The organism is Secundilactobacillus pentosiphilus (genome assembly GCF_002217985.1).
Taxonomy (GTDB): Bacteria; Bacillota; Bacilli; order Lactobacillales; family Lactobacillaceae; genus Secundilactobacillus; species Secundilactobacillus pentosiphilus.
Genome location: NZ_BCMI01000007.1, coordinates 57,672 through 111,551 on the forward strand (window position 1 = coordinate 57,672; position 53,880 = coordinate 111,551).

49 protein-coding genes and 1 pseudogene are annotated in these 53,880 nt (G+C 45.3%); 19 read left to right on the forward strand and 31 right to left on the reverse strand.

All coding sequences use genetic code 11. From position 1 onward, the window contains the following. The first annotated feature begins 98 nt into the window (after positions 1-98). Together CES81_RS05020 and CES81_RS05025 are read left to right on the forward strand one after the other, a co-directional pair. Positions 99-1,004 carry a nitronate monooxygenase gene (locus CES81_RS05020; RefSeq protein ID WP_180949734.1) on the forward strand — a complete coding sequence of 302 codons (906 nt, stop codon included), beginning with the start codon at positions 99-101 and terminating at the stop codon, positions 1,002-1,004. A 17-nt stretch (positions 1,005-1,021) separates the two neighbouring features. Continuing rightward, positions 1,022-1,432, forward strand: coding sequence for a peptide deformylase (locus tag CES81_RS05025; protein ID WP_089120920.1), 411 nt, complete (start codon positions 1,022-1,024; stop codon positions 1,430-1,432). A 296-nt stretch (positions 1,433-1,728) separates the two neighbouring features. On the opposite strand, the gene CES81_RS05030 is transcribed toward CES81_RS05025, so the two are convergent. Continuing rightward, on the reverse strand, positions 1,729-3,123 hold the full coding sequence (locus CES81_RS05030) for an FAD-binding oxidoreductase (RefSeq protein ID WP_089120962.1): 1,395 nt from the start codon (positions 3,121-3,123) through the stop codon (positions 1,729-1,731). A 260-nt stretch (positions 3,124-3,383) separates the two neighbouring features. On the opposite strand from CES81_RS05030, the gene CES81_RS05035 reads away from it, so the two are divergent. Continuing rightward, positions 3,384-4,448, forward strand: a complete 1,065-nt coding sequence (locus tag CES81_RS05035; RefSeq protein WP_089120921.1) for an LCP family protein — start codon at positions 3,384-3,386, stop codon at positions 4,446-4,448. Between the two features lie 54 nt (positions 4,449-4,502). On the opposite strand, the gene CES81_RS05040 is transcribed toward CES81_RS05035, so the two are convergent. The 6 genes from CES81_RS05040 to CES81_RS05065 all read right to left on the reverse strand — a co-directional run bounded on the left by CES81_RS05040 (position 4,503) and on the right by CES81_RS05065 (position 10,635). After that, entirely contained in the window at positions 4,503-5,912 is a 1,410-nt protein-coding gene (locus tag CES81_RS05040; protein ID WP_225356349.1) for an amino acid permease, read from the reverse strand. Between the two features lie 26 nt (positions 5,913-5,938). After that, positions 5,939-6,067 (reverse strand): hypothetical protein, encoded by a 129-nt coding sequence (locus tag CES81_RS13745; RefSeq protein WP_263849973.1) that lies wholly within the window; start codon positions 6,065-6,067, stop codon positions 5,939-5,941. A gap of 285 nt (positions 6,068-6,352) precedes the next feature. Continuing rightward, a complete protein-coding gene (locus CES81_RS05045) occupies positions 6,353-7,102 on the reverse strand; it encodes a hypothetical protein (protein WP_089120922.1) in 750 nt (249 codons plus the stop codon). Further along, a complete protein-coding gene (locus CES81_RS05050; protein WP_089120923.1) occupies positions 7,095-7,808 on the reverse strand; it encodes an ATP-binding cassette domain-containing protein in 714 nt (237 codons plus the stop codon). Before CES81_RS05050 ends, CES81_RS05045 begins: the two co-directional genes overlap by 8 nt. Continuing rightward, entirely contained in the window at positions 7,786-8,175 is a 390-nt protein-coding gene (locus tag CES81_RS05055; protein WP_089089593.1) for a GntR family transcriptional regulator, read from the reverse strand. Before CES81_RS05055 ends, CES81_RS05050 begins: the two co-directional genes overlap by 23 nt. Before the next feature lie 1,812 nt (positions 8,176-9,987). Continuing rightward, complete coding sequence (locus tag CES81_RS05065) at positions 9,988-10,635, reverse strand: hypothetical protein (RefSeq protein WP_089120925.1); 648 nt, start codon at positions 10,633-10,635, stop codon at positions 9,988-9,990. A 178-nt stretch (positions 10,636-10,813) separates the two neighbouring features. On the opposite strand from CES81_RS05065, the gene CES81_RS05070 reads away from it, so the two are divergent. Beyond that, positions 10,814-12,568, forward strand: coding sequence for a choline/carnitine O-acyltransferase (locus CES81_RS05070; RefSeq protein WP_089120926.1), 1,755 nt, complete (start codon positions 10,814-10,816; stop codon positions 12,566-12,568). A 77-nt stretch (positions 12,569-12,645) separates the two neighbouring features. Here the strand turns inward: CES81_RS05070 and CES81_RS05075 are convergent, their stop codons facing one another. After that, positions 12,646-13,299 carry a matrixin family metalloprotease gene (locus tag CES81_RS05075; protein ID WP_089120927.1) on the reverse strand — a complete coding sequence of 218 codons (654 nt, stop codon included), beginning with the start codon at positions 13,297-13,299 and terminating at the stop codon, positions 12,646-12,648. Positions 13,300-13,912: 613 nt separating this feature from the next. Further along, complete coding sequence (locus CES81_RS05080; protein ID WP_089120928.1) at positions 13,913-14,563, reverse strand: matrixin family metalloprotease; 651 nt, start codon at positions 14,561-14,563, stop codon at positions 13,913-13,915. A 1,102-nt stretch (positions 14,564-15,665) separates the two neighbouring features. On the opposite strand from CES81_RS05080, the gene yaaA reads away from it, so the two are divergent. Further along, positions 15,666-16,421: a peroxide stress protein YaaA gene (gene yaaA, locus CES81_RS05085; protein ID WP_089120929.1), complete on the forward strand. Its 756-nt coding sequence runs from the start codon at positions 15,666-15,668 to the stop codon at positions 16,419-16,421. Here the strand turns inward: yaaA and CES81_RS05090 are convergent. After that, complete coding sequence (locus tag CES81_RS05090; protein WP_089120930.1) at positions 16,418-17,005, reverse strand: TetR/AcrR family transcriptional regulator C-terminal domain-containing protein; 588 nt, start codon at positions 17,003-17,005, stop codon at positions 16,418-16,420. The two genes, yaaA and CES81_RS05090, sit on opposite strands and share 4 nt — an antisense overlap. 172 nt (positions 17,006-17,177) lie before the next feature. Here CES81_RS05090 and CES81_RS05095 point away from each other — a divergent pair, with 172 nt between their 5' ends. Further along, entirely contained in the window at positions 17,178-18,473 is a 1,296-nt protein-coding gene (locus tag CES81_RS05095; RefSeq protein ID WP_089120964.1) for a threonine/serine exporter family protein, read from the forward strand. Positions 18,474-18,674: 201 nt separating this feature from the next. Here the strand turns inward: CES81_RS05095 and CES81_RS05100 are convergent, their stop codons facing one another. From CES81_RS05100 to nhaC, 3 genes are all read right to left on the reverse strand, one after another. Then, the gene (locus CES81_RS05100) at positions 18,675-19,802 is read right to left on the reverse strand and encodes an AI-2E family transporter (protein WP_089120931.1); all 1,128 of its coding nucleotides are present in this window, start codon (positions 19,800-19,802) and stop codon (positions 18,675-18,677) included. 147 nt (positions 19,803-19,949) lie between these two features. Further along, positions 19,950-20,180 carry a cytochrome b5 domain-containing protein gene (locus CES81_RS05105; protein WP_089120932.1) on the reverse strand — a complete coding sequence of 77 codons (231 nt, stop codon included), beginning with the start codon at positions 20,178-20,180 and terminating at the stop codon, positions 19,950-19,952. A 77-nt stretch (positions 20,181-20,257) separates the two neighbouring features. After that, the gene (gene nhaC / locus CES81_RS05110; protein WP_089120933.1) at positions 20,258-21,655 is read right to left on the reverse strand and encodes a Na+/H+ antiporter NhaC; all 1,398 of its coding nucleotides are present in this window, start codon (positions 21,653-21,655) and stop codon (positions 20,258-20,260) included. A gap of 482 nt (positions 21,656-22,137) precedes the next feature. Between nhaC and CES81_RS05115 the strand changes: the two genes are divergently transcribed. From CES81_RS05115 to CES81_RS05125, 3 genes are read left to right on the forward strand one after another with little or no spacing between them, the layout of a single operon-like run. Then, positions 22,138-22,692: an NAD(P)H-dependent oxidoreductase gene (locus CES81_RS05115; protein ID WP_089120934.1), complete on the forward strand. Its 555-nt coding sequence runs from the start codon at positions 22,138-22,140 to the stop codon at positions 22,690-22,692. A gap of 59 nt (positions 22,693-22,751) precedes the next feature. Further along, entirely contained in the window at positions 22,752-23,597 is an 846-nt protein-coding gene (locus tag CES81_RS05120) for an oxidoreductase (protein WP_089120935.1), read from the forward strand. Positions 23,598-23,607: 10 nt separating this feature from the next. After that, a complete protein-coding gene (locus tag CES81_RS05125; protein WP_089120936.1) occupies positions 23,608-24,573 on the forward strand; it encodes an aldo/keto reductase in 966 nt (321 codons plus the stop codon). A gap of 570 nt (positions 24,574-25,143) precedes the next feature. On the opposite strand, the gene ahpF is transcribed toward CES81_RS05125, so the two are convergent. The 4 genes from ahpF to CES81_RS05145 form a co-directional block, all read right to left on the reverse strand. Further along, positions 25,144-26,697 (reverse strand): alkyl hydroperoxide reductase subunit F, encoded by a 1,554-nt coding sequence (gene ahpF / locus CES81_RS05130; protein ID WP_089120937.1) that lies wholly within the window; start codon positions 26,695-26,697, stop codon positions 25,144-25,146. Further along, complete coding sequence (gene ahpC / locus CES81_RS05135) at positions 26,697-27,260, reverse strand: alkyl hydroperoxide reductase subunit C (RefSeq protein WP_089089504.1); 564 nt, start codon at positions 27,258-27,260, stop codon at positions 26,697-26,699. Before ahpC ends, ahpF begins: the two co-directional genes overlap by 1 nt. 237 nt (positions 27,261-27,497) lie before the next feature. Then, positions 27,498-27,638: a hypothetical protein gene (locus CES81_RS05140; RefSeq protein ID WP_089089505.1), complete on the reverse strand. Its 141-nt coding sequence runs from the start codon at positions 27,636-27,638 to the stop codon at positions 27,498-27,500. 17 nt (positions 27,639-27,655) lie between these two features. Continuing rightward, positions 27,656-27,910, reverse strand: coding sequence for a GlsB/YeaQ/YmgE family stress response membrane protein (locus CES81_RS05145; RefSeq protein ID WP_089089506.1), 255 nt, complete (start codon positions 27,908-27,910; stop codon positions 27,656-27,658). Between the two features lie 214 nt (positions 27,911-28,124). Between CES81_RS05145 and CES81_RS05150 the strand changes: the two genes are divergently transcribed. Beyond that, positions 28,125-30,647, forward strand: a complete 2,523-nt coding sequence (locus CES81_RS05150) for an AAA family ATPase (RefSeq protein WP_089120938.1) — start codon at positions 28,125-28,127, stop codon at positions 30,645-30,647. A 293-nt stretch (positions 30,648-30,940) separates the two neighbouring features. Beyond that, positions 30,941-32,431 (forward strand): ribosomal protection-like ABC-F family protein, encoded by a 1,491-nt coding sequence (gene abc-f, locus CES81_RS05155; protein ID WP_089120939.1) that lies wholly within the window; start codon positions 30,941-30,943, stop codon positions 32,429-32,431. A gap of 156 nt (positions 32,432-32,587) precedes the next feature. On the opposite strand, the gene CES81_RS05160 is transcribed toward abc-f, so the two are convergent. Next, entirely contained in the window at positions 32,588-33,136 is a 549-nt protein-coding gene (locus CES81_RS05160) for a TetR/AcrR family transcriptional regulator (protein ID WP_089120940.1), read from the reverse strand. Positions 33,137-33,433: 297 nt separating this feature from the next. On the opposite strand from CES81_RS05160, the gene CES81_RS05165 reads away from it, so the two are divergent. Both CES81_RS05165 and CES81_RS05170 read left to right on the forward strand, forming a co-directional pair. Beyond that, on the forward strand, positions 33,434-34,261 hold the full coding sequence (locus CES81_RS05165; RefSeq protein WP_089120941.1) for an undecaprenyl-diphosphate phosphatase: 828 nt from the start codon (positions 33,434-33,436) through the stop codon (positions 34,259-34,261). An 87-nt stretch (positions 34,262-34,348) separates the two neighbouring features. Next, a complete protein-coding gene (locus CES81_RS05170) occupies positions 34,349-34,744 on the forward strand; it encodes an iron-sulfur cluster biosynthesis family protein (protein WP_089120942.1) in 396 nt (131 codons plus the stop codon). A gap of 62 nt (positions 34,745-34,806) precedes the next feature. On the opposite strand, the gene CES81_RS05175 is transcribed toward CES81_RS05170, so the two are convergent. From CES81_RS05175 to CES81_RS05185, 3 genes and pseudogenes are all read right to left on the reverse strand, one after another. Beyond that, the gene (locus tag CES81_RS05175; protein ID WP_089120943.1) at positions 34,807-35,967 is read right to left on the reverse strand and encodes a MalY/PatB family protein; all 1,161 of its coding nucleotides are present in this window, start codon (positions 35,965-35,967) and stop codon (positions 34,807-34,809) included. Then, on the reverse strand, positions 35,964-36,815 hold the full coding sequence (locus tag CES81_RS05180; protein ID WP_089120944.1) for a DUF3737 family protein: 852 nt from the start codon (positions 36,813-36,815) through the stop codon (positions 35,964-35,966). The genes CES81_RS05175 and CES81_RS05180 overlap by 4 nt, the downstream gene beginning before the upstream one ends. Before the next feature lie 458 nt (positions 36,816-37,273). Next, positions 37,274-38,104: pseudogene (locus CES81_RS05185) on the reverse strand (SDR family NAD(P)-dependent oxidoreductase). A 554-nt stretch (positions 38,105-38,658) separates the two neighbouring features. Between CES81_RS05185 and asnA the strand changes: the two are divergent. Together asnA and CES81_RS05195 are read left to right on the forward strand one after the other, a co-directional pair. After that, the gene (asnA, locus tag CES81_RS05190; RefSeq protein ID WP_089120945.1) at positions 38,659-39,666 is read left to right on the forward strand and encodes an aspartate--ammonia ligase; all 1,008 of its coding nucleotides are present in this window, start codon (positions 38,659-38,661) and stop codon (positions 39,664-39,666) included. Positions 39,667-40,160: 494 nt separating this feature from the next. After that, complete coding sequence (locus CES81_RS05195; RefSeq protein ID WP_089120946.1) at positions 40,161-41,039, forward strand: hypothetical protein; 879 nt, start codon at positions 40,161-40,163, stop codon at positions 41,037-41,039. A gap of 68 nt (positions 41,040-41,107) precedes the next feature. On the opposite strand, the gene arsC is transcribed toward CES81_RS05195, so the two are convergent. Together arsC and CES81_RS05205 are read right to left on the reverse strand one after the other, a co-directional pair. Then, the gene (gene arsC, locus CES81_RS05200; RefSeq protein WP_089120947.1) at positions 41,108-41,518 is read right to left on the reverse strand and encodes an arsenate reductase (thioredoxin); all 411 of its coding nucleotides are present in this window, start codon (positions 41,516-41,518) and stop codon (positions 41,108-41,110) included. Between the two features lie 219 nt (positions 41,519-41,737). Further along, a complete protein-coding gene (locus CES81_RS05205) occupies positions 41,738-42,385 on the reverse strand; it encodes a hypothetical protein (protein ID WP_089120948.1) in 648 nt (215 codons plus the stop codon). 344 nt (positions 42,386-42,729) lie between these two features. Between CES81_RS05205 and CES81_RS05210 the strand changes: the two genes are divergently transcribed. The 3 genes from CES81_RS05210 to CES81_RS05220 all read left to right on the forward strand — a co-directional run bounded on the left by CES81_RS05210 (position 42,730) and on the right by CES81_RS05220 (position 44,189). Then, on the forward strand, positions 42,730-43,548 hold the full coding sequence (locus tag CES81_RS05210) for a hypothetical protein (protein WP_089120949.1): 819 nt from the start codon (positions 42,730-42,732) through the stop codon (positions 43,546-43,548). Positions 43,549-43,671: 123 nt separating this feature from the next. Beyond that, positions 43,672-43,935 carry a type II toxin-antitoxin system Phd/YefM family antitoxin gene (locus CES81_RS05215; protein ID WP_089088916.1) on the forward strand — a complete coding sequence of 88 codons (264 nt, stop codon included), beginning with the start codon at positions 43,672-43,674 and terminating at the stop codon, positions 43,933-43,935. Beyond that, a complete protein-coding gene (locus CES81_RS05220; RefSeq protein ID WP_089120950.1) occupies positions 43,932-44,189 on the forward strand; it encodes a Txe/YoeB family addiction module toxin in 258 nt (85 codons plus the stop codon). The genes CES81_RS05215 and CES81_RS05220 overlap by 4 nt, the downstream gene beginning before the upstream one ends. A 62-nt stretch (positions 44,190-44,251) precedes the next feature. Here the strand turns inward: CES81_RS05220 and CES81_RS05225 are convergent, their stop codons facing one another. From CES81_RS05225 to CES81_RS05235, 3 genes are all read right to left on the reverse strand, one after another. Further along, positions 44,252-44,569 carry a HesB/YadR/YfhF family protein gene (locus tag CES81_RS05225; protein ID WP_089120951.1) on the reverse strand — a complete coding sequence of 106 codons (318 nt, stop codon included), beginning with the start codon at positions 44,567-44,569 and terminating at the stop codon, positions 44,252-44,254. A 150-nt stretch (positions 44,570-44,719) separates the two neighbouring features. After that, a complete protein-coding gene (locus tag CES81_RS05230) occupies positions 44,720-45,025 on the reverse strand; it encodes an HIT family protein (RefSeq protein WP_089120952.1) in 306 nt (101 codons plus the stop codon). A 134-nt stretch (positions 45,026-45,159) separates the two neighbouring features. Next, on the reverse strand, positions 45,160-46,029 hold the full coding sequence (locus tag CES81_RS05235) for a tyrosine-protein phosphatase (RefSeq protein ID WP_089120953.1): 870 nt from the start codon (positions 46,027-46,029) through the stop codon (positions 45,160-45,162). Positions 46,030-46,249: 220 nt separating this feature from the next. Between CES81_RS05235 and CES81_RS05240 the strand changes: the two genes are divergently transcribed. Then, on the forward strand, positions 46,250-47,125 hold the full coding sequence (locus CES81_RS05240; RefSeq protein ID WP_180949735.1) for a DMT family transporter: 876 nt from the start codon (positions 46,250-46,252) through the stop codon (positions 47,123-47,125). Between the two features lie 55 nt (positions 47,126-47,180). On the opposite strand, the gene CES81_RS05245 is transcribed toward CES81_RS05240, so the two are convergent. The 5 genes from CES81_RS05245 to CES81_RS05265 all read right to left on the reverse strand — a co-directional run bounded on the left by CES81_RS05245 (position 47,181) and on the right by CES81_RS05265 (position 53,742). After that, complete coding sequence (locus CES81_RS05245; RefSeq protein WP_089120965.1) at positions 47,181-49,751, reverse strand: ABC transporter permease; 2,571 nt, start codon at positions 49,749-49,751, stop codon at positions 47,181-47,183. A gap of 5 nt (positions 49,752-49,756) precedes the next feature. Then, positions 49,757-50,458: an ABC transporter ATP-binding protein gene (locus CES81_RS05250; protein WP_089120955.1), complete on the reverse strand. Its 702-nt coding sequence runs from the start codon at positions 50,456-50,458 to the stop codon at positions 49,757-49,759. Positions 50,459-50,716: 258 nt separating this feature from the next. Next, positions 50,717-52,087: a sugar porter family MFS transporter gene (locus CES81_RS05255; RefSeq protein ID WP_089120956.1), complete on the reverse strand. Its 1,371-nt coding sequence runs from the start codon at positions 52,085-52,087 to the stop codon at positions 50,717-50,719. A 170-nt stretch (positions 52,088-52,257) separates the two neighbouring features. Continuing rightward, positions 52,258-53,274, reverse strand: a complete 1,017-nt coding sequence (locus tag CES81_RS05260) for an aldose epimerase family protein (RefSeq protein WP_089120957.1) — start codon at positions 53,272-53,274, stop codon at positions 52,258-52,260. Positions 53,275-53,289: 15 nt separating this feature from the next. Next, the gene (locus tag CES81_RS05265) at positions 53,290-53,742 is read right to left on the reverse strand and encodes an NUDIX hydrolase (RefSeq protein ID WP_089120958.1); all 453 of its coding nucleotides are present in this window, start codon (positions 53,740-53,742) and stop codon (positions 53,290-53,292) included. Between the last annotated feature and the right edge of the window lie 138 nt (positions 53,743-53,880).

The following is a 53,880-nucleotide window of genomic DNA, read 5'->3' on the forward strand; positions in this document are numbered from 1 at the left end:
CCATCGCTTTTTGTCTTTCCAATGATGATATCGGTGAATTCATGTTATTCTGTTAGGTGAATCAGCATGTCATTTCTGAATTAAAGGAGCGGTCTATCATGCAATTAACGAGATTACTGCACATTCAAAACCCCATCATTCAAGGATCAATGGCTAGGATTTCAACGCCCGCCTTAGTCGTTGCGGTAAGTGAAGCTGGTGGGTTAGGTGTCCTCACCACCACTGGTGCCACTGCCAACTCACTTCAACAGGACTTGAAAACCATTCGTGCGGCTACTAAAAAACCGTTTGGCGTTAATTTGATGCTGCAGCAACCCAACATCGCTGAACTCCTGCCTGTACTGCAAGCTGATCCAGTTCCCGTTGTCTTTACGAGTGCTGGCAACCCCGCTCCGTTTATGAACGAACTGCTCGCTCTGGGCACTAAAGTAATCCCCGTTGTTCCAAACGTTAAAATCGCTAAAAAGATGGCGGCCCTTGGTGCATCCGCAATTGTTGCTGAAGGTCTAGAATCTGGCGGTCATATTGGGACTGAGACCACGATGGCATTAGTACCACAAGTTGTTGCAGAGGTGACCATTCCAGTTATTGCTGCTGGTGGTATTGGGACTGCCGCTGGGGTGAAGGCCGCCTTTGCGTTAGGCGCCGTTGGCGTTCAGGTGGGTACCGCCTTTTTAGCTGCAGAGGAAACGCCCATCCATAATAATTACAAACAATTGGTGATTCAAGCTGATGATAATGGTACAGTAGTTACCGGAACTGGTGATAATCGGGTACGCAGTTTGAAGAACGCGCTTACCGAAATTCTGCTGGCCACTACTGATCCTGCAAGGTTTGAGCAATTATCACAGGGCTCACTGCAACGTGCCATTGATGGTGATGTGGACCGCGGCAGTTTCATGGCTGGCCAAATTGCGGGCGCTATTAACGAGATTCGCCCCACTAAAGCGATTGTCACTGATCTGGCTAAAGGCGTTCCAACCATCATTGAAGACTTATTCTAAGAAGGAGTTTCATATTTATGATCAAAGAAATTAACCATAACCAAGCGTTCCTCTCCCGAAAGGCAACTCGTGCTACTGAAGCAGACGCCGCGGCTGTCACCGATCTGGTTGATACTTTAAAAGCAAACACCAACCGTGCTGTGGGTTTAGCCGCAAACATGATCGGTGTCAATAAACGGATCATCGCCATTCAGCTTGGCGTCCTTTCCATTCCGATGATCAATCCGGAAATCACCAAAAAAAGTGATCCTTACGAGGCGACGGAAGGCTGCTTGTCGCTGGAAGGTCAGCGGACAACGACCCGGTATAAAACCATTGAGGTGACGTATCAGGATCAAAGCTTTAAGCCACATACGCAGACCTTTAAGGATTTTACTGCTCAGATCATTCAGCATGAGGTGGATCACACGAAGGGGATTTTGATTTAGAGCGTAGAGCAACTCGGGTTGATTCCAGAATATAAGAAGGAACGGTGGGTTCCCTGTACTTGGGGAATTCACCGCTCCTTTTTATATGGCCGGAATCAGAGTTGTGGCGCGCGTTTAAGCAATATAAGAAGAAAAGCACTGAGGAATTTTTCTCAGTGCCTTTCTTTTATATGGACTAAACGCGTTCAGAAAGCCTGCCCCCTGCCACCTAAGCAAACTGATCAAAAAATCCAAGTTCGGGATTTTATGATCAGTCTCCTTAGGCTCTGGGGGCAACCCGGCTTTCTTCACGCTCTCTAATTTATTTTCCTCTTCGGATTCAACAACCCCATCGGATCAAACAAGGCCTTAATTTGATGTTGGATTTGGTCCACATCTTCACCCAGTTCCTCGTTGTTCCACTGATTCTTCAACGTACCGACGGCGTGTTCCCCTGAAATCGTACCGCCCAGTTCCAACGTCTTATGAAACATTAATTGCAAAGCTTCCACCACGGCCTGCGGTGCTTCGGTTTCTTCCTTTGGCCAAACGATCGTCGGGTGGACGTTACCGTCACCAGCATGGCCGGCGACGTAGATCTTCAAGTGCTTTTGTTCACCGACTTCATGGATGTAATCCATCATTGGCGCTAATTTAGACAGCGGCATCGCCATATCTTCCATAATGTGGTTTTGGCCAGCAAAGACGGCTGGCAGCATATCCCGCCGCAGTTTTTCCAAGCCGGCCTGCTCTGTCGAATCCGTGGTGACCGTCGCGTTGACCGCGCCGTGCTTATCCATCAGCTCTTTAAGCTTGTTGACCACTTCCGGGACGTTGTTATCCACTTTAAAGATCAGCATCGCACCGCTATTTTCACTGTAGTGAGTTCCTTCGTATCTATCCAAAGCCTCAATCGTGGCATTGTCCAACGCTTCCAGCATACTTGGATAAACGCCGGAGATCCGGATTTCGGCAACCGCTTCAGCCAACTTGGTCATGTTTTCGAAAAAGGCGATCCCCATGGTTGGCTTACCGATTGGAATGGGCATTAACTTCACCGTAACTTCCGTAACGATCCCTAAGGTCCCTTCAGAGCCGACAAATAGCTGAGTCAGGTTGTACCCAAAGGCCTGCTTAAGGGTTCGCCCGCCGACTTTGATCTCGCGGCCATCCGCCAAGACCACTTTCAACCCCAGCACGTTATCCTTCGTGGCGCCGTACTTTACCGTACTCATGCCGCCAGCGTTGGTAGCAACGTTGCCGCCAATGCCGGAAATTGGCTTGGAACCGGGATCCGGTGCGTAGAACATGCCCTGCTTCCGGGCGGCCTTATCCAGATCACCGTTAATGACACCTGGTTCTACAACCGCTAGCGAATCGGCCTTGCTAATTTCTTTGATCTGGTTCATTTGTTTAGTAGAAAGTACGAAGCTGCCCGCCAAGCCATCGGCACCAACTACCGTACTGGTATATTGGTCTTGCGGGATCACCGAAATATGAAATTTTCGGGCGGCCTGCAGAACACCCTGAATATCTTTCGTAGACTTAGCTTCAATATAGGCTAACGCTAAGCCACTTTCATCACTCGTCATCTTAGAACTAAAGGACTGCTTTTTTAGAGTTGCTGGATCAGTAAACACCTGACCGTCAATAACTTTTGATTTCAAAAAGGCAATGATTTCTTCGTTGCTAAACGCACTAAAAACTGTCAATAACATCAAATCCTTTCTAAGCGAAATGCTTCGAGTTTTAGTATAGTGCAATCACAGTAAGGTTGAAATTAATTAGCCTTACAACCATCCGTGGTCTTGATTGGTTACCTTTAAAAGTCCCCATCTCCTCCGTATACCTTAAGTTTTATTAACGTTACTTTAGTTTAACTTCAAAATAGATCATTAATCCGTTAATGTTAATCATTACGGTTATCTATCCGATCATTACTCAATAATCTCATCCAAATAAGGAGTCATCTATGCAAACTCAAAGTCCGAAGCACACGCCGTCCAAACAACGATCCCCAAAAAAGCCCTTTATCATGTGGGCACTGTTCTTACTGATTGTCATCATTGGCGGCGGTGCAACTTATGCCGCCTATCAAACTAAATCAAGCGTTGATAAGACTTACTTGGCTGCCCATGGTGCAAGTCACGCCAAAGTTTCTACCTCAAAACCAGTTAGTATCCTATTGATGGGTACTGATACGGGTGCCTTGGGGCGGACTGATAAAGGCCGGACGGACACCATGATGGTGGTCACCATCAACCCTCAGACTAAAAAAGCAACCATGGTCAGCATCCCTCGGGATACGCTGGTTAAAATTGACGGCACAAACGAGACTGAAAAAATCAACGCAGCCTACACTGTTGGCGGTGCTTCCACCTCGATGAAGACCGTTGAAAACCTGCTAAACGTTCCCATTAACTACTACGCTTTGATTAACATGGGCGGCCTCGAAAAAGTGGTCAATGCCATTGGCGGCGTGGATGTGAACGTACCATTTTCTTGGAATGATTCACACACCCACATGTCGTTTAAAAAGGGCAAGGCGCATTTAAACGGTAAGCGCGCCTTAGCGTTTTCACGGATGCGCTACGAGGATCCTAATGGCGACTACGGCCGCCAAAAGCGGCAGCAGCAAGTGATTCAACAAATCGTTAAAAAGGTAACTAAAACTGGTAACGTCACTATGTATCAGAAACTGCTGAAATTAATGTCTCACAATATGAAAACTAACCTGTCATTTACCGACATGATCAGCCTAGCCGAAAACGATAAAGATTCGATTAAACACGTTAAAAAATCTAGTCTAAAGGGCGTTGGTGCCTATATCAACGCTGAATCGTTCCAGGTCCCCGCTAGTAAAACACTCCAGCGTACTTCCAATACACTGAGGACTTCACTGGGACTGCCTAAACAAACGTTGGACAATTTCAATACGCAGGAAAATCAGCGCAACACCAAGAACGGGTTTGACTGGCAATCAGGTAATAACCCGACTTACACGGTTGACGACCAAAATAGTAACTCTCAAAAATAATCACTAACGAAGACCTACTCAGCAAATCTCGCTGGGTAGGTCTTCTTTAGTGTTTTAGTTTTGATTCAGTTGACTGTGGCGAACGCCGTAGGTCACGTAAATAACGACGCCGATTGCAAACCAGATTCCGGAAACGATCCACGTTTCAAGTGGCAGCTGCAATAGCATCCAGACACAGAGCCCGGCTGAAATGATTGGCAGATATGGATATAGCGGTACCTTAAACCCGGTATTTTGTAAATCTTGCCGTTTCCGCAATGGCAACACGCCGAGCGACATCATGGTAAAGGCAACCAAGGTACCAATATTGACCAGTTGCGTTAACCGATCTAACGACACCAAGCCGCCCATAATGGCAATTACGATTGTGACAGCCAGCAGACTGTGACTTGGTACCTGATGTTTCATTTCAATTTTACCTAAGCCCTTGGGCAGTAAGCCATCACGGCCAATGGAATAAATCAGCCGGGAAGAACTATAAACCATTGACAGCATCATGGTGAACATACCAGCCAGCGCACCGATGGAAATAATACCGGCGACCCAGTTTTGGTTCACTAGCTGGAGCGCGTAAGACACGGGGGCGGCCACGTTTAATTTCGTGTAGGAAACCATACCGGTCAGAACCGCTGCAACCACCATGTATAACAAAGTGCAGATGATCAGCGTGCCAATAATCCCGATCGGCATATTACGCCGCGGATTTTTGACTTCCGCTGCGGAAGCAGACACGCAGTCAAAACCTAAGTAGGCGTAAAATACTAAGGATGCACCGCGCATAATACCGTGAGAGCCGTACGGCATAAACGGTATCCAGTTACTTGGCTTCACGTAGAACAGGCCGACAACGATAAATAATATAATAATCGCAATTTTAGCAACCACGATAATGTTATTGATTCGGGTTGACGTTTTAACCCCCTGCGTCAGTAATAAACTAATGCCCAGCACGATCAAAATTGCAAACAGGTTGAAGTACGTGCCGTGGGCCGGATCGAAACTACCCGTAATGGCCTTAGGTACGGTAATCCCTAACCCCTTTAAAAACGAGATCAAATAAGCTGACCAGCCGGTAGAAACCGCCGCTACTGACAGCATATACTCTAATACCAGCGCCCAGCCAATCACCCAACCGACAAATTCGCCAAAGACGATGTTGCCGTACGAATAAGCACTGCCGGCAACGGGCAACGCCGAAGAAAATTCCGCGTAGCACATGGCCGCGGTGGAACAAACGAGTGCCGCTAACACGAATGACACGACAATTCCGGGACCGCTATATAACGCAGCAACCGTTCCTGGAAGGATAAAGATCCCTGATCCAATCACGGTTCCCACCCCTAATAGTACTAAATCTTTGGCATCCATTGACTTCTCTAGCAGACTGTCCTTATCTAAATACCGATCCAGTGATTCCTTTTTGGTTAACCGACCGACTAACCGTGAGACCATGGTGTTTTCCATCTTTTTTTCCTCCTCTTCACCACACTTCAATGGGCGAACACTAACTGGCCAAGCCAACAAAAAACACCAGGGACCACAATGTCCGCTGGTGTTTTAACCAGCCAGACAGCCCAAGCGTTCCGCCTAGCTGTCTGACCAATAGTGATAAGTGCCATGCTAATAGCAACTTCTCTAACTTACTGGTTGATAGCCAGGCTGGTTAAAGAAGAAGAAAAATCGCTGTTCAGTTGAACTTGAACGATCAATTAGCATCAATTGGCACTCCCTTGTTTGTTGATAACAAATATTCTAACAATTTAATTAAAAAAGTACAAGTTAAAAATGATATTTAAATCATTTTACTGATATCAGTTTGTCGTAACCCGGGTTGCGTCCCCGGACAGGCTTCATCGACGCGAAATCCCGTCTCCAACAAGCTTTGTCACGGCGTCCTTTAGAAACTATTGCGCCGTTTCAACAAATTTTTTCATTAAGAAAATGTTGGCAACGACTTCAAGTGCCGCTACTAAAACAAGGACGCCGAAAAGTGCAAGTATTGCTCCCCATCCTAATGAGAGACCGTTCATCAATGTGCCATAGATTTGGAAAAAGACCGCTCCCAAACGAATAATGGCAAAACTGATGACGATATATAAGATGCCCCGAATAATTTTTTGACGGCCAATTGGCAAGAACGCGTCGATGCTGAGCATGATCAAATGAATCAAGGAAATCGTCGCCCAAGCCATAATAATTGTCGCAATGACTATTCCAAATGCTATGACGATGGTAGCAGCAATTCGATTGGAACTCGTGCCAAATCCTGTTACACCCATCAAACTATTGCCAGTTATCAAGCTCACAACCAGCCGAAGTACAAACTGAACAACCATAAAGTACAGTAAACCAATCAAAGTTGTGCACAAATTGCTTAAATAAATTTTAGTATCACTAGCTGGTATCAAACGGATGGCATCATGCTGATAAACGTCTTCGTTAAACTTTGACAGCCTAATAAAGGCCACCAAAAATGCCAGCGAACTCCAAAGACTGGTGTAAGACTGCAGATCAGATCCGCTGTACGCCCTATTTAAAACAACCGTGTAGACTTCAGTTGCAACGATTGCAATGAGCATCAATAAAATAATTCGGTTCAATGATTTAAATCGATCCCGTAAGAATGCGGGCACTAATGATGTAAACTTAGTCATTTGAATCAGCCTCCCCATACAAGCTTTCGTAGTAGTCCTCAATACTTTGGCCGCTTTCTTCACGAATCACATCGGCAGCCTTGTGTACCGCCACGGTGTTATCCTTGATCACCACGATTTCATCCAGAATCGGTGCAATCTCAGAAACATAGTGATCGCTGATGATCATCAGCGAATCAACTGGCTTCCACTGAATAATGCTGTTAATGATCTTCTTACGGCTCATACTATCGATCCCGCTAAACGGTTCATCCAACAGATAAACACTCGTTTGACGCGCTAACGTCAGACTGATCACAAACTTTTCTCGAGTCCCTTTTGATAGTGCTGATAGGCGTTGCGTTTCATCCAGCTTCAAAAACGAAATCATTTGGTCATACTTTTGTTCGTCAAAATCCGGATAAACCTGCTGATAAAACGCCTTAATTTCACTAATTCGCTTATTAGACGCCATACCACCGAGCGGATTGCTGTAACTGATGAGGCTTTTTCTGGTCGCCGGATCAGTCTCATCATTAATTGAAATCGTCCCGCTGGCGTTTTTCGCTACACCGGCAATTAAACGCATTAATGTCGTTTTACCAGCGCCGTTTTCACCAAGTAGCCCCACGATTTTATTGCCCGATAACGTTAATGAAACATTGGTCAAGATCTTTTTTAAATTCCTGCGATAATTAAGCTGCTCAACTTTCAGCGTTGTTGTCATTTAAATCCCCCTGCCTTTCAATATAGGCTGTTACTTCATCAATAATCTGCTGATTACTAATTTTCAGTCGGTGCAGCCGATCATAAAATTGCTTCAAATACCGGTTGATCAACTTTTCTTTCAACTGTTCAACAATATCTGCGTTATCAGTAACAAAATTGCCTTTGCCGCGTTGCGAAATAATGACACCTTCGTCAATCATTTCACGCAGTGCACGTTGAACCGTATTGACATTAACCGTTAGAGATACCGCAAGCTGTCGTACCGCAGGGAGCTTATCACCCGGTGCTAACTGACCAGCAATAATTTGATCATAGATAACCGTCTTGATTTGGTAGTAAATTGGCACTTTATCGTCAAATTCCATCTCAAACTATCCTTTCTAGTGTATTAGTTTCCTATTACACTATATCACTTATTTTTAAAATTTCAACTTCAACTTGCGGAATTAAGTAAAATCAGCTTCGTAATTTAATTGTAATATTTAAATTTTCAATTAGGGCCTCGCCATAATTCAATGAGAATACGGCGATGGTTACTCTGAACATCGCGAATCCTTTAAAAGCGCTTACAAGTCAGCGTTATAACAGCGTATTGTTATTATAAGAACCGGAAGTTTAATCATAGAACCTTCCCATAATTGAAAAACATTAGTGGCGTTAACCTTTAACACTTTCGTAACATGCCAAGAATTGTTATGCCATCTTCACACTTTCTTCACATTTAGAGACTATATTAAGACCATAGCCTAATATCTTAAGTAAAGGTATTAAGTGAGCTTTTTCATTTTACTCCTCCAAAGTAAAATTTATATTTCCGTGAACCCCATCACGAAAATGCCTACTCCTATAAAGACCACCCTCCCCCGGGTGATCTTTTTTTTGCACAAAAATAAAAGATTCGCTTAGCATTTCACCCCATTGCTACGCGAATCTTTTATTTTGTGCTATACGCTTTTAAAGTAATCCGATTCAAAACCACTTCAGCTACTTAACGACGCTTAACCGTACACTGTTAATTAGGAATCGATCGGCGATGTGAATCTCCCCAGATTGCACATCGCGATTACTTTTACGTGGCCTCCAACCACGTAACGATACTGTCTGTTAGGCCTCCACACCTCAATCACAACTCATCGTTGTAACTTATTTAACAACTAGTGACATTCTCACTGCGTCCATTAAATGTCGAACAGTATCTGCAACAATAAAAGTAAGCTTTTTCCTTTACTCACCAAACCTATTAATTCATGAATCCCCCGGAATTAATAAATCAGCGTTAAGAACAAAAAAGACCCATCCATCGGCCAGCTATAAAAGCCTCCGAGAACGGGTCGTGTCCTAACTGAACGTTAGAACTGAGCATTTAAATTAACTTTTTTCGTTCTTAAGTATATATACAATCTATCACATATTTCCGGCTACCGCAAGCCTTTTGCAATATTAATATTAGTTAACCGATTAGTTAAATCCTTAATGATGCCCCTCTTACCATCTAATATTTACTGTATTGCCAACAGGTAAAACGTTTAACCAAATGCTGTAATTGCACCTATTCCGCTAACTTTAAACCACCTCAAAATAAAAAAGCAGCCACCCCATTAGGCAACTGCCTCAATCAATTCAATTGTCCATGATGCTCATGCCGCTACATGATAATCGGGTGCCATAATTGTGAAAATACAAACAATCATTGCCATTTATCTCCCATGTTATAAAGATCTGGTTCAACATCTTTGTACTCTCATCGGTTATGCGTTGGGGTGCACCCAGCTTTCTCAAACTTGCTTTCTCCACTGTTAAACCAATAAAAAAATAGCTCAAACCACTCGTCACTGTATACATACAATATCGAATTACTGCACTCATTACATTCATCAGTCTAACATTTACCCCTCCTCACATCACCAGACGGATTTAGTAGGTAAAACCCCCTTACCTAAGTCGTCTTGCTTAAGGTTAAATATAGCGACAATAGTTGTCTAGGTCAAACATTTTGACTTGAATTCTTATAAAAATTTTTTATCGCTATTATTGACTATAAAGCAATGTGAAACCAATACGCACTCATTTAACAGCATTTAGGTTTCAAAAATAATCGCGCGTTTTATATTTTTATAAAAAATAGCATTTTTATATGACAAAAATGCTAAATGGTTATTTTTAATTATTACAATACTTTAGCTTAACCAGGAATCTAACCAGAATCGCTTTTGAGTGATCACGTCAGCAGCTGCTGCTGTGATTTTTTGAATGCCTGCATCTTCTGATCGTTGGCTGGCTTTTTCCATCAATTCCTGACGTTGCTGCTCTTCCGGTACCACCCACTTAAGCGCCGTCATTTGCCGTAAGATTTCAAACAGATTCAGCGCTGATACCTCCGCGGAACGCGTTACTTGGTCCATCAACCAGGTGCTAACTGCTTTTCGGGCTTGATCAGTCGGTTCATAAATCGTATGCGGCTTTAAATTGTTCTGAAACGTTACTCGTTCAACTTGGTGATTTGCTAAGAGTTTAACACCGACCCCGTCATACACCTGATTCGCAATATCCCAGCTTGTCACTGGTTTTAGGGCATTTTCTAAACGATCATCTTGAGACAGCGCCTCAGTTAACTCCTTAACAAACACCGAGAGATAGTCTGGAAGCTGAACTGACTGGTTAAAGGTTACCCGATCATCTTTAAGTGAAATAACGTGGTTAGTTGCCAAATCTAAAAAAACGGCCACCACAAAGTAGGCTTGACTGGTAAAACGTGTCCGCAACATGGGTCTTTTACCGATCCGTTCCGTTATCAATAAGTATTTTTCTGCTGTTATGAGTTCCACTGATTATCACTCCTTAAAAATAGCATACCACCTGCGTCATTTAACCACCATTCTGCAAGCTCAAATCTATGACGAAACGGGCACATTATGCCATAATATGTTTCAAAAGTGGTGGTTTTTAAAATAGTTTCTTCCTATTATAAAGAACTTGTTCACATATTAACAAAGGAGCTTTAAAATGACTGAAAAATATTCAACCGACTTGTTGACGCAACTACCTAAATTATCGCTGCCCAGCCTTGAAGAAACCCTTAAGCGCATTGTGGAATGGTGTACCCCGATAGTGGGAGCTGCTGAACAGAAAAAACTAGCCGCGTTAATCGCTGATTTTCAAAAAAGCGATGCCCCCGAATTACAGTCCCTGTTGAAACAGCAATGGGTCGAAACCAATGCCAGTTGGCTAACACCCATCCTACGCCATCATTATCTGATCAATCGAAAGCCATTACAGTGCACCTCCAACTTTGCCCTTACCGTCTCTCCAGCTCAGTTACCGAACCTGGATCAAATCACGATGGCAGCTAAACTGCTGCAAAACTTCGCGGATCAATATCTAGCGTATGCCTCAGGAGATGCACCACTAGAAACCGGTCTAAACGGTCAGCCTTTGGATATGAGTACGTATCAGCGTCTATTTCGTACGCAGCGTCAACCTGGCTGCCAACATGACTTACTGCAGAAAACCCGCCAAACGTTAACGAACGTCGAAGCCACCGTCATTTATCGTCAAACCTTCTATCAGGTTCGGCTGATTGACCACGCTGGTCGGGTGTCTACGTTGCGTTCATTGACTGAAGCACTCATTGCAATCATTCAAAATACTGCCACGGATCCGGTTTTTACTGGTGCTTATACCGGATTGCCACGCACCACAGCTGCCAAATTGAGGCAACAGTTAACAACAAACAAGCTTAATCGGGATAATTTGACCCGTATCAGCAATAGTTTATTAGTTTTAACCCTACAAGACTCTGATAAGCCGCTAACGGCACAGTCAGCCCTTCTCGGCTCTCAGGATCGATTCTTCGATAAAACGGTCCAAGTGTTCGTCAGTGCCAACACTAATATTGGCTTTGCCTTCGAACACAGCCAAATTGATACAGCCCAGGCTTTACGTCTAACTGATTCGGTTGTTGCACACTTAAGTCAGCCGGCTGATCAATGGGATAGTAAAGGTAAGCCGCACTTTCAGCAGCTTGAATGGCAGTTAGATTTGGATACCAAGACTGCACTAAGTGAAGCCAGCCGGCAAAACGCCCAAATTGCAAATCAACTGACTTCGGCAACGACCACCATTTCAGATTTGGGTACTGCTCAACTGGAAGAGCTGACTATCAACCCAGACGCTTTTATTCAGATTGGTTTAGCCTTAGCCGAATACCGTGCGACCGGTGGCTGGCAAAACATCACTCAAACGGTTTCTTTACGTCATTTTTACCAAGGGCGAACTGACGAGATGCCCACGGTTAGTTTCGAAATGAAACGCTTTATTCAAGCCTTCGGAGACGGCCAGCGTGACGTGACTGTCAGACAATTATTTGACCACGCCGTCTCCGCCTATAATGAACGGATCGGTCTTGGTCAAACCGGAATGGGGATTGTGCGCCATCTTTTGGGAATGCATGACATGATGAGACAGAATGGCGGTGAGGCAGCTTTTCCCGAGGCGGCAGCATTCTTTAATTCACCTTTTTTGAACCAATTAGTGACACCCCTTTTTTCAACGGCTAGTATTCCAATGTCAATCGTTGATAGTTTTTTAACTGCTCCCCGCAGTTCTGATGGGTATGGGATTTACTATAGTGTCTCAACGTCTAAAATTAGATTAACCGTTTCGTCCTGGATAACAAATACGTTTGACGCCCACGAGATACTCACTGACATCACTGATAGTCTCACTGAACTATTTAACTGGGTGGCTGAAAATGACTGAACTCACCAGCAATTTAAAAACAAAAAAATATCCATTCCCCCCGGAATGGATATTTCATTTCTAATTTAATTTTTTTATTAACGGTAACTGTGAACTAAACCATTAACGTCGGGTTTTGATACGGATTGATCACGCGTAGCGTAATACATCACACTGTGCTTGCCCACGTTATGTTCCAATCCTAAGGCATGGCCTAATTCATGTTCAGCAACGTTCGTCCGTTCGCCCTTTGAATAGTGGTAACGGTTGGCAACGTTAGTGAAGACGTATGATTTGGCGCTGGCCAAAACAGACAAACCGTTCATATTCTTGTTGTTATAGTAAGACGAGTAAGTAATCCCAACAGTTGAATCATTCTTACCCATTGGTGAATTGCTGTTCGACAATGTAATGTCAGCTTTGCCAGAAGTCGGAACTAAGTTAACAACACCGCTGCGGTTCCAGGTCTTAACGGCATTTTGCCAAACGGACTTGTAGTAACTTGAACCACTGGCGATCTTGTAAGTAATGGTAGTAGTTGACCAGCGCTTAGCAGCCGGTGTCAAACTAGCTTTACCGGTAGCGGCACCACCGTCAGCTTCAGCAGTTCCCAAACTAACTGAAGATTTGACGGCTTCGGTGGCATCGGCGTCAGTAACAATCTTAGCACTTGCGTGACTTGGTGTAGCGAAACTCAAACCTGCAACGACAGCGACAAATGTTAATAAAGTACCCATTAAACGATTATTCATAATATACTGATAAGTCTCCTTAAATTCCTGAGTGTCTCGACTATCAGCTTTTCCTTAAAAATTCTCCAAAAATATAACGCACGAGAGAGAGTCGTGTTTGTCATAATAAAATTGCTTAACCATGATGCTGATGAAAATGTAATCGTTGTTCCCAATGCTGATTATTGACCCCCAATAACCAACGCAACGAAAATGACTATAACACCAGGGTTTTAGAAATACAATGGCAGTTAATTTTTTATAATAATAATGAAAGCGGATTTATGAAGATGTTATAACGACAAAATTTTAGGCGCTTAATCCTAGTTTGACAGGCTTAAGTGCGCGTTGATTTCCCTTTAAGTTTTAAGATGTAAACAGTTTCATTTACAAATGTTGTTTTGTAAAAAGATTTTATTTTTCTCAAAAATGTTCAAAAAGTGTCTAAATATAAGACATATCATTATATATGTTCTATTCTCAGCTGATACTTTTAACTTTTGCTTTCTCTTCACGGTGACTTTTCAATAGTGACTATCTCTTGATGAATTCACTAAAATTAACCCGACATTTGAGCCAAAAAAATATCCATTCCCCCCGGAATGGATATTTCACTTCTAATTTAATTTTTTTATTAACGGTAACTGTGTACTAAACCATTAATGTCAGGTTTTGAAACGGATTGATCCCGCGTAGCGTAATACATGACACTGTGCTTACCAACGTTATGTTCCAAACCTAAAGCGTGGCCTAATTCATGTTCAGCAACGTTCGTCCGTTCACCCTTTGAATAGTGGTAACGGTTAGCCACGTTCCTGTAGACGTATGACTTGGCACTTGCTAGAACAGCCAAGTTGTTCATTGTTTTGTTGTTGTAGTATGACGAGTAAGTGATCCCAACGGTGGCATCATTTTTAACTGGTGAATTACTAGTTGATAAAGTAATGTCAGCCTTGCCAGAAGTCGGAACCAAGTTAACAACACCACTGCGGTTCCAAACTTTAACGGCATTCTTCCAAACGGACTTGTAATAACTTGAACCGCTGGCGATCTTGTAGGTAATAGTGGTTGTTGACCAACGCTTAGCGGCTGGTGTCAAACTAGCTTTACCGGTAGCGGCGCCACCGTCGGATTCAGCAGTTCCTAAACTAACTGAAGATTTGACGGCTGCCGTAGCATCGGCGTCAGTAACGATCTTAGCACTTGCGTGACTGGGTGTAGCAAAACTCAAACCTGCAACGACAGCGACAAATGTTAATAAACTACCCATTAAACGATTATTCATATATACTGATAAGTCTCCTTAAATTCTAGAGTGTCTCGACTATCAGCTTTTTCTTAAAAATTCTCCAAAAATATAACGCACGAGAGAGAGTCGTGCTTGTCATAATAAAATTACCAAACCTTGATGCTATGAAAATTAAATCATTGTTCCCGATGTTGATTATTGACCCCCAATAACCAACGCAATAGAAATGACTATACCATCAGGCTTTTCAGAATACAATAGCAAATTTTAAATGGGAAAATTTATGAAAACGGATTTATGAATTTATTATAACGGCTTACTTTTTGTCAATAAAGCCTATCTTAGCAAGCTTTATCAGCCGTTCGATTGACTTGACATTTTAAAATGTAAACAGTTTCATTTACACATAATATTTTTTAAAAAAGTTGCTCTTTTTCAAAAAAAATCAGAAGTATGTTCTTTTTATATACACATATCAATATGTGTCCTATTTGGCTGAGGCTGGCAAAACTAAATTGGCGTACAAAAAACGGCTACTAATAACTAGTAGCCGTTTTTTAATTAGAAATGAAATATCCTTACCTTTTCAATGCTTCATCACGACTTAATCCTCATTCATGTTTTGTAGGAGACATCTACAAATCCTGAACTACTGGTTTACTGATAAACGCACTGCCTGAATTTTGATCCATTATACAAACGGTATAATTTCACTCGCAATCGTATAGATTACTGGGGGTCTCTGATTTTTCATCAGAATGAGTTGATTGGGGGGAATCAACTCATGAGGGATTTGAAAATATTCAAACCAAAAGGATGATTAAGGCGAAACGTCATTAATAAAATTACTCCAGAAACGACAACGACCCGGCCAGGTCTCTCTCCTGTCCGGGTCGTGTCACTAGAATGTACTGTTGATCTCTAGTGCTGAGCATTTTTATATAATTTTCGTTTCAAATCTTTATGACAAGAAACATCATACAACGGAATATTCAATTGTGCAAGACTTTTTTCCCAATTTTTTTGTTTTTTCTCAATAAATTGACAAGTCTACTTCATATTGCATCTCTGGTGAAACTCCATTAAGCTAGGAATCATAGCCGTTTACAACAGCTTAATTTCTCTTTGGGAGGCGCTTATGAAAATTATTATTGCCCCAACTAAAAAAATGGTCGTGAATACTAACGACTTTGATATTCAAGGATTACCTGTATATATAGAAGAAACTCGCCAAGTTCTTAAAAAAATGCGGACGTTCACCTATGAACAGGCTAAAGCCATGTGGCATTGCAGCGATAAACTCGCGCGACCCAACTACACCTGGTTACAAGAGTTGGATTTAGATACCCAGCTCACACCAGCCATCCTTGGTTACACCGGCATCCAGTACCAATACATGGCGCCGGATCTTTTCACCGCTCCCGCCCTCGCTTATGTCCAAGCCAACTTGCGAATTCTCTCTGGTTTTTACGGTATCTTACGGCCGTTTGACGGTGTTGTTCCTTACCGATTGGAAATGCAGTCTGCCATACAGGTCGCAGGCAGCCGCAACCTGTATGAATTCTGGGGGAACCGCCTATACCAGGCGTTACGTTTCAATGATGGCCCCGTACTCAACCTGGCTTCACAGGAGTACGCCAAAACGATTACCCCCTTCCTGCAACCTAATGACCGCATGATTAACGTCGTGTTTGGTTCAGAAGTTAACGGCAAATTAAAAATAAAAGCCACGTTAGCCAAAATGGCCCGTGGCGAAATGGTACGCTATTTAGCCGAAAACAATGTTCATGACGTGTCCGCCGTGACTCATTTTGATCATCCGGACTGGCACTTTGATAGTGACCGGTCAACTGCTGACCAACTTGTTTTTGTCAATAATGAACGTCAGCACTAGGCAATCTCGGTACGTTTCTGATAACTGTCAATGCGCTTGGTCCGTAATAGAAAACCGTTGATGCCATCTTCTAAGTATGCCTTTAAATACTGATATTCCTGCTGCAGGTCGACGTTATCCTGGTGATAGAGCCAATCCTTTAATGAAAGAAACAGCGTGCCGCCCAACGTTTTTTGCAGGAATTCGCAGTAACTGGTATCAATACTAATCTTTTCAACCTGACCGAGACTGGTAAAAATTTGACCGACCATCGTCTTTAAATGAGTGACAATAACCTCTTCAGGTGCGTTTTGAACATCCAGCTTCAGAACATTTTGGTAAAAATCCCGGTTATGATCAAAGTAAGTCAGCATCGCCAGCAAAGTTTGCGGCCAAAATTGATAATTGCCGCAGTACTTCACAGCGTCTTTGACCTCGGTTGAATAAATTTCAGCCAGCACGTCGTATTTATCACGAAAATGGTCGTAGAATGATTGCCGACGCATGCCGGTCACTGCCATGATCGTTGTCACCGTAATTTTATCAAACGGCTGTGAAACAACGAGCTGCTTCGTTGCTGCCATGATTTTTTCCTTTGTCGTCATGCCATCTGCTCCCTTCGCTCTTACTCATTACTACGATACCATACATTGCGACCCTTGTGGAAAACGACTACCCATGCTTATAATATAGGAAGTCTAATTATTTGGAGGTTTTTATCAGGTGACTGAAGAAGGAGAACAATCGACAAATCTGGTCCCATCAGACCAGCATCATATGGCGATTCACTGGAAAGATTTTGCACCGAACCAAGATACGCCCATCAAGCAGGCACGAGTCAAAGCCCGTGCATCGATCGTGGGCCGGATCGGCATTATGATGCTTTCCTGCGGTACTGGGGCGTGGCGTGTCCGCGATGCGATGAACACCGTTGCTCGCGTACTTAATTTAACTTGTTCTGCTGATATCGGCTTAACAACGATTAACTTCACCTGTTTTGATGCAGGCCACAGTTACTCGCAAATTCTGGCGCTGCCAAATACGGGTGTGAATACGGACAAGCTCTTCGTGTTAGAAACGTTTGTCAGACAGTTCGGTCAGAAATACGCGCAATTAACGATTCAGCAATTGCACCATCAACTAGACGGAATTCAAAAAACACCAGGTCACTATTCTCCCATTATGAAGGGCCTGGCAGCTGCCATTGCCTGTGCGTCATTTATTTTTTTACTGGGCGGCGGCTGGATTGAAATGTTTTGCACGTTCATCGGTGCCGGTATTGGGAACTGGGTACGTGGTGAAATGGGGAAGCGCAAGCTGTCCACTATTTCGGGCATTGCTATCAGTGTCGGCATAGCTGAAATTGTCTACTTTACGGCATTTAAAAGTCTGCAAGTATTTTTGCCAATTGCTGGTAATCACGAAGCTGGGTACATCGGTGCCATGTTGTTCGTGATCCCTGGTTTCCCCTTTATTACCAGTTTCTTGGATTTATCAAAACTGGATATGCGTTCGGGGCTGGAACGTCTGACTTACGCCATCATGATCACCGGTGTTGCTACGCTCTGCGGCTGGCTGATTGCATTGATCATTCACTTCCAGCCGGAAGACTTTATTTCACTGGGACTAAGCCCGTTTTGGCTATTATTCTTACGGTTACCGGCAAGTTTCTTTGGGGTATACGGTTTCTCCATGATGTTTAACAGTTCGCAGAAAATGGCGATCACGTCTGGCCTTATAGGTGCGGTTGCCAACACATTACGGCTGGAATTGGTCGACTTTCACACCATTCCCGCACCGGCTGCCGCTTTCTGCGGTGCGTTGGTAGCTGGACTGTTAGCATCCACGATCAACCGAAAAGTTGGTTATCCACGGATTTCGTTAACGGTCCCTTCAATCGTCATTATGGTGCCGGGGCTTTATATTTACCGCGGAATTTACTACATTGGCTTAAACGAAATTGGTGACGGGGCGCTGTGGTTAACGCGTGCGGCACTGATCATTTTGTTCCTGCCGCTTGGTTTGTTTGTTGCTAGATACCTGTTGGATGAGGATTGGCGGCATTTTAACTAGAGTGCGTGGAGCAACTCGGGTAGATGCCAGAGTGTAAGTGAATTGAAAAGGTGCAGCCCTGATTTTGGGGGCTGTGCCTTTTTAATTTGCTTACACGGCAGGCATCTGAGTTGCAGAACGCGATTAGGCTACGTAAAATTAACCAGCAAAAAGAGGCACCAGGATGATTACGAAAATCGTCCTGGCACCTTTGCTCTAACCCTATTCTTTCAAAATACCCTCTTTTTTAAAGGTTGCGTTCCGCATCAACCGATATAACGTTGCCGTCACGGGTACCGCTAGCATCATGCCAACGATGCCAGACAGCCCGCTGCCAACAGTAATTGCGGCTAACACTAAGATGCCTGGCAGCCCAATGGTACCGCCCACTACTCTTGGGTAAATCAGATTACCTTCAATTTGCTGAAGGATCACAATGAAGACAACGAATAAAATGGCTTGAATCGGTGATGATACGGCGATGAGCACAAAACCAACGACCCCACCGATCCAAGCACCGATCATTGGGATCAGGGCACTGACACCAACCAACGCACCAATTGATAATGCGTCTGGAAATTGAAAAACCATCATCCCTAGCGTACATAGCGTACCCAGAATGAAGCCCTCCAACACCTGTCCGGCGATAAAGCTAGAAAACATCTTGTCCGTCACACGCAGCACATAGTGCGTTTTTACAACGAACTTGTTTGGTAAAAAGTCATCCATCAGCCGGTTTAGCCAGCCACCAATTTTTTCTTTACCGCTGATCAGATAAATTGAAAAAACAAAAGCTAGGACAAAGTTCAGCAGTCCAGAAAAAATGTTGGTGAAAATGGATATGGTGGAACTAAAGATACCGGAAGCCCCTGCAGTCAGATACTTCGTTGCCTTAGATTCAATCGACTGCCAGTTAAATGAAGACGTGGCATCCGTGAATCGCTGACTAATGGTATGGTTATGATCCACTTGATTCAGCCAGTGCGTGACATCATTAACGGTACTTGGTAAGGTCTTAAAGAAACTGTTGATGGCATCGATAAATTGTGGAATTACTAACCGCATGACACCGGCAATCACCAGTACGATAATCAGTAAGGCCAACAGGATTGCCAGCGGACGCCGCAATCCCTGTGCCCATTTTTGATCAGCGCGCGGCCATAGCCACTTTTCCAGTTGACGGGACAGCAGGTTAACCGCATAAGCCATGACGCCGCCTAATATCAAAGGGTTAAGCACCGAGAGCAACTTGCCGATAGCCCCAAAAATCTGCCCTGGGTAAACCAGGCAGGCTAAAAAAAGCGCGACCACGACACTGCTCCAGATAAACGATTTCTTGGATATGGTCATTTGAACACCTCCGCGAGTAGAATTGATTACTTTCATTTTACCTTAATTAGATGACTCGACCAAACTTTCTTTCAACATTCAAAAATAGCTTGGAGCCAATCTGTAACACGAAGGCATCCAAGCTATTTGAATGAATTGCTATTATTTTTAAACCAATTTACCAACAACCGGTAACTTGGCCAGTACTGACTTCTTATGCGGTGCAGTCATGATGACCTCCGACAGGTCCTTACCCGCGACGTTGCCATGGTGCTCACCGTTCTTCCAAGCATCCACATCCGTCACATCATAGATCGTACCGTCGATTGCAACATACGCCTTATGACCATCCTTGCCATCATATTGCTTCAGTTCTTCTTTGGTTAAGTTTACTGCCATGAGTCATCCGTCCTTTCTTGTCTCTAACCATCAGTCTACCATTTATCACCCGAAAAGTCAGTTAAATTGACAGCGCTTTACTGTTCCGCTTTTACCTCGACCCGTTTTGACGTCACGTGCAGGCCAATACCCGTAAAGCCGCTGATCAGAGACATCACTGGGCACAGTAGACTAAAGAAGACGAAGGGCAGGTATGACATGGTTGGCACTCCCAACGTGTTGGCAATGAAGACCCCGCCAACGCCCCAAGGAACTAGGTAGTTCAGTACGGTCCCGCCATCTTCCAGCGTCCGACCAAGCGCCGAGTTTTCTAGGCCGCCGTTATTAAAAGCCCGTTTAAATGACCGTCCAGGTAAAATAATGGAAAGAAACTGCTCACCGACGAAAATGTTGATGCCGATGCAGGCAGCTAAAGCAGCAGAAACTAATTTACCGTGAGAGTTAAGGTGAGCAGATAACGGGGTCATCACAGCACTGACCAAACCGAAGTTTACCAGCAGGCCACCTAATGACAGCGTCAAAACAATCAGTGCCACAGTAGGCATCATGCTGACGATCCCGCCTCGTGATAATAACAAGTTAACTTCTGAATTGGACGTCTTAGCAACAAAACCGTTAGTGATGATGTTACTAGCCTTGGTAACGCTGAGCTGCGGATTATTGATAAACATCATCACAGCTGAAACCAGCACGTTTAACAGCATGGTCGGAATCGCCGCCATCTTAAAGCCGGCACAGACAAATACCAAAACGATTGGGATCAGTGCCACCCACGAAATGTGGAAGTCCTGTGATAAAGCGGCAACCGTGGTATTAATTTTCGCAAAGTCAGCGTGGTTGTGGCCGAAACCGAGAAGAGCAAACACCACGGTGGAAATGACCGCAGCTGGCACCGTGGACCACAGAATGGTCTTCATGTGATCGAACAAATCCGTATCTACAACTGCCGCAGCTAAGTTGTTGGTTTCGGATAATGGTGAGCACTTATCACCAAAGACCCCGCCGGAAATAACCGCCCCGGCAACCAGGGCTGGGTTAAAGTTCATGGTAACACCGATACCGAAGAAGGCAATCCCCACAGTGGAAACCACCGTGAAACAGCTCCCTACAGCGGCACCAACTAAGGAACAAACCAGAAAGACGGTGGGCAGGAACCACTGCGCGCTGATGGCCTTAAACCCAATCACCATCAACGTGGGAATGGTCCCGGCAGCGATCCAGGTACTGATCATCGCCCCAATTAAAATAAAGATCACGATGGGAATGATTCCTTTATCGATCCCGTCTTTGATACCGTGATTAATGTCATCCCATGAAAGGCCTTTGAATTTCGCCCAAAAGATGGTCACGGTAATGGCTAATAAAACGGGTACTTGTGGTGACAGCCCAAAACCGATCACCCCAGTTCCCATGATGGCCAAAATAATCACTAACATCACAATGGCTTCTCTTAAACTTAATTTGATTTTTTGCATAACGTTGATCTCCCTTTTAGTTGTTTGTTAACGGCATCTTTTCTGGTCGATCAATATCGCGTCATCCCGCCGCTGGTTGTTCTCATCACAATACCTTCTCCCCAATAAAAAAATCGCCCCCATTGCATTTAATTGCAACAGGGACGATCAGACTCTACCGTGGTACCACCCAAATTGTGCACATTACTGTACACCACTCACCAGAAGATAATGGATTCTAGCGGTAACCACTGCCGACGTCTACGTATTTCGTCAACTTCACCCTGATTGACTCGCAGCAACCGCCAACTTCCTGACACCCAGATAAAGTGCTACTTGATTGTAAGTCCGACATTAAATATTAATTAAAATTATAACCTGATTTTTGTAAAATGCAAGTGACAGGGTGAAATTACCAAATCGCTACTAAATCCGTACAAGCCTTTCACCGTTAATCAACGGCCTAATCATGATATGATTATCAAGAAGGGAGCCGACATTCGATGCATATTTTACTGATCAACGGGTACACGCCGCACCCCGATGCGGGTGGTAAATTAACCCAGACACTAGTGGCCATCAGCCGCGAAAAATTAACTCAGCATCACCAGGTTAAATACACTGCTGTCACGGATTATCAGGCCAGCGAAGAAGCCGAAAAGTTCCGCTGGGCTGACTTGATCCTGCTGTATTTTCCCCTCTACTGGTACGCGGTGCCGTGGGGACTGAAACGCTACTTAGATGACGTTTTCGCACTGCACGTTTTTTACGATGCGGATGAAAATGCCCAGCCAGTTCCGTTAATGACTGGTAAACACTTCGGCTACGTCACCACCCTAGCGGCCGTTCCCGAAACTTACGCACCGGACAATCCGCTGACAGAAGGCCTCACAGTTGCTGATCTACTCAAACCACTGAACGTTACTTTCCGTTACGTGGGTATCGAACCCGCTGCTCAATTTCACAACTGCATCTTCTATGATGTCTATAATCCAGCAGTAATCGAACCAATCAAGGCATCGCTCCTCACTGAATTATCAAAATTAGATGGCGAATGACTCTCATTCACATGAAAAGAACTAGAATAGAAGTAAAAACAAAAAGGAGTACTTATTTTATGGCAAATAAAACATGGCTTATCACAGGAACTTCAACGGGTTTTGGCCGCTCTTTAGCAACCCTATTGGCACAGAAACCGGATCTAAACTTAGTGGCAACTGCTCGGCACACCGATCAACTGGACTACCTCGATCAATACGATCACGGTCAGATTCAAAAACTCACGTTAGATGTGACCAAGCGAGATGAAATCGACCAAGTCGTTAAACAGGTCAACGACCGCTTCGGCAGCATCGATGTGCTAGTTAACAACGCCGGTTTAGGTTACTTCGGCACCTTTGAAGAAAGTGATCGGGATGCCGTTCAATACATGTTCAACGTGAACGTTTGGGGCTTAGCCGATATGACTCGTGCGGTATTGCCTACCATGCGCAAGCAACGCAGCGGTGCCATCGTCAACTTATCATCAATTGCCGGCCTCCACTCATTTCCAACCTTATCGTTTTACAACGGTACCAAATACGCCGTTGAGGGGTTGAGTGAATCATTGGCACAGGAAGTTAAAGACTTAAACATTAAAGTTTTATTGATTGAACCAAGTGGTTTCCGTACCGACTGGGCTGGCCGTTCTTCACAAAAGACGGTGCCAACTTCACCGGATTACCAGCAATTTGCGGCATCCATTAAGCAAAATAATGCCACTGCGCACCATGAAGCCGGTGACCCAGATGCAGCTGCTGAAATCATTTACGATCAAGTCACTAACAACTACGATCAGCTGCCATTGCGCCTACCTCTAGGCAAGTTTGCATCCGACATGGCAATTGATAAATACACGAAGTCCTTAGCTGATTTTAAACGGCTTCGTGACATCTCTGTTTCTGCTGATAAACCCGAAAAATAGGAGTGTATACATGGAAAAAGTAAAATTAGGAAACAGTAACTTAAAGGTTTCTCAAATCGGTTTAGGTACCATGGCGTTTGGCCGCTGGATTTCGGAAGCCGATTCAGACGCCATCTTGGATCACGCTGTTAACAGCGGCATTAATTTAATTGACACCGCCGACTACTACGGCCCTGGGCAAGACGAGAAACCGGCGTATGGTGACGGCACTTCTGAAACCATCATTGGTAACTGGCTCAGTCACAACCCTGGTGCCCGGTCAAAGATCGTTCTGGCAACTAAGGTTGGCTCTAACACCAATCCGGTCATGAGCAATCCATCTTTGTCACGGGAACACATTCTCCAGCAGATTGATTCTTCATTGGAACGCCTGCAAACCGATCACATCGATTTATACCAGGCCCACTTATTTGATAATGACACCCCGCTGGCAGAAACGTTAACCACTCTTAGCGGCTTAGTGGATGACGGTAAAATTCGCTACTACGGCGTTTCCAACTATACCGAAGACCAGTTAGCATTAGCGCTCAGTATCGTCAAGGATCGTCGTTTGAACCCAATCACATCATTGCAGAACCGCTATAACATTCTGAGCAAACACGATGACCAAAACGTCTTAAAGCTGGCTCAGCGCTCGCACGTTGGTTTCTTGGCTTATAGCCCACTAGCGCGTGGCGTTCTCACTGGCAAATATCTAAACGGTGCCATGCCGAGCAGCAGCCGTGCTGCCCAAGGCGAACCGCTGATTAAGGAATACTTCAACGATGCTGATCAGCAAGCCGTTGAAAAGTTAAAGACCATTTCAGATCAAACTGGTACCCCAATGTCACAGCTGGCATTCGCTGGTGTCCTCTCAATTCCAGGCATCACCACTGCTCTGCTAGGTGCAAGCAAAGCCAGCTACATTGACGATGCCATCAAGGGTGCTGAGCTAAAAGTACCGCAAGGCGTAATGACGCAAATCAAATCATTGTAATTAATATTCAATACAAAAATGCCGATTGTGGACTCAACCACAACCGACATTTTTGTAGCTATTAATCACTAAGTAACCGAAGGCGCCTGTGCTTCAGTCAGTTGTGAAAGTGTTGTAAGATTGGGCGTACTTTCCCAATCTTACAACACGGGACGACATTTGAGACACGCGGGTTTAACGTGGCTTAAATACGAGGTAAAAGACAGCGGCTTTTGCCGGTCCCCAAAGCAGGTCCAAACGCGGGCGTCACAGGGGCAATAAAAAAGTCACGGTCTTACCTCCAGCAGAAAGCAGCCAACAGCTTAAACTTTAAGTATGAAATTAACCGTAGACGCCTGTGCTTTGGTCAGTTGTGTAGGTGTTGTTAGATTGGGCGTACTTTCCCAATCTTACAACACGGGACGACATTTAAGACGCGCGGGTTTAGCGTGGCTTAAATGCGAGGCAAAAGACAGCGGCTTTTGCCGGTCCCCACAACAGACCAAAGCACAGGCGCCGAAGGTGACAATAAAAAGCCATGGTCTACTTCCAACAGAAAGTAACCCATGACTTAAATTTTAAAGTATGAAATTAAGCGTTAACCGTAACCTCACGTGCAAGTGCATCAAAAGCACCCAGGGCAGCGGTAGCACCAGAACCCATGGAGATAATGATCTGCTTGTACGAGGAGTTGGTGCAGTCACCAGCAGCAAAGACGTTTGCAAGGCTGGTAGCGCCCTTGTCGTTGACGATGATCTGCCCTTGCTTATCCATATCAAGGCATTCAGATAACCAGCCCGTGTTAGGAACCAAGCCAATCTGAACAAAGATCCCATCAACGGCTAATGACTTAGAGTCACCAGTTGAACGATCTGTGTAGACCAAACCGTTGACTCTGCCATCGCCTTCGATACGAGTAGTTTGCGCATTGGTGATCAGGTCAACGTTATCCAAGGATTGAGCCTTTTCCACCAGCACGGCATCCGCTGAGATCTTCGGTCCAAATTCAAGAACGGAAACGTGTTTGGCAATGCCGGCTAAGTCGATTGCGGCTTCTACACCGGAGTTACCACCGCCGATAACAGCGACGTTCTTGCCCTTGTAAAGCGGACCATCACAGTGAGGACAATAGGCAACACCCTTATTGCGGAACTCATCTTCACCCGGAACACCGACATTCTTCCAGTGCGCACCAGTTGCAATGATCACCGTCCGGCCTTTCAGGGTAGTGTCACCCTTTAGCTGAACTTGAACGGGTGATCCGTCAGTAAGGCCAGTCACTGTTTGACCGTCGATCAACGTCACGTTGTACTTAGTCATCTGAGCTTGAATGTTTTGCATCAGCTGTTCACCCTCGATGTAGTCGGTACCGATCAAATTCTCGATGCCCACTGTTTCAAGAGGCTGGCCGCCAATATGGTCAGCAACTACCGCGGTGGATAAGCCCTTGCGAGCCGAATAGATTGCGGCTGAACCGGCAGCTGGTCCGCCACCGATGATCAAAACATCATAGACTTTGTCGGAAACGTCATCGTTAACCGCGGCCACAGCGGCTTTCCCCTGGGCCTTGTTAACCAGCTGTTCCAACGTTGCCCGACCGTTATGCCATTCTTCACCGTTTAAGAAGACGGTTGGTACGGCCATAATATCGTTAGCTTCTGCTTCGTCTTGGAACATCCCGCCTTCGATCATGGTATGGGTAATGTGCGGATTCAGCAGACTCATAATATCTAACGCTTGAACCACGTCTGGACAGTTATGACAGCTCAAGCTGGCAAAGGTTTCAAAGTGGAGGTCCTGATCAATCGCCTCGATTTGTTGACGGACCTTCTCTGAAATCTTTGGTGCGTGACCGGAAACCTGCAAAACTGCCAAAACAAAGGACTCGAATTCGTGACCCAGCGGGATTCCTGCGAAGGTAATGCCGGAAGGTGCCGCGTCCTTAGCGTCCACCGTGAAGCTGGGCTGCCGTTTCAGTGACCCTTCAGCGATTGACAGCTTTGGCGACAAAGACACGACCTCGTTTAAGAAGTCGCGGACCTTCGTACCGTTTGCCGAGTGACCAGCATCTAACGTAAAGACCACTGGCTGCTGAAGTAACTGTAAATAACTGCTCAGCTGTTGTTTTAATTGATCATCTAACATTAAATCTTACCTACAAGATCGAGGCCTGGTGTTAAGGTTTCAGAACCTTCCTTCCACTTAGCAGGACATACTTCACCTGGGTGGGATTCAACGTATTGGCCAGCCTTGATGCGGTCAATGTATTCAGAAGCGTTCCGGCCAATTCCGTCAGCGTTAATTTCAAGGGATTGAACCACGCCGTCCTTGTCCAAGATGAACGTCCCACGTTGAGCGAGACCGGCTTCTTCATCGAAGACGTCGAACATCTTGGCCAATTGGTGAGATGGGTCACCAATCATCGCGTACTGCAACTTGCCAACGGCATCGGATTCGTCATGCCATGCCTTGTGGACAAAGTGGGTATCTTCAGATACGGAGTAAACTTCAACGCCTAAACCTTGTAGCGTTTCGTATTGATCTTGTAAATCTTCCAATTCGGTTGGGCAGACAAATGAAAAGTCAGCTGGATAAAACATCACAACGCTCCAGTGTCCCTTTAAATCTGCATCGGAAATATCGATGAAATCGCCCTTTTTGTAAGCTTTTGCCTTAAATTCTTCAATCTGTTTTCCTACTAAACTCATGTTCGAAAACCTCCTTAGAATTTGCTACAAGTTCATTGTACAATGTAATCATTCTAATTTAAAGAGCAATTTAGAATTTTTCTAGATTTCTGATACAGAACCGTTATTCAGTTGCATTTATAACTTTGCTGGGCTTGTCAAGCAACCCCGCCGCGAACCCGATTTCGCTTTTATTTTACCACCAGAATTTTTTCAAAACAAAAACCGCACCCTCAAAGTGCGGCTCTTATTCTTTGACTAGCGATGTAATTTCTTTTGAATCGCATCACCGATCGTATCCACTTTTTTAGCGGCGAACACCGTACCGCCGACCAAAACTCCGCCGACGATCAACGTGCTGGCAACCATGAATTTAAATACTGATTGAATGGCATCCATAATATCAGCCACCTTTCTTAGGCATCATCTTTTCGTAATCCAAAGATTACCGAAACAATTAAGACTAGGATGACAGCGCCGATAATCGAAGGAATCAGCGCCATCCCAGCTAAGCTTGGACCCCAGGTACCTAGTAATGCCTGACCGATCCACGCACCGATCAATCCGGCAACAATGTTAGAAATCCAGCCCATGGCGGCACCGTGGTTAGTGATTGCTCCTGCAATTGCGCCAATAATAGCGCCAACAATGAGTGACCATAATAAACCCATAGTAATACCTCCTTATCGACTTAACTGACTATCATTTTTCTATAATTCCAGCATAGCAAATTTTAAACTGGTAACGCCACAAATATGATAATAATTATTTTATATTAACTATTATTATTGATTTATGTTTAACACTGTCAAATTCGTCGTTTTAATCAAAATCAATTTTAGGTTAAAATAGAACCATTCAATTAACAGAAAGTCAGGTGCTCATGTGGTTCAACCAATTGATCATATTGAAGTTCGCGGCGGTAACGTCAATAACCTGAAAAATATCGATGTTGATATCCCGTTAAATAAGTTTGTCGCTATCTCTGGGCCTTCCGGATCCGGTAAGAGTTCCCTCGCCATGGGAATTCTCTATGCCGAAGGCTCCAGGCGGTACTTAGATGCGCTATCCACCTATACCCGGCGGCGAATTGCGCAGAATAAGAAGTCTCAGGTACAATCTGTTAAACACATTCCGTCAGCATTGGCTCTGCGTCAACGGCCAAGTATCCCATCGGAACGGTCTACAGTTGGCTCGTTGACCGAAACCTTTAACGTTGTCCGGCTCATCTTTTCCCGGTTAGGCTCCGTGGTCTGTCCCAATGGCCACCGAATTCCGCCAACTATCGCAATTGCTCAGAAAATGGATCTGTCTGGCGACGACATGGGGATGATCACCTGTCCAACCTGCGGTGTGCGCTTCATGGCCAACGGTGCCGAAGATTTTTCCTTCAATTCCACTGGCGCCTGCCCCACTTGTAAAGGATTAGGTGTTGTTCGGAAACTGGATGAATCCAGACTCATCGGTGACGAGAACCTGACCATCGATCAAGGGGTGGTTGCATCCTGGCACCTACCTGGTCGAAACTTCATGCCAAAGGTCGTGGCAACGTTAGGTGTTCGCACCGACGTCCCGTACAAGGACCTCACGGATAAGGAAAAAGACATCGTGCTCCACGGCAAGAAGCAAACTCATCCGGTCAACATCAGCTCCGGTACCGGCCGGGTCTTTCACATGGACAACGCGCTGTACGAAAACGCCTATGCCGCGGTTGAAGATTCACTGGAATCGGTTACCAGTGAACGGTCGATTGCGAGAATCAATCAGTTTTACCATTTCTCAACGTGCCCTACCTGCCACGGCTCACGCCTTAATCCGGAACGCTTGAAGCAGCTAGTGGGCGGAAAGAACATTGCGGAAGTGGCCGATATGCAGCTGAACGATTTAGCAAAATGGGAGGCTGATACAAAGGCTGCCTTACCGGACGACATGGCTTCGCTGGCTAAAATGCTCTTTACTGAGCTGGATAATAATTTACGGCCATTACTGGAATTAGGCCTGGAATATCTCAGCTTATCCCGCAGCGGCAATACGTTATCCACGGGTGAACTGCAACGCATTCAGTTAGCGCGAACATTGCGGACCGAAACGACCGGCGTGTTATATGTATTAGACGAGCCATCGATTGGTCTACACCCTGATAATATCCACGGGCTGATCAACGTCTTCCGGCAGCTGATCGCGCAAGGCAACTCACTGGTGGTCGTGGATCACGAAGTCGACATCATTTCCGCTGCGGACTGGGTCATCGAAATTGGCCCCGGCTCCGGCGCTGAAGGTGGCCAAGTGATTGCCCAAGGAACACCGAAGCAGCTAGTAGATAATCCGAAATCACTGATTGGCCCGTTTATCTCCGGTCACTCAGATATTCTGCAAACAAAACACGCTGCCAAAAAGCCCACCGGCCGGTCTACGCACATTAAAATCAATGACCACTTCAACTTGCACAACGTTGATGCCACTTTTCCGGACAATAAAGTGACGGCCATCACCGGCTTTTCCGGTGCCGGTAAAACCAGTCTGATCATCGATTCGCTGGTGCCGGCCATCCGTGCCCGCAAGCAGCAGCAAAAATCACCAAGGCAAGTCAGTGAATTAACCACGGATCTGCAAGACGTGGTCAGTGTGGATGCCAGTCCGGTGGGTAAAAACGCCCGCTCAACGTTGGCAACCTACACCAGCATCATGAACGCCCTGCGGCACATGTTTGCTGATCTACCGGAAGCCAAAGCTAAAGGGTACGGCATCGCCTACTTTTCCTACAACAATAAGCAGGGTGCCTGCCCTAACTGCGGCGGTCTGGGTAATATCACGTTAGACATTCAGTACCTGCCAGACATGGAAGAAGTCTGCCCGGTCTGTCACGGTGCCCGCTATAAGGACGAGATCCAGCAGATCAAGTGGCACGGCTACTCCATTGTCGACCTGCTGAACCTCTCCGTTGAAGAAGCCATTCCCGTATTTAAAGACGTTCCCAAGATCGAACACCAGCTGAAGCAGCTCAAAGAAGTCGGCCTTGCCTACCTTCACTTGGGTGAAAGTACCCCAACGTTGTCTGGCGGCGAAGCCCAGCGGTTAAAGCTGGTCAGCCACCTCACCAAGAAACAGGCTGGTACTCTGTTTGTCTTCGATGAACCATCGATTGGCCTGCATCCGTTAGACGTTCAAACCCTGCTGCAGATCATCGACCGCTTACGGATCAACGGTGCCACGATCCTCATCATCACCCATGATGTTGACCTGATGTTAAACGCTGACTACCTGATCGATATGGGGCCTCGTGGCGGGGCTGCTGGCGGTAAAATTGTGGCTGCTGGCGAACCTTTAGAACTGGTTAAAAAGCCCGGCAGCTTGACCGTGCAGTATTTGGCTAAGCACTGGCAGAAATTCGGTAAACCTGCCTTGTAACCTAACTGATCAACCCGCAGCAGTTGACAGTCCCCCGTGAAACATGTTAATTTAAGTTCACAAACAAAAAGGAGGCCTCGCCCATTGAAGATCTAAGTCAACCGTTAGAACCTAGCACCGTGATTCCCACTACAGGGGAATACTGCGCAGTTCTGGCACTGACCTAGACCTTCTCTAGCGAGCCTAAACGCATAATAGCTATGCGCAAAGCACCTGGAGAATTGTTCTCAGGTGCTTTTTTGATGCCGCAAAACTGCCACGGTGCCCGCCAAGAAACTGGAGGACACACTATTATGTCGACCATTCAAATCACGCATTTAACATTTGCTTATCCTGGTCAGGATAACTTATTTAACAATCAGAACTTAACCTTTGACAGTAACTGGAAGCTAGGGCTCACCGGTCGTAACGGCCGGGGGAAGACCACCCTGCTAAACTTGATTCGCGGAAAACTCAGCGGTCAGGGAACCATTACCATGCCGCTAACGCCGCTCTATTTCCCACAGCCCGTCACGGATCCCACTCAGGATGCTTGGGCCGTTGCCACCGAAGCCAGTACGGCAGAATTGTGGGAGATCCAGCGCGAGCTATCCTTGATGCATACCAGTGACGACCTACTCTATCGCCCATACGAAAGCCTATCCGGCGGTGAGCAAACGAAGGTCCTGCTGGCAGCGACCTTTGCCAGCCATACCGGCTTTCCGCTGCTGGATGAGCCGACGAACCACTTAGATATCACCGGCCGTGACCAGATTGCTGAGTACTTACATCACGCCCAGCAGGGATTCATCGTCATTTCTCATGACCGGCACTTTTTAGACGCGGCCACTGACCACACCTTGACGATTGAAAAGCAGCAACTGGTGCTGACACAAGGCAATTATTCTGCTTACGAACAGGCCAAGCAGCTGAAGGACCAGTCGGAATACGCGGAACAGGCTAAATTGCGCCACGATATCGGCCGACTAAAACAAACGGCGGCCAATAAACGTCAGTGGAGTCAATCCCGTGAAGGCGACAAATACGGTAATCCGCATCAAAAAGGCAGCGGTGCCGTCTACGATACCGGCTTTATCGGTGCCCGTTCAGCGCGGGTCATGCAAAAAGCCAAGAATCTGGAACACCGGATGGACAAAGCAATTACTGATAAGGAATCCTTATTACAAAACGTCGAATTTATCGATCCGCTGAAAATGAACTACCAGCCGGACCATCACGAAACGTTGCTTTGGGTAAGAAACGTTCAGCTCAGCTATAACGGCCAGCCGCTATTTACCAAACCAGTCAGTTTTGAACTTAACCGTGGCGACCGTCTGGCGCTGATCGGCCCAAACGGCAGCGGTAAGTCGTCTTTGATCGCCGCTATTCAAGGCCGGTTCAAGGGTGCCGTGACCGGTGAGATCCAACTCACGGAAACCGCCCGGCGCAGTCTGGTTCGCCAGCACTATCCGGACAATCTGGGAACACTGACTGAATTTGCGCAAAAGCGCGGTTTGAGTTATCAGGATCTGCTGAATAACTTGAAGAAACTAGGCATGCCACGAGACGATTTTAAAACGCCTATCCAACACCTCTCGGCTGATCAGCAAAAGAAGGTTGAACTGGCGGCCAGCTTGGCCACCCCTACCAGTCTTTATCTGTGGGACGAACCGCTAAACTACCTGGACGTGTTCAACCAAGAACAGCTCACTACCGTCATCCAAGACGTTCAGCCGACGATGCTGGTCACTGAGCACGACCGCGATTTCATTCAAGCAATTAGCACCAAAATCGTGACGCTCTAACGTTTATTGCAACGCCGCACGGAAAGATTAACGGTGTCCTTGAAACTAACCCGCGTATCTCAGCCAAAGTAACCAAAAGAAACCGGACGTTCAGTATGTTAACTGAACGCCCGGTTTTTTCAGGTAGTGGTTCTAAAAAAACGATTTAACAAACCATCATTTTAGCTGAACAAGACCCTCAATAACTTCAACCAGAAAGGCTTTCATTCTCAACCGATCACGTTGATTAGACAAATCAGCCTGCGCTAAAACACCCAGCGTCCCCTCCAGCAAAAAAGCACTTGCCAAAATGGGGTCGTGGAGCTGACGAATCTTAGTAAAAGCTGCTGGGGTCGCCTTGTTTTCTTCGGAAATATGAGTCAACAGCCAGTTTCGTACGAGTTGCTGGTTTTCAGCGTAGTGACGATTGTTTGGATCAACTCTCACATGAGATAGTACATCATAATTATTCATAAAAAAGTCAGCAATATCGGCTGCTGTATGCTCTTCCTTACCATCATTTCGCCAATCTTCCAGTAACTTATCAAGAACGGCCTGAGTCACGTCAATTTTGTCGTGAAAATAACGATAAAAAGTACTGCGCTTAATAAATGCTGCTTCGCAAATCTGAGTAACTTCAATGTTTTCAATCCGGTGAGTTTTTAATAAGGTCAGCATTGCCATCGTTATTTGATTCCGCGTACGCAAGCGTGCATATGAGACCATTATTGAACCCCCTCTTAGGTAGATAAATCCTGAGACTTTGTTATTTAAATTTTATAACAAGCTATGTACAACTGTAAACGTAAATGCTCCTTAAATCACCACTATATTAGAACATATGCAACCATATGGCGCCAAATAAAACATCAGATAGATTATGTCCTTTTTATTAAAAAATATAAACAAGGTCAACATAGGTTTCTATGATGTTTACACAACCTTTACTTTTTCTCAACAGTGTCTTTACAGCAACCCCTTAAACTAAGTAAGAACCAAAAGTCATAGCGGGGGGCAATCATCGTGATTGAAATTATCAAGGCCATTATTCTAGGAATCATTGAAGGTGTTACGGAATTTTTGCCAATCAGTTCTACTGGACACCTATACTTAGCCAACGAATTTGTCAAACTCACCGAATCTACTGCGTTTATTAACATGTTTATGGTTGTGATACAATTCGGGGCCATTATGGCAGTTATTGTCCTGTATTTCAACAAATTGAACCCGTGGACGCCCAATAAAAGCCAGTTAGAACGACACCAAACTTGGACGTTGTGGGGAAAGGTTATCCTAGCGGTGATGCCGTCCGTTATGCTTGGCCTGCCGTTGAATGACTGGATGGATGCCCACTTAACCAGTTGGCAGGTGATTTCAGCTACGCTGATCATCTACGGCATCCTCTTTATTTTGATTGAAAACTTTAATCGTCACCGGTCACCGCGTTTTTCGGACTTAAATCAGCTGCCCGTTAAAGTCGCAGTTTTAATCGGCTTCTGCCAAATCCTTTCACTAGTTCCCGGAACCTCTCGCTCCGGCGCTACCATCTTGGGTGCCATCCTAGTAGGTACGTCGAGATACGTGGCAACGGAATTCTCGTTTTTTCTTGCCATCCCCACGATGTTTGGCGCTTCCCTGCTCAAAATTGCCAAGTATCTGCTTCATGGCAACACTTTTACGACACTGCAATCAGTTGTCCTGCTGACAGGCGTACTGGTTTCTTTTGCCGTCGCCTATCTGTCCATCAGATTCCTGCTGAATTACATCAAGCAAAATAACTTTAAAGTCTTTGGCTGGTACCGGATCGTCTTGGGTATCATCGTAGTAGCCTACTTTAGCACCATCCATTAAGCTTTTAAAATTGTAAAATTAAAACGTGCACAATTGATTTTACTGGCCTATCAGCGTAAACTGCTAGCTAAAAGGAAGTGTTGTTAGATGAACGAAATTACAATTACGCCAGCTGTGGTTGACGTTTTAAAACAAAAACAGGTGGCTGATAAAACACTGCTGTTGATCACCGATGATGCCGGTGGTAAGTATTCCCTTCAAGGCGGTGCCTGCAGCATTGGCACCAAGTTCACCATCGTGGTTTTAGACCAACCCGATGAGGAATACAACGTGAGGCTCAAGAACAATGCCGGCCTATCACTTTACACCTCTGATTACGACGTTTACTTTCTTGGCCAAGGTCTAAAACTGGATTACCAAAAGGCCATGATCAATCTCACTAACAACGGTCAGTTGCTGGATAATAACGTTCTAGTGGCCGAGGGTAAAACTATTTTGGCTGCTTTTAAACAGGGCATCTTTGCCAATATTGGTAACTGCTAAATCGACACCGAACAAAAGAGCTCTCAAAACGGGGTGAACACCCCGCTTTGAGAGCTTTTTGCTTATTTAACCGCTGCAATCCCTTGTTTCAAACGCTCCAACCCATCCAAAACGCGTTCTTTAGGACAGGCAACATTCATTCTTAAGAAATCCCGGCCATTGCCACCGTAAACCGACCCTGCAGACAGGTACAGCCCAGTTTGATCACGAATAAACTGTTCCAGCTTATCTGACGGCATACCAACTTTGCTAGTATCCAGCCAGACCAGATAAGTGGCATCACCCGCGATTGCTTTTACACCGGGCACATTCTTGGCAACAAAGTCGGCAACGGTCTGTTTGTTGTCTTCAATGTAAGCGCGCAGGTCATGAACCCACTGATGCCCCTTAGTATAGGCCGCAATCGTGGCCGGGATCGCAAATGAATTGGGTTCAGCTAATTCATCCGAGTTGAGACCGCGATTAACGATTGCCCGCAACCCTTCGTTAGGTACGATTACCGTAGCCGCGTGCAGCGCTGCCACGTTGAACGTTTTGCTGGGTGCTACCGCGACCACACAATTCTGCTCGTTAGTTTTGTTGACAGAAGCAAACGGGATATAGCCCTTGCCGGGTGCCGTAATATCACTATGAATTTCATCCGACAATACCACCACATGGTGCTTAGCAGCCAGTTCGCCAATGCGCGCTAACGTTTCCGCTGACCAGATGATGCCAACTGGGTTATGCGGGTTACATAAAATCATCAAAGTCGTCAACGGTTCCGCCATTTTAGCTTCCAGGTCATCCCAATCGATGTGGTAAGTCCCCTGGTCATCGAAAACCAGGTCGCTTGAAAGGACGTGACGCCCGTTATTGAGAATCGAATTATAGAAAATGTTGTAAACCGGCGCTTGAATCAGCACGTTATCACCAACGTTCGTTAGCCGTCTGACTGACGAAGAGATCGTGGGTACAACACCGGTTGAAAAAATCATCCACGCCGTTTCTGAGCGCCAGCTATGCTCGCTTTCAAACCAGCCTTGAACCGCGTCAAAGTACGCTTGCGGTACCTCCTCATACCCAAAAATACCGCTTTTAGCCCGTTCTTGAATGGCTTCGGTAATCGCGGGCAAAGTGCGAAAATCCATGTCCGCTACCCACATTGGCAGTTCGTTATCCTTAACGTCCCACTTCATCGAGTTGGTGTGCCGCCGGTCAATTAGTTCTGAAAAATCCGTCATGCCGTCTGTCTCCTTACGTTTATTTTCACCGCTGACTTATCGATATCCGGATCATCGATGATCACTTCACCGATGGCGGGCGCGCTGATCACACCGTTAATGGGGTTCTTCACGCTGTCAATGGTGGTATTGATATCAGCATTCACGTCAGTGCAATATTCAAATGCTAAGTCGGTGTTGACTAATGAACAGTTCTCCAAAGTCAAATCATCCACGTAGCAAAGTCCCTGATCACTTTCGATCCAGCAGTTCACAAAGCGGATATGCTTCGAATTCCAGGCCAGGTACTCACCAACCAAGGTCGAATCATAAACCGTAACGTTCTCACAGTTCCAAAAGGCATCGTGCGTTTCAAACTTAGAGTTGTGAACTTCGATGTTCTTGCTGCCGTCAAACGCGTAATTACCGCTTAACTTCAGATGATCAACGACAACGTTCTCGCAGTTTTTACCGAAGTAATCACCCCTGGCCGTGATGTGATCCAACTTAATATCGTTGCACCACCACAGCGTTTCAGCAGCGTTACTCATGGTAATGTTGGTTAGTTCAGAATGGCTAATGTGACGGAACGTCTTGGTTGCTTCGATCATCACATCGTCCATCTTCAGGTTCTTGGTGTACCAGATTCCCGCGTGAGCTTCCAGCTTCAAGGTACTCCGTGACACTTGGACATCGTTGGAATACCACAGCGGATATTTCCATTTAAAAATATTATGTTCAATGTTTAAGTTCTTGCTGTGTTTTAACGGTGACTCGCCGTTTTGAAACGTACTATTTTTGATGTTGAGGTCGTGAGCTTTAAATAACGCTCGTTCGCCTTCAAAGACTTTTTGATTAATTTCCTTCACAATAAGTTCCCTTCCCAATTCACGTTGTATAGTTATATTTTAGTTTTAATGCTCAGCGTTGTCTAACAAACATCACTGTGAAACAGTCAAATAATGATATCTTAATCATACAACCTTAACGTCATATTCAGGAAATAAAAGCTTCAACTGTTTTGAAAATTAGTAATCATTCCGCTCCGTGAGACCGGCAACTCGTCGTGGGGTCGCTCCGAAGCTAACTTTCTCCCGATAGTCGAAAGTGGATCTTCTCCGACGACCATAGCACTAAGGTACCCCAAAACGGTACCTAAGTGCTATTCGCACCACGATTTGCCAGTCTCACTCCGCTGCATTTACTGAGTGCATATCGACTACGTTACTGTTTGGTTGCTGACGCAAATGATTTTAAATCAATAAATACCCTATGACGGTTTAACACATGGTTAAGCCATCACAGGGTATATGCCAATAATCAGGGGTTATTTATTTGGTGTCAACCGGCTCACAATCAAACTCATGCCCTCGTGAAAGACACTGGGGTGATTGCGTGCGAACCGTGCCAGCATCCTGTCCGTGAGGCCAAAGTAATACCGCCGCTTAGGATGCCGTTACGTGGCTGCCCGGTAGAAGACTTTCGCCAAATCTTCGGCGCTTGCTTCAGTGGTTTTCAGCATGCCGCTTAACAATTTCTGCGTCCCTTCAGCTAATGGTGTATACGGTGAATCCGGTTTAAGATTATGGATCGCGTTATCCATGGCGATATCCAGCCAAGACGATTGGGTGCCGCCGGGTTCAATGATGATCGAACGGAGGCCAAATTGCCGAATTTCAGTGTCCAGCACGTCGGACCAAACGTTTAAGCCGCGCTTAGTCACGTAGTACCAGCCACCAAGCGGTGAGTAGACATCGCCACCGATGGAAGAGTTGTTGATGATCCGGCCGGACCTTTGCTGACGCATTTGCGGCAGCACTAACTTGGTTAATTCAGAAGCACCCACGAGGTTAGTTTCCAGCTGTTTGTGAATCTTATCCAAACTGACTTCTTCGATTGGTCCGTATTCACCGTAACCGGCATTGTTTAACAAGACGTCCACGCGCAGACCATCGCCTAAGGCCTCCTTGACAAACTGGAGCCGGGAATCCACATCCGTCACGTCTAAGTGCAACGGATGAATCCGTGCACCCGTGGGAATCTTTTCGACACGCCGCGCGCCCGCATAGACTTCCCAGCCGTGTTGCGCAAATAATTGCGTTGCAGCGTAACCCATTCCGCTCGAAGCCCCAGTAATTAAAATTACTCGTTTTGCCATTTTTTAACACTCCTTTTTAGCACATTTTGCTTCATTGTTAAGCTCACTTTAAAGCGGGACAGCTGTGATTACAAGCAAAGAGGTGCCTTCTAAGATTCGCAGTAAAGGCACTACCTTCACCGACTTTTAATATTTTTCGTAGCTGGTTTTTCTTCTACTTATGTCGTAATCCTGGTATCATGCGGTTTCAAAAAAATCTGAGAACCCGGTTTACAAATTATGAAAAGATGGTAAGATACTTATTAAAGATTAAAAGACGTAGGGAAGACAAGTAAGTCTAGTCGAACTGTCAGTGAGTTGGGAAACGGTGTGAACCCAATCAGTAATCGGCTTTACCGAACAACACTTTCTTAGTCGCGGGCTGAACTACTTAGCAGTAAGCTTCGCCGTTACCGAAACGTTACCATCGGAGCGTATGTTAGTACGCGTATTGAGGTGGCTTATCTATGGATAGGCAACTTGGGTGGTACCGCGAAATGAAGTCTTTCGTCCCTTGGTTTAGGGATAAAAGGCTTCTTTTTTTATCCCAAATCTATTATGGAGGAGCGAGTATTTTGCAATTAATTATTCCAAAGTCTTACGAACCGAAGTTGTCTGTGCGTGAAACGCAAACGGCCATCCGTTACATCCGGGAAACGTTTCAGGATGAGTTACGTAAGGAATTAAACCTATCACGGGTTTCAACCCCAATGTTTGTCGAAAAGAAAACCGGTCTAAACGATAACTTGAGCGGTGTTGAAACACCCGTTTCATTTACCATGAAGGACATGGGCGACTCCACGGTTGAAATCGTCCACTCGTTAGCTAAATGGAAGCGGGTTGCCTTAAAACGTTACGGCTTCAAGCTTCACGAAGGCCTTTATACCAACATGAACGCCATCCGGAAAGACGAAGATCTGGACAACTTCCACTCCGCTTACGTTGACCAGTGGGACTGGGAAAAAGTCATCACTAAAGATGAACGCACGGTCGAAACGCTGAAAAAAACGGTGCGTCAAATCTTCAAAGTCATCAAACACATGGAACACGAAGTTTGGTACAAGTTCCCACAATCCGTTTATCATTTACCTGATGAGATTCACTTTGTTACGACCCAGGAGCTTGAAGACCGCTGGCCGGACAAGACCCCTATGGAACGTGAAGATCTGATTGCTAAAGAACTTCGTTGCGTCTTCATCATGAAGATCGGCGGTGCTTTGAAGAGCGGCAAAAAACATGATGGCCGGGCTCCTGACTATGATGACTGGCAGTTAAACGGTGATATCATTTTCTGGTATGAACCGTTAGACCGTAAAATTGAAATCTCCAGCATGGGTATCCGGGTCGATGCTGAATCCATGAAGAAACAGTTGAAGATTGCCGGTGCCGAAGACCGTTTAAGCTTGCCTTATCACAAGATGGTCTTAAATGAAGAAGTCCCATACACGATCGGTGGCGGGATTGGCCAATCGCGGCTGTGCATGCTGCTGTTGGGTAAGGCTCACGTTGGTGAAGTGCAGGCATCCCTCTGGCCTCAAGAAATGATTGATAAGTGTGAAGAAGCCGGAATACATTTGTTATAGAGTGTGGAAGCAAGCGGTTAGAGACTGGAGCCTAAGGCGCTTTTGACAAAAATCCCGGTCTTGGATTTATGTCGGAAGTGACTTAGGTGCAGCTCTCTGCTTGCTGGAGCACGTTTCAGCCATATAAAATCAAAACAGTGTCAGCAAAAAGTACCCTCAAAGTCAATTTCTGCTTTGAGGGTATCTTTTTATCTAGTTCTGGATATCCCGTTCCGCCAAACCAATTCCTCGAAGTGGGGTCGCTCCGAAGCTAGCACCTGCGCTGCGCTCGGGGCGGATCTTCTCCGTCTCCCGTAGTCGTAACCGAGTAAAGAACACTCGCACCACGAGAAATTAGTTTGCCTCCACTCCCCTAGCTACTATTTTCTTACAAGTCCTGATTTAAAAGCTTGCAGCGCCAACTAAAGACCCCGAAATGACAACTGTTTGTCCGTAAAATGTAAAATTTACCCCCGTTTTCACATGATATAATGTAGGCAAAGAGGTGAAAAAGCATGTCCATATCCAAAACGACGATCGTACTGGCAATTGCAGCGCTGGGCGCCTTTGGTACCAGCCAATGTGTACAAGGAAAAGCGGTCAGTCATCCGCATCGAACGGTGGTCAATCCGGATACATATGGAAACAATGACGGCGGTTTTGCCACCAACTGGTACCGGCTGAAGCACGCAACCAACGTGACGGTCACCTATTCGTCTACCGCTAATTCCAACGCGGTCAGAAAGCACTTGGAATTACCCAAGGGAACGATTATCGGTGCGCAGCGTTACCACCAGCAAGTGGCACCTAAAAACGTTGCCTACACCTCCGGCTATATGACTCCTAATCTCAGCTATCATTTAAAATCACCTTTAGTTAATTCAAAAGTCTATGGTTTCGGGGCCGTTTCGTTTAAATTACCAGCCAAAGAAGTGCAGCAAATCGTCCGGCCCGCTTATGGGCTGCCTTACGGGAGCGGGACTTTATATGCTGGCGGCGTGGGTGCCATCAAGAGCCTCAACCGCAACGTGGATGCCATTAAGATATCATCTGACGGCTACATTGAAACTTATCGTAATCACCCTAAAAAGTACCCGTCATTTCTGGGAACACTGGAGAGCCACTATCAATCCAAGCCGAATGATTCGCAGCGAATCATTTTGTCAGACAAAACTGGCGACACGGTTCACCTGTACTACGCGCACCACTTAGCTGGTGTCAATGATAAACGGGTGCACCACTCCGGTGACAAGCAGTATCGGCTGACCATTACCAACCGGCACACACCTTATCAATACAACGATTCGGCCTACTCAAGCGGCAAGACGATCGCCAGCATCTATTCCGTAGGTGGCAGCAACTACTTTACCATTATCGGTTCTGGACGGGAATAACTCAGAATAATCACGTTAACTAAAATAGCGTCTGATATCAGTCCATCAACTGGTATCAGACGCTATTTTCATTTAAATAATTCACTATTCTCGATCTGGTGATAAATCTCATCCCGTACTTTCCGAAACGCCCGGAGCTTATCGGCATCACTGCCGGTAGCCTGTGCCGGATCCGGTAACGGCCAATGAACACGCTGAACCTGCGGCGGTGTCACCGGGCATCTATCACGGGCATCCCCGCACAGCGTTACCACGACATCGCAGCTATTCAGGTAGTCAGGGTCAATGAGTTTAGACGACTGCTTCGAAATATCGATACCGACCTCGCCCATCACCTGAACTGCCATGGGGTTCAGCCCGTGGGTTTCAACGCCCGCGCTTTGAACTTCCCACTGAGAGCCAAGTAACGTTCGCGCAAAACCCTCCGCCATCTGGCTGCGACAGGAATTGCCGGTACAAAGAAAGTAAACTCGTTTCATTGATCTCACTACCCTACTGTTCTATCTTTCCACAGATTATACCGGGAATTTCGGCAGAGTGCTAGTCTTTATCCTTGGCTGATAAGTGTTGATCAAAATGCACCACTTAAAGATGTTGACGAAAACAGCGTTGGCATCATTCTTGCTAAACCAGCAAATTAGATTATTTCGAATGATAATAAAAAAGCGCTCTGGCATGACTGTCAGAACGTTTTTTACCTACTTCATATTCACATTAAATGCTTTCATTTGGTTACTATTGCAATACAACCGAGCAACAAGTGTTGTCTTTCCAAGCCGTGATGTTGGATGTTTTGAGTGAGCTAGCAATTGAAAGCCTTCAGACTTGCCAGGAGCCAAACCAGCCTTGCTGAACAAAACGGGACTCTTGCTAGTACCTTTAGAGAAGTAAAAGTCATAGGTATCAGATATTACGGTTAAAATATTGTTCTGCGAATAAGTATAGTCACCATCATCTCCATCCCCCTGATATTCGCGCCAATAAGCATTTTCTGGTGAGTTAGAATAGTTATATACCCGACCCGTTAACTTAACCCAAGTCTGATAACGGGACACCTTCGGCGATACATGGAAAACGTAAGCATGGTAAAAAACAACTTTCCCAATGCTATTTTTTGGAGCGGGTATGTTCGCCTTAATTCTAGGATCCACCCCACCAGTTAGCGTATTATAATAAGTCTTATTTAACGTATATTTTTGATAGCTAATCACTTTATGATGGTATGTTTTTGTCCCTTTGTTGCCAAAATAAGTAAATGAACTGGCTTGAGCATCAACCGTTGAAGCAGTTGCTAAGCCAAGTGTCATTGCAAACGCAGCAACACAGATTTTCAACCATTTTTTCATTGTCTTTATTTCCCCTTTATTGTGTTCTGCGACTTGATTATAGCATGCTGGTTAATTGAGGATAGCAATATGCTTAGACCTGTTACTGAATCTTAAATTGAATGTAATCTTTTGGCACTAATAGCATTTAGGACCATAAAGAATCCATAAAATTCTACTTACTTAAATTGTTATGAGAATATGGATAGATTATAATTAAGTCGCTTTAAGGGGAGGCTACCAAATGAAATTAATAAAATGATCTGGCTTATCATTAGTAATCGGTGGTGGTTTATTTTTTTACAACCATTAGTAAATAGATTAATATTGGTTTACAAAGTATAAATTATTCAGGGAGGATCATCATGAAAAAAATCAAAATCTTGCTCGGCTTAGCTGCTGCTATAGCGGGAATTACTTCGTTTGGAGTAACACAAGCTAGCGCAAGTAGCTACACCGTTATCAAAACCAAAACTTATACACAGTCACCAGTCTATCATGCCAAAAGCACTACTAAGAACGTTTACCTCTGGAACAAGAGTCATACCAAGAAACTGCACAACCTGAAAAACTACCCTAATACGTCCTGGGCCCTTCGTGCTTCTGTAACAATGAAACATAACGGCAGTAACGCCATCTATTATTCCGTCATGTCATACACTCCTACGCACAAAAAAACTCCAGTTTATGGTTATGTTTGGCACAATTACTTAACCAAGGGATACAACCGTCATTATTCTCACTGGAATAACCTCTACTTACGTGGCTTTACGTCCGATTCAGATTACCTGAACTACATTAAGCAATCACCGTCTCAATCTTTGACTAACAAGGTTCTGCAGCTGTTTCCCAATAGTCAGCTATCACTGAATCTGTCACACTACGTTGAAAATCGTGATGCACTACTTGACCTTAAAACTGAGTCAAACACTTTTAACAAATCATATCGTGACCCAATCCTACTCACTAATGTTAATCAATTATTCTACCATGGCTATAAGGATACACGGACTGAATCACAACGCTTTCAAGCAATCGAAAAGGCACTTGATGCAGCGGGTTACACCGCATCAAAACGCGCCTCACTAAAAGATTATCAAATTGGCATTTACTATCAAAACGCACCACTTAAGGATGTTGACGGATATACCGTTGGCCTCATTCTTGCTAAACCAGCAAACTAGATTATTTTGGATAGTACAAAAGCGCTCCGGCATAATTAATGCCACCCCATCTCAAGGTACAAAATACTGTACTTAATCATTAAACCTGATATAATCAAATTAAAAATAGCGAGGTGGTCAAATATGGACACAGTCACTTACAGCAACTTTCGTCGTAATTTAAAAGCCTACATGCAAAAAGTTAATGACGACTCTGATAGTTTGATCGTTACGACAAAAGAACCTGATAACTCCGTGGTGGTCATGAATAAGGATGACTACGATGCCATGCAAGAAACCATGTATATCCTCAGTAACCACAAGTTGATGGATCGTATCCGTGAAGGCGATAAACAATTTGCTAATGATAAGGGAAAACCACATCAATTACTGGATGACGAACAATGATAAAAATATGGACTGACAATGCTTGGGACGATTATATGTATTGGCATAAACAAAACGATAAGAAAACCATTCGTCAGATAAATAAACTTATTCACGATATTGATCGGCATCCTTTTGAAGGAATCGGTAAGCCTGAGCCGCTCAAACACGAACTACGAGGTAAATGGTCGCGTCGAATTACTCAGGAACATCGATTAATTTATAGTATTGACAAACAAACAATCCAAATTTATGCTTGTCGCTATCACTATTAATTAAACTCTAAATTTTACCGTAATCAAAAAGGTCCTCAGCAATGCTGAGGACCTTTTACTCGCTATAACTCACCGTTTTCCGTCCATTTATACTGAACGTTGTCGGGATCTTTTTCAGGATCATAATCAACTTCTAGGTCGTAGCCTTTAAAGAACCAGAGGTCGTCTTCTTCGATATAGAATGTGACCCCGTCTTTTTCGACTTTTACGCCGAAGTTATGGGGTTGCAGTTCCCTGGCTAAGGCAATCGAAAAGCCGTGGTGCACTTTGGTGCGGCCATATAATTTACCGTAAAAACGAATGGCTGCACTTTGATCTGAGCCAACGTTCATTTCATCTTCAAACCATTTCACAGCGGCATCGGTAATTTGTAATTTCATAAAGATATCCTCCTTGGATAACCCGTTAAAATGCAAGTTCAATACGTGCTGCTCACACGTCAAGGTTAATATACCATATCCGCTGATGAGAGTTAAAAAATATACTTGTGTTTTATTTAATTTGTGCACAATTTATATGTTCAATAACCTCTATGCCACTGGTACCAAGTGAATGTGGGCGTGAAAGACTTTCTGAAAGGCAGCTTTACCGACATGGCTGAAGACTTGATAGCCACGAGGATGATACTGTTTATCCAAGTAAGTTTTCGCTTGATCCATTAGGTCCAGCATGGCGATCTGCACGTCTCTGGGAGCATCAAAGAAAGTGACGTAATGTTCTTTCGGCACGATCAAGAAGTGTCCCGGTGCTACGGGATGAATATCGAAAAAGCCCTTGGCCAAATCGTTCTCTAAGATGGCCGGTTTATTACAGAATACGCAGTTTTCATCAATCAAATTTTTTCACCTATTTCTGACATAATCCGTTATTATTCAAATTAACGATTAACTTTCACTTCCATTGTAACACCCGCAAAATAACTGTTACTTTGGAAATGTTCGAGGGACGTTTACCGGCGCTTTTTCAGCAGTTACTTCATTAAATAATGGTGCCTGAGCTGAATAATATTTTGTTTTGATAATCCCAGTCCCTTAGACAAGTAGTTCTGGATGGAGCCGTATTTCTTGTCAGCCGCTTGATACGCTGCCTCCAAATAAGCTTTCTTGACCACCAGTGTATCCCGCTTTTGAGAAATAGCCCTTTCGGAAGCGCCCTGACGTTTCATTACAGCTAACTGACGATTAACCGACTTTTTATTGTAGGTGTTCGAAGCTAAATAATCCTGATAAACTGTCTTTTGAGGCACACCCAGCACAGTTAAAACCAACGCTGTTCCAAATCCGGTTCGGTCCTTGCCTTCGCTGCAGTGCCACAAAGTCGCCCGATTACCTGGTGCTTTTAACAGCTGCAGAAATAACTGCCGGTAAGCGTGCCGGGCCTGTGTCGTAGTGACAAAGGATCGGTATAATTTCTCCATTGACTTTGTACCACTGACTACTGCCACGCGGTTAACGCTGGCCATCGTTTTGTCGGAAACCACTGGCGCCTTCAAAAACCGAACGCCTGGAATTTTGGCATCTGGCGTGCGCGCTATGACCGCCGGTGTGCGCAGATCAATCACCGTTTTAAGGTGGTAGCGCCGTACCAGTAACTGTTTGTCATGGTGGGTCAAACCAGCGAGTTTGGCTGAACGCAGCAGCAAGCGCGGCTTGACCTTTTGTTTGGTTGCTGTTCGGTAGCCACCAAGGTCACGAACGTTATGAGCACCCTGCAATTTGACCTGATGGCTGGCCTGAACGGTTTCTACCTGTGAAAAAGGCTGCGGAGTTGGTATTCCCAGGCCCAATGCTAAACCAAGCACAGCCAGCAGCCCGATCATTATTTTTTTGATACTTTCCATAATTTACCCCTGTATTTTCAATAATGCCGTACTGTAAAGTAATCTCATTTCATATTATATTATGCCACTCTTTGGGTAGTGCATTCACGTTTTAAGCTCTCAACTATTTTCCTCTCCATTGCTAAATCACAGCATCCGTCTGAGAATTCTCATATCATTGAATCGTCAATTAGTGTAAAGTTACAGAGACATAAAATTTTTATGAAGGATGTTTTTACATATGAATCGACAACGTGCGTTTTGGCTGATGTTTCTGGTTACCGCTTCTTGGGGCGCATCCTATATGTGGATGAAAATCGCCCTCATCAGTGTTGCACCCCTGTTTTTGGTTGGTTTACGTTTTACAACGGCGTTTCTGGCAACTATTGTGGTTTTTGCCAGAGTACTGAAACGGCCAAATCGAGGAGAAGTACTGGCAAGTTTTATTTTGGGCACCCTCCTGTTTGGGATCTTTGCCTTTGTCATGGTAGGTCTGCAGCATACAGAAGCTTCAACTGCAGGATTCCTATTAAGTACGACTACCGTTTTCGTCGCCATTTTTGAGTCAATCGTTGAGAAGCGTTTGCCACGAGTCAGCACAGTGATCACCACTATCGTCGTGGTAGCTGGATTATACTTGCTGATTGCTAACGGTGCCAGCCTTAAATTAAATCCTTATGCGCTGCTTTGTTTAGCTTGCGCAGCTATCTATGCCGTGTACATTATGACTTCGGATGCTTTATCGAAAAAACATCTGGTGACTTTTAGTGTCAGCATTTGGCAGCTTGGCGTTGCTGGTGTCGAGGGACTTATATTTGGCGGTTTATTAGATGGCATAACATTACCTAAAAGTGCTTCGCAATGGGGCGCCGTCTTAGCGCTCGGCCTAATTTGCAGTGCCTTTGGCTTTGTCGCTCAGACACAGTCACAACAATATCTGACACCAGATACCGTTGGCCTGATCTACTCTTTGGAACCAATCTTTTCAGCAATTTTTGCCTTTTTAACCTTGGGCGAAGTATTGTCAATCCAACAATATTTCGGTGCCGCCATCATCTTTTTTAGCGTGGTTGCTTCTGAAATTATTAAAGCCCGGTTCCCTCAGTCGGAAAGTTAAACTAGCCTATGAATAGCACAAAACGTCAGCTCAGATGAGCTGACGTTTTTAATATCTAATTCTCTTTCAATGCCTCTACCATATCCACGTGCTTGAGTTTCTGGTGCGTCACCCACATGACGATCAGTGTAAAGGCCACCATTAACAGTGTGGCCACGACGTACCCTGGCCAGCGAATGATGACTGGGAACACGACCTGCGACGTGGTTGCTTGATTCAGAATAAAGCTCAGTAGCCCCCAACCGGCGCCGTAACCCAGAATAATACCGAAGGCCGTCAGCAACATATTTTCCCGCGACACGTACATGGTCACTTCATTATCAAAGAAGCCCAGTACTTTCACGGTGGACAGTTCACGAATCCGCTCCGAAATGTTGATATTCGTCAGGTTGTAAAGGACAACAAACGACAGGACACCCGATAGCAAAATCATAATCAAAACGATCACGTTCATAGAACTGCTCATGGTTTTGATGGTGGTTTTTTGATCTGACGCAAAACTGGTGCCAAGCGCCCCACCGTGTTTCAGCAGTTGCCGTGCCAGCTGATTTTGCTGCTGACTGGACTGACTGGTTAACTTAACGAACAGCGTGTTCACTGTCAGTGTCTGATTAAACGCGTGGCGATAGGCAGCCGGACTCATGTACGCGAATACGCCCATGTAATTGGGCGTCACCGCCGTTACCTTTAGATTGGCATGCTGCCCATTTGAAGCAGTGAAGCTTACTTTATCGCCGGCTTTGACGTCCAACTGGGACGCGATTTTCTGACAGATCACCACTCCGTTTTGATCCAGGAAATGACTTAAGGTGACGTATTTTTTGAACTGCTGCTGATTCTTTGGCGTGACTAGATTAACGTCACCAATTTGATCGGCATGAGCTTTCACCTTACCAGTGGTTAAATTGACCTTGCTGGCGCCACGATAATGATCTGATTGATTCAAAACCCGCGTTGCTTTTTGACCCTGATCATTATGGGCCAGCGATACGGTGGCTGAATAGTGAAAAATCTGACCATACTGCTGTGTTGCAGTGGAACTGATTGAGTCATTCAGGCCAAATCCGGTCAAGATCAGCGCGGTACCGCCAGCAATCCCAATAATCGTCATCCACATCCGGCTTTTATACCGGAACAAATTCCGGTAAGACACCTTTTGGTTAAAACTCAACCGGTGCCACAACGGCGTAATTCGTTCCATTAAGATGCGTTTTGCAGACTTCGGTGCCCGCGGCCGCATCAAATCGGCAGGCTTTTCAGCTAACTCGCGCCACACCACGATGACTGCAGCACCTACCGTGGCTAACAGTGAAAAGGCCACCGCCAGTGCGATAACCGCCCACATGACGGGGACCGAGGCGGTTAACGGAATAGTCATGTGATACATCGAGATCACTAGCCGAGGCAGCGTGACGTTGCCAATGGCACTACCCAAGATGGCACCGATCAAACCGGCCATTAGCGCATAGCTTAAATAGTTACGGGCAATTACCCACTTGGTATACCCCAGTGCTTTGAAAGTCCCGATTTGCCGCCGGGCTTCTTCCACCATCCGTGTGATCGTGGTAAACGTGATCAGCGCCGCAATGAGAAAGAAGAAAACTGGAAAAACGTTGGCAATAGCAGCGATGCGATCCGAAGTATCCCCGAACGAGGTAAAGCCAGGCAAGTCTTCGCGGGTCTGCCAGGTATAGGTCGTACGGGTCTTCGCAGTAGCTTGTTGCAACGCTGCGTTGAGCTTTGCTTGATTCTCAGTTAACGCTTTTTGTTGCTGCTGAAGCACGCTTGAATTGCCGGCGATTTGTTTCATCTGCACTAACTGTCTTCTAGCCTGCGTTAATCGTTGCTGCTGTGGCGCAAAGGCCCGCTTCACGTTGGCTGATAGTTGCTGGTTTCGTTCCTTAGCTCGCAGTTTAAAGACTGCTTTCAGTGCCCGCACTTTCTTAGCCACCGCTCTTTGATAGTCATCGCTAAATGAATTCACCCCCTGCAGGGATTGAAACCGAACGGAGAGCATTGTCGCCGTGGGGAGATTCAACTGTTGCGGCTGAAGGTACGCAAAGTAGCGCACCGTTCCGTCACCAACGTTAGCTGAGCCACGGGTACTATAGTCGATGTAGCGCGGTGAATCAACAAAGCCAACAATTTGGTATGTTCGCTGTTTAAGGTTTGCCTGCTTATTAAACCGGTACGTGTCGCCTAGTCGATAACCGTAGTCCTGCTTGGCCCGTTCATCCAGCACAATTTGATCAGCGCCATGTGGCAAATGACCGCTGCGTAACTTCAGCTGATTCTGATTGGCACTGGACTGATAACCATAAAGGGCCACCACATCTTCATTCTTGCCGCCGGTAACGTATTTGAACTTGCTGATTTCCGCCTGCGCGCCGTTTACCTTCTCAGCCGTTTTAACGTCTTTTTGGGTAAACCCGGTTGTAGAAAACAACTGAACATCGCTTAAATGCTGCGTCTTCACCGTAGTATCCAAGGCATCATTCAGACCGGGACCGGTGGCTTTGACGCCCACGAAAATCAGCGTCCCCAACAAAATAATCAGAATAATCGCGATGAAACGCCCCTTATTGGCGGCAATCTCCCGCCACATATTTTTCGTCATTGGCTTCATAGCGATCACCACTCAATCTGCTCAACGGGAACTGGCGCTGGATTATCTTCTACGGACCGCACTTGGGCATCATTGATGTGAATCACCCGGTCAGCCATTTTCGCAATCGCCGCGTTATGGGTAATAATGACCACGGTCTTGTTGTCGCGCTGACTGGCCGTTTGAAGCAGACTCAAAACCTGCTTACCAGTTTGATAATCCAGTGCGCCGGTGGGCTCATCGCACAATAATAGTTTGGGATTCTTAGCCAGCGCCCGGGCAATAGCCACCCGCTGCTGCTCCCCACCGGAGAGTTGGGAAGGAAAGTTATCTAGCCGATTCCCCAACCCCACTTCACGGAGGGTTTCTTCCGCATCTAAAGCGTCATCCACAATTGAATTAGCCAGTTCCACGTTTTCTCTAGTCGTGAGATTCGGAATCAGGTTATAGAATTGGAAAACAAACCCAACATTGCTACGACGGTAGGCCGTTAATTGACGATCATTAAACTTAGCAATATCGATGCCGTCAATTAAAACGGTACCGCTGGTGGGCGTATCCATGCCGCCTAAAATATTCAGCACCGTCGATTTACCAGCACCGCTGGGGCCTAAGATCACCGTTAATTGCCCCTGCTCACAGGTAAAGCTCAATTTATTATTGGCAATAATTTTAGTTTCGCCCATTTGATAGATTTTCGATTCGTTTTGCACTTCAATGTAACTCATATGTACCCTCCCCGTTTGAACATTCTTACATTGAGTATCGCTTGACTCGAGGATAAATTCAAGCTGAGATTACGGTGAAATGGCTGTCAAAAATAGGCTACAAGTCAGTCGATGCTATCCGACCACTTGTAGCCTATTATTGTACACAATGTTCAAAATCCAATTTTGTAAAGAATCGCGCCTCTCCGTGAAATCATCAAAGCCTTTTACTTTCAATTGGAATCAACTGGGAAATACGCTTAACCCCAACTCCAATTACTACCTGCTAGCACGTTCTTTCCAGAAACGCTCAATTTGTTCCAAAGACTTACCCTTAGTTTCTGGCAGTACTCTCCAAATAAAGATAGCTGATAGCAATGTAACGGCTGTATACAGCATGAACGTCCATCCTTCACCGATATTTTGCGTCAAAATTGGGAAAGTATAACTCAAAGTAAAATCACTTAACCAGAGGACCACGGTACAAATTGACATTGCTCGTCCGCGAATACGTGAAGGAAAGATCTCTGAGATGATGATCCAGGTCACTGGTGCTAACGAAATTGCGTAAGCCGCGATGGCCAGTAAAATAAAGATCAAAGTCAAGGTCGCTGAAGCACCCGTAAAGAAACAGATTGCCACAACCAGTAAGCAAATTGACATTGCTAATGAGCCCCAGCCTAATAATTGTTTCCGACCAACTTTATCAACTAGACCGAGTGAAACAACCGTAATACCCATGTTGATCACGCCAATGGATACAGTAGCCATGAAGGCACCATCTTGACCAAACCCAGCGCCTTTAAAGATTTCAGGCGCGTAATACATGATGGCGTTACTGCCAGAGAATTGCTGGAATAAGGCTAATAATACCCCAATCACTACAACTGGGAACCAAGTCTTATTAAACAGATCGCGAAAACGGGAATCATCAACAATTTTGCCGGCTTCCTTAATTTCAGTCAGTTCCGATTCGGCATCGTCTGAATTTCCCTCGACCTTTTTGAGAACGCTGAGTGCCCGGTCTGGCTTACCGTGTTGTGTCAGCCAACGCGGACTCTCACCGGCAGGAATTAAAGCCAGCAGGAACAGGGCAGACGGAATCACACCAATCCCCATCATAACGCGCCATCCTGTTGAAACGTTCCACGCCTGACTTGAACCGGAGGCAATGGCCGCGTTAATAAAATAAACCACGAAGATCCCGATCGTAATGGCCAGCTGGTTCACTGAGACTAACTTTCCACGTACTTCAGCCGGTGCCATTTCAGCAATGTACAACGGCGTTATTAAGGAAGTGAGCCCGATACCGACACCAGCAAGCATCCGCCAAATCACTAACGTCATATAACTGCCGGCAAGTGACGCACCAAGTGATGATGCAGCAAAAATAATAGCTGATAACACCAGAATTTTCTTACGGCCAAATCGATCACTTAATACCCCCGCAATCGAAACCCCGATAGCACACCCAATCAAAATACAAGATGTCACCCAGCCAACTGCGACACTATCAAGACTAAACTTAACCTGTAAAAACCCAATCGCACCGGAAATAACCGCAGTATCGTAACCAAACAATAAACCTCCCAGTGCAGCCGCACAAGAAATCAAAATCACGTACGGTGTAAGACGCTTTTTCTTGTTCATATTTAAAAACCTCCACCCAAATATGACTACTTATTAGATTAAAAGAACGTTCTATTAATGCTTAATCTAAGGATATAATGAAACCGCATACATAAAAATGTACTAAGTGATTGTAAAGATGGACTATCGTGAAGTAAAGCCGTTTATCTTTGTCGCTGCTTTCACTATTTCTAATATGTGAACTGCCATTTAGTCCACGTATCGAACTGTTCTCCCGGCAGTAACGTAATTGCTGTCAGGTCAGAGCCTGCAGCAGGCGGCATTTGAGCTTCAAGGGTAATCCCGTCGTACTGACCAAGGTTCTTAGCAATCCCCGTATGGTCGAAGTGATTACCGGTATAAACCACTATTGCTGGTGACTTAGTTGTCATAACTACCGTCCGTTTTTTATCAGGTGAACTTAAAACTGCCGCTGGGCTGTCACCCCTCAGCAAAAAGGGATGGTTCAAGCCACGTTCCGCATCGATTTGCGAATCATGACTATTAATGACAGCACCAACTGATTTGGCGCGACGGAAATCAAAGACGGTTCCTTCCACCGATCTTCTGCCTTGATAAGGCAAGCTGTCCGCATCCAATGGCAAGTATGCGTCGCTATTGAGCTGCAGATTGAGCCCCAGCGCGTCTGAGTGGGGACCGTTCAACCGAAAATAAACGTGATTGGTTGGGTTAAAAATCGTCAATTTGTCACTAATGGCTCTGATCCGGTAAGTCAGCTGATTATCATCATCTAGCGTGTAACTGACTTGCAGTTTTAAATTTCCCGGGTATCCGTTGTTACCATCCGCGTCAAACAGGATAAAGGTCGCGGTACTTTGATGCTCATCATATTGAGTTGAAAAATCGAATACTTGCGTATCAGTACCCGTACCGCCATGGATGTGGTTTTGACCGTCATTTAACGGCAGCTGCACAATGTGATTGCCATGTTGCCACTGACCGTGTCGGATTCTGCCAACCACTCGGCCGACTGTTCCACCCAAAAAGTTGCGTGCCTTTGAGTAGTCTTCCGGCGACTCAAGCGACATAATGACGTTTTCCAATCCACGCGCAGTCGGAATGAGGACCTTCTCAAGCGTTGCGCCATAGTTTAATAGTTTGACCTGCATGCCATGACGATTGACCATCGTAATTTCACAATAATCATGCTGTCCTTTACGTTGATAACGCGCTACTTTAATTGGCATATCACTATCTTCTTTCTATGAATAATGCTGTTGAAGCACCGAAAACATAGCTGCATGCTGCTCATTAAAAAAGGTCGGCGGCTGATTTAAATCAAAGTATGCCAAGCGGGTGGTTTCGTTCGTTACTTGTTGCAGCAAGTTGCCCGAAACATACTTCACCAGATAAAAACAGTTGATTGGCTGTACTTGATCCCCATTAGGATAGGTATATTGAAGCTGATCAGACAGTTGCAACAGCTGCAACGGCTGAACAACCAGGCCTGCATCTTCCTGAAATTCTCTAACCAGCGCGTCTTTAAAGCTCTCGCCAAAGGCTAAATAACCGCCTGGGAACCCCCAGTTACCGGTATCTGTCCGTTCTTGGAGCAGCACTTGCTGATGCTGATTAAACAAAGCGCCCGAAGCTGAGTTTAATATCAAGGGCCGATGCCCCACTAACGCCCGCAGCTCCTCTATATAATTTGCCATCTACTGCTTACCTCCTAACGTTCGTTAGCAATGATCAGCGTCTCTTTCAAATAATCATTTCTAAGATCATTCAAAGAGGCGCTGATTGCACTTGGCCCTGTCAAGTTGACAAATGAAATAATATAAAGTTTTGTGTAT

Coding starts and splice junctions, on each gene's coding strand:
- CES81_RS05250 (WP_089120955.1), bottom strand. CDS start 50,458: ATGAGTTACATTGAAGTGCAAAACGAATCGAAAATCTATCAAATGGGC.
- CES81_RS05210 (WP_089120949.1), top strand. CDS start 42,730: ATGAAAAAAATCAAAATCTTGCTCGGCTTAGCTGCTGCTATAGCGGGA.
- CES81_RS05170 (WP_089120942.1), top strand. CDS start 34,349: ATGAACGAAATTACAATTACGCCAGCTGTGGTTGACGTTTTAAAACAA.
- CES81_RS05105 (WP_089120932.1), bottom strand. CDS start 20,180: ATGGCAGTAAACTTAACCAAAGAAGAACTGAAGCAATATGATGGCAAG.
- CES81_RS05175 (WP_089120943.1), bottom strand. CDS start 35,967: ATGACGGATTTTTCAGAACTAATTGACCGGCGGCACACCAACTCGATG.
- CES81_RS05240 (WP_180949735.1), top strand. CDS start 46,250: ATGAATCGACAACGTGCGTTTTGGCTGATGTTTCTGGTTACCGCTTCT.
- CES81_RS05205 (WP_089120948.1), bottom strand. CDS start 42,385: ATGAAAAAATGGTTGAAAATCTGTGTTGCTGCGTTTGCAATGACACTT.
- CES81_RS05125 (WP_089120936.1), top strand. CDS start 23,608: ATGGAAAAAGTAAAATTAGGAAACAGTAACTTAAAGGTTTCTCAAATC.
- CES81_RS05255 (WP_089120956.1), bottom strand. CDS start 52,087: ATGAACAAGAAAAAGCGTCTTACACCGTACGTGATTTTGATTTCTTGT.
- CES81_RS05040 (WP_225356349.1), bottom strand. CDS start 5,912: ATGGAAAACACCATGGTCTCACGGTTAGTCGGTCGGTTAACCAAAAAG.
- CES81_RS05115 (WP_089120934.1), top strand. CDS start 22,138: ATGCATATTTTACTGATCAACGGGTACACGCCGCACCCCGATGCGGGT.
- CES81_RS05265 (WP_089120958.1), bottom strand. CDS start 53,742: ATGGCAAATTATATAGAGGAGCTGCGGGCGTTAGTGGGGCATCGGCCC.
- CES81_RS05045 (WP_089120922.1), bottom strand. CDS start 7,102: ATGACTAAGTTTACATCATTAGTGCCCGCATTCTTACGGGATCGATTT.
- CES81_RS05025 (WP_089120920.1), top strand. CDS start 1,022: ATGATCAAAGAAATTAACCATAACCAAGCGTTCCTCTCCCGAAAGGCA.
- CES81_RS05160 (WP_089120940.1), bottom strand. CDS start 33,136: ATGGTCTCATATGCACGCTTGCGTACGCGGAATCAAATAACGATGGCA.
- nhaC (WP_089120933.1), bottom strand. CDS start 21,655: ATGCAAAAAATCAAATTAAGTTTAAGAGAAGCCATTGTGATGTTAGTG.
- ahpF (WP_089120937.1), bottom strand. CDS start 26,697: ATGTTAGATGATCAATTAAAACAACAGCTGAGCAGTTATTTACAGTTA.
- CES81_RS05020 (WP_180949734.1), top strand. CDS start 99: ATGCAATTAACGAGATTACTGCACATTCAAAACCCCATCATTCAAGGA.
- arsC (WP_089120947.1), bottom strand. CDS start 41,518: ATGAAACGAGTTTACTTTCTTTGTACCGGCAATTCCTGTCGCAGCCAG.
- CES81_RS05235 (WP_089120953.1), bottom strand. CDS start 46,029: ATGGAAAGTATCAAAAAAATAATGATCGGGCTGCTGGCTGTGCTTGGT.
- CES81_RS05220 (WP_089120950.1), top strand. CDS start 43,932: ATGATAAAAATATGGACTGACAATGCTTGGGACGATTATATGTATTGG.
- abc-f (WP_089120939.1), top strand. CDS start 30,941: ATGTCGACCATTCAAATCACGCATTTAACATTTGCTTATCCTGGTCAG.
- CES81_RS05075 (WP_089120927.1), bottom strand. CDS start 13,299: ATGAATAATCGTTTAATGGGTACTTTATTAACATTTGTCGCTGTCGTT.
- CES81_RS05245 (WP_089120965.1), bottom strand. CDS start 49,751: ATGAAGCCAATGACGAAAAATATGTGGCGGGAGATTGCCGCCAATAAG.
- CES81_RS05140 (WP_089089505.1), bottom strand. CDS start 27,638: ATGGATGCCATTCAATCAGTATTTAAATTCATGGTTGCCAGCACGTTG.
- CES81_RS05225 (WP_089120951.1), bottom strand. CDS start 44,569: ATGAAATTACAAATTACCGATGCCGCTGTGAAATGGTTTGAAGATGAA.
- CES81_RS05080 (WP_089120928.1), bottom strand. CDS start 14,563: ATGAATAATCGTTTAATGGGTAGTTTATTAACATTTGTCGCTGTCGTT.
- CES81_RS05055 (WP_089089593.1), bottom strand. CDS start 8,175: ATGGAATTTGACGATAAAGTGCCAATTTACTACCAAATCAAGACGGTT.
- CES81_RS05050 (WP_089120923.1), bottom strand. CDS start 7,808: ATGACAACAACGCTGAAAGTTGAGCAGCTTAATTATCGCAGGAATTTA.
- yaaA (WP_089120929.1), top strand. CDS start 15,666: ATGAAAATTATTATTGCCCCAACTAAAAAAATGGTCGTGAATACTAAC.
- CES81_RS05260 (WP_089120957.1), bottom strand. CDS start 53,274: ATGCCAATTAAAGTAGCGCGTTATCAACGTAAAGGACAGCATGATTAT.
- CES81_RS05090 (WP_089120930.1), bottom strand. CDS start 17,005: ATGACGACAAAGGAAAAAATCATGGCAGCAACGAAGCAGCTCGTTGTT.
- CES81_RS05215 (WP_089088916.1), top strand. CDS start 43,672: ATGGACACAGTCACTTACAGCAACTTTCGTCGTAATTTAAAAGCCTAC.
- CES81_RS05095 (WP_089120964.1), top strand. CDS start 17,178: ATGGCGATTCACTGGAAAGATTTTGCACCGAACCAAGATACGCCCATC.
- CES81_RS05100 (WP_089120931.1), bottom strand. CDS start 19,802: ATGACCATATCCAAGAAATCGTTTATCTGGAGCAGTGTCGTGGTCGCG.
- CES81_RS05120 (WP_089120935.1), top strand. CDS start 22,752: ATGGCAAATAAAACATGGCTTATCACAGGAACTTCAACGGGTTTTGGC.
- CES81_RS13745 (WP_263849973.1), bottom strand. CDS start 6,067: ATGGCACTTATCACTATTGGTCAGACAGCTAGGCGGAACGCTTGGGCT.
- CES81_RS05195 (WP_089120946.1), top strand. CDS start 40,161: ATGTCCATATCCAAAACGACGATCGTACTGGCAATTGCAGCGCTGGGC.
- CES81_RS05035 (WP_089120921.1), top strand. CDS start 3,384: ATGCAAACTCAAAGTCCGAAGCACACGCCGTCCAAACAACGATCCCCA.
- CES81_RS05070 (WP_089120926.1), top strand. CDS start 10,814: ATGACTGAAAAATATTCAACCGACTTGTTGACGCAACTACCTAAATTA.
- ahpC (WP_089089504.1), bottom strand. CDS start 27,260: ATGAGTTTAGTAGGAAAACAGATTGAAGAATTTAAGGCAAAAGCTTAC.
- CES81_RS05145 (WP_089089506.1), bottom strand. CDS start 27,910: ATGGGTTTATTATGGTCACTCATTGTTGGCGCTATTATTGGCGCAATT.